The sequence below is a fragment of the Sphingobacterium sp. UBA5670 genome, from assembly GCF_002420705.1.
Classification (GTDB): Bacteria; Bacteroidota; Bacteroidia; order Sphingobacteriales; family Sphingobacteriaceae; genus Sphingobacterium.
In genome coordinates this window covers 80025-137695 of record NZ_DIIM01000003.1, presented here as the reverse complement: position 1 = coordinate 137695, position 57671 = coordinate 80025, and the positions used below count along the sequence as shown (strand labels likewise).

Below are 57671 nucleotides of genomic sequence, written 5' to 3'. Positions count from 1 at the left end.
AAATAATTATCTGTCTTAGGTGAAAATTATAAATCATTAAATCTATTTTACTGTCTACAGTTATGTTTTTTTTCTCGCTGGATGTGGGAAAGATGGCGCGATCGAACCCCAAGGTGAGAAAGGTGCTCAAGGAGGTAAAGGTATTGATGGAAGAAATGGGAGTATTATATGCAGTGGGAAAACCTTACCCGCAGTTTCAATAGGAGCTAATGGGGACTTTTATTTGAATTTGTCTAATGGCGATTTATATGGTCCAAAGTCCAGCGGGGTATGGGGGCAACCATTTAGCCTGAAGGGAGAGCAAGGTCCTGCAGGTACGCCTGGCGCTCCGGGTGCTGCTATTTTATCAGGAACGACTGGACCTACTACAGCTGTTGGAAAAAGTGGAGATTTTTATATTAATCTTCGTGATATGACGATATATGGTCCTAAAACAACTTTAGGCTGGGGAAGTCCAGTAAGTTTAAGATCTGATAATGAAAATAACGTTCAACTTATATTATCAAGCCAGATTGGAATAAGAATGTAGTAAATACAAATGCTTTATTTACAACTTCATCAGGCGAATATATATTTCCAGGGGATGTTAATTCTACATATTATGTGACGTATGCTGCTGGATCCGAAGGATCACGAGGACTCGATGCAAATGTCAGCCTCAACCAATGGAAAGAGCTTAGAGGAACTTCTAGAAATAAATCTACTACTTTTGATTACATAGCCGTTGGAGCAGCACTCACTTCTATGATTAATGTCAAAGTGGAAAGTGTATTAATATTTTCTAATACTGTGAGTTCTAAATACAAATTTCAGGTATCTGGTGACGGGAGTGCCTACTTTGATAAAAATTCATTATGGATTTTGTAAAATCTTTTAAATATGATGAGCTTAAAGTGAAAGATGCTACAATTGAAGAGACGAGTAGATATCTGAGAGTAAAATAATAGATTACTCTTTCTAATGTTGTGCTTTATAGTTAAGATCAAAAAATATAGGTTTATCTAAAGTTGCTGCCATTGAAATATTTAGAAGTGACGTCAATGAGATTAATATATAATGCTTGGTTATTTGAATTATTAAGATAATTAGATCAATGAAATCTGTTTTTGTATTTATTGTTATGTCGCTGCTTTTCGTTAGATGTGGAAAAGATGGCGCAATCGGCCCTGAAGGCGAAAAGGCCTTCAGGGAGGTAAAGGGGCAACTAGGGAAAAGGGGATAAACGGTGTAAATGGAAGTACTATTTATAATGGGAAAACAGTGCCCGCTATTTCAATTGGATAAAATGGTGATTTTTTATGTTCGATAATGAAAATAAACCTTCAACTTATTGGACATCGAATGGAATGTATCCTAATACTGTTGGAAATGAGTTTTTATCATCTGCTTGGATGGATGCCATCCAAAATTAATTAATTTTATTGTGTTCCCAAATTAAAATTTAACTCAAATATAAGTTTTTATTTCTCAATATGCCGATAAAATGATCATTATCTGGAAGGATAATTATCAAAAATTCATTATTTATTAATGTATAAAACTATAAAGCTGGTACCAATATTGCTGTTGGATGCAAATGCAAGATAAAAATCATATTTAAACAGAAATGAAGAACAGCATTGAGAATATAAAAAAACCTATTCTAGTTATTTTGGCCGCTGGTATGGCGAGCCGTTATGGATCGGCTAAGCAGGTGGAAAGCTTCGGCCCATTTGGTGAAAAGATAATCGACTATTCTATTTATGACGCCATCCGTGCAGGATTTGGAAAGATCGTATTTGTTATTCGCGAAGAATTTCTTGAAACCATGAAATCAAACGTTGGCGCCAAACTTCCTGATTCGATCGAAGTTGCCTATGCTTTTCAGGATTTTGACCTAAAAAAGTTTGGAATCGATAGAATTATAGAACGCCAAAAACCTTGGGGCACGGGTCATGCGGTTATGAGCGCCGAGCATGAGGTGGATAGACCATTTTGTGTCATCAATGCGGACGACTTCTATGGCTATGATGCCTTTCAGAAGATGGCAGATTTCCTAACGCAGCGCGCTGATGATCAACAGATGGCACTGGTAGGTTTTGAAGTCGGTAATACCCTGTCTGACTTTGGCTATGTCTCGCGTGGTGTTTGTGAAGTAAATGATAGGAATCATTTGAAGAGTGTCACTGAAAGAACTAACATTTACCGAAAAGACCAAGATATTGTATATGCACAGGAAGAAACAGAAACTGTATTACCTAGTGAAACAAGAGTATCAATGAATTTCTGGGGTTTTACGCCCAAGATATTTGAGATTGCACGTAGCTTGTTTCCTGATTTTGTAGAAAAGAACTGTGAGAACTCAAAAGCAGAATTTTTTATTCCCGATTTGCCTGATTATATGGTAAAACAAGGAATTGCGGATTTCTCTGTATTGCCCACTGATGCAAAATGGTTTGGGGTGACATATAAAGAGGACAAAGAGCTAGTACAACAAAGTATTGAACAGCTGATTTCCGAAGGGCATTACCCACAACGATTGTGGATCGAAAAGAAAGTGGTGGATGAAAGTATTTATTTGGACTTCTAAACTAATAATTTGCGCATATCTTCTTAATTCAGAGAGGATATGCTGCTATTTAATCTTTATCCTTTCCCCGAAATTTCGAATAGGTATGAACGATAGGAAAATCAATGGCTTTTTCGGGAGCATGTTTTAAATAAGTTTTGAAATTTTGCCATAAGTGGTAAAAGTTATAATTCAAGTATAGCTTTAGATTGCTTATGTAATTCTGTGCTCTCATGAATAGGGTGGATGCCGTGAATAAGAAAGAGCAGGCTGCCTGAACCTGCTCAATTTAGATATCCTATTAAAAGTTCTTTTCAATAACACTCGAAGAGTAGTCTTTGATAAACTCGACGGTCATACTATTTGATTTTAATGGATCTTCAATTTTGTCAAAAAGTTTTCCGGTTAATCTTGTGATATAGCCTTGTTTGAATTGGACATCAGAAATAGTTTTGGTACCCAACAGTTTATTATCCTTATCATAAAAAAGCAGGTCATAGCTTGATTGCTTTGTGAGGTTATCTGTTGAATACGCGTTTGGATAAAATGTAGCGGTAAGGACTTTTTCTGTTTTAGTCCGTACACTATTTAGATCCAGTTTGATATAACCGCTTCCTGATGCATTTGCAATTTGGTCAAACAACAGCACGGATTTGGCAATCTTTCCACCAAATAAGATGTAATCAACATGTTCAGGAATTTCATCGTTAATTTTTATTTCTAAACGTGCATTTAATCGTTTCATCTGTACCGCATGATTCACGGCTGATGTCCCAACAGTGAGCTGGCTCTGTTTATGAATGAATATGGGCGAAAATTGGATCATCTCTTTGGTAGAGTAGGTAGAGGGAAAATCTATATAAAAGTTTTGTAAAATAGTATTTAAATAGTAAAAATCAGTATGATACCCATCTCTGGCAACAGCAGAAACGTAATAATTACCTTTTGGAAGTTCCATGGTCACATTCAAGCTTCCTGGTATAAAATTTCCTTTTGTATCGTATAAATCCGAATACTTGGATCCTACTAAATTTGATAGGTTGTCAAACACGAAGAATTGTATTCCATTAATTTCATCTTTTAACAGTGGATCTTGCGTGCTTGCCCTAGTAGACGATTTTGGTCCAATCGGTTCAAGAGATTGCTCAAGGCCAGTTGCTGAAAACTTTACTTCATATAATTTGTTTTCTTTTTCCGGTACAGGTTCTTCTTTCTTGGAACAAGCAGCAAACAAAATAGGTACAATGACCAATAGGGTTAATAATCTTTTCATAAATTTAATATTTTGTTAGTCTGCAAAGATAATATTTTGTTTTAAATTTAACCATACAATTATTTATTATTAACCACTTCGTCCTATTTTTCCTTCTGTCTTCCATGCCTGGATTGGTTGCAATTTCTGATATAGAAAAGAAGAGAGAGCCAATTTGAGTAATGTTAACTAGTGAAAAATCAGGAGGCTTGATAAAATAGGTGGAAAACTTGGACATATCGTGCCCGATTGATAATTCTGTGATTCCCAGTATGGAATGCTATGATCTTATTCAAGCTATCTTTGGAACCAGCTCCGGAATGTTCCCGCGGGAAAACGCGTTGTTCCTACTACAGTGGATGGGACGAAGCCATTTCCTAAAGGGGAGCTTTTTTATTTTGGCGGATATGAGGGTCTCGTTAAAAACTTTCTTTTCATCAGGCGATGAAGAGGGAAGTTATTATTATAATTAACCTACTATTATATAAAGTATTGCTATTTTTCTGTATAAACGAATCTTGCGATATGCTAAGTTATTAAATAATAAATCCTCCCGATTAAATCAGGAGGATTGGCTAAATGCTATAAACTTTTAACCGGCAAATCTAATTTAAGAATAATTTTTTGGAATTAAAAAAAAATATCTTTTTGCTGTTTGTTTTTCTATTTTTATTGCTGTGTTAACTTAATCCAACGATTGGAGGCTCACCCTCGCCATAAAAGTAGTCGAAAAGTTGGCTTGGTTTAATTTGTTATGCTTTTGTTAAAGCCTGCATTTGAAAGGGACAAAAATCGGTTTCATCATTTCTGAATTTCGGATTCTGCTTATTAGACTGTCACTGACTTTAATATCGGATGTGATCTCACCTTCGGTAAGGCTAATACCTTAGATAAATTTTGCAAACCTCGCTTGATCTTTTGTCGGAGATTTGATCACTAGATACGTATAGTCGTGCAATAAATTTTCACAATGCTATAATTTACCAGATATAGATTCAATTAACGCTTTTTGCGTAGAAATCAACTCTTTTTGTGTTTGTATTGTTTCTTCTTGTGCAGCGATAATTCGTTCCAATTGATTTAGTTGTTCTTTTATGCATTCGATTTCATCCAAAGATATTTTGGTTTCTTCTTCATAGAACGCTCTAAAAGGCTCGAGATCAGTATAATATCTTAGGAAATTATGGTTTAAAGCGGAAGTATATAGTGCTAGTTTTTGTATTGGCAAAGTTTCTTGTTTTAAATCATATTCAATGTTCTGTGAATTTTTTACTTTTATTTCTTCCATCAAACGAGTATAGCTAACACCTTGATTCTTTGCTTCTCTTTTGATTATTTCGCCAATATTAATTTTCATAAAATTATTACAAGGGTTGCAAAAATATTTTGTTTTTACCCAAAATATTTTTGGTTATAAGATTGTTTCTACGTATATTTGTACCATAGTCAGTTCGCTGATTACAGTCTCGTCAACTAAAACCAGCAATTTTAAAGACGCGAGACCTTTAGGAGCATATTGTCCCAATTTTGTATATTTGTACAATTTTTGGGAGAAGCTCCTACTGGAAACCGTGTCTGGTCCTTGCTGGTACCATGTTGGCGGTGGAAAGTAGGAGCTTCTCCTTTTTAATTCTCTACTTCCTCCTTGAGACTCTTATGAAACCAACTATTAAATTATGAGACAAAAAGAGTCATTGACCACACCAAAACGACGGCAGATCAAGGATCAGCTGAACCAGCTTGCAGTAAATCTGCTCTTCAAAAACAAATATTGTCCGCCAGAATAGCCTCTTAACAGCTTAAAATCAACAATGGCAGATAGCCCCATGGGCGTCGAATGGATATAAAAAAACTTTAATGGCCTATTCGTAAACTGTCAATTGCTGATTTTGCCGACCTGTACTTGTTCTAAGTTCTATGCCCCAAAATTGCACAGCACCTTTCTCTTTTTTATTCGCACTTTAAAAGTAGGGATTTTGCAATTCAAAAGCAAAACTTTAGAAAATTGTATTTATAGATTATCTATATATAAGGTCGGTTTTTATTTTATGACGGACGCGGTATCGTCTATATCAAATCACATGTAACTGTCCTGCACCGCGCCCGAAGACCTATTAATAGTTCTAGTTATTTACCGGAGTGACTCAGGTCAGAACCCTGGGATGAAATTGCTGATTCCGATCGGACAGGATTGTCTCTGCTTGGGCCGCTCCATTAAAACTTAAAAAAATGACTCATTTTTTTAGGGCAGGAATGCTCTTGCCCGATCCGAAGAAAACTTGTATATATAGTGCCCTGCTATCTATCCTATGTTTAGTTTCTATGTTTAGTTTATCGGCCCAGACGCCCCGCAAGGACAGCGGGGCCAATGGGCCTACAGATTTTATTTTGCAAGGGACTGTCATTTCAGCTGTTGACGGCAGGCCATTACAGGGTGTATCGGTAAGTATCGGGGCAGAGGAGCTCCGGGTGTCATCCAAAGGGAATGGCTCTTTTAACCTACGGGTAAAGAGGCCTAAAGGAAAGGTCAAATTTACCTATGTGGGCTATAAGCCTCTTGAGACCGAATACTCCGCTGCTGTATCATTGATGATTAAGATGTTGCCGCTGGAAAATCAATTGAAAGAGGTCGAAGTGGTCTCTACAGGTTACCAGCAGATCCCCAAAGAGCGCGCAACAGGCAGTTTTGAACTGATAAATAGAGAAAAGTTCAATATCAATAAATCAACAAACATTCTGTCTCGTCTGGAAGGGCTTTCCCCGTCATTTATTTTTGATAAAAGGTCTACAGCAAGCACGCTGATGCAGCAGATGCGCCTGCGAGGACGCACGACTTTCTATGGCAAGGCGAGCCCATTGATCGTATTGGACAATTTTCCTTACGAAGGGGATATCATGAATATCAACCCCAACGATATCGAAAGTGTCACGATCCTCAAAGATGCTGCGGCTGCTTCCATATGGGGATCAATGGCCGGAAATGGTGTCATTGTCCTGACAACTAAGAAAGGTGCACCGAATGGAACAACAAAGGTCGATGCAAATATTAACCTGCAAATGACAGAAAAACCGGACCTGTTCTATAGGCCTGATGCGAGTAGCCGCTCGTTTATTGAAATGGAAGAGTTTCTTTTTGATAAAGGGTTTTACGAATGGCAGCTGAATGCTCCCGAGCGTACCTTGTCTCCAATTGTGCAGCTCCGGGACCAGCTGAAAAGGAACATTATTGATCAGGATACTTATGACAGTAAAAAAGTTGTTTTTTCGGCACAGGATGTCCGAAAAGATTACCTGAAATACATCTACCGAAAGGGATTCAATCAGCAGTACAATGTTAATTTTTCAGGTGGAAATCGTCTCATGGATTTTGTAGCTTCTGGAGGATATAACAAAAGTCTCAATTCGTTGAAGTCCTCTTCCAATGACCGCTATAACGTTCGTGCCGCCATTAATGCACGGCCGACAGATCGCCTGCAGCTAAATTTGAGTACCGTAATGAGTCGTAGCAGTGCAAGGAACCTGGGTAGCGAGTCTTCAATAGCGTATGGTGCCTTGTATTCCGGCGATGGGAGATCCAATTATCCTTATATCAGCTTAGTGGACGACGGCGGAAATTTTGGGGACTTGGAAACAGTGACGTTTAAAAGTTCTTTTATTGATACACTTTTTAATGGTCAACTGCTGCCGGCAAGGTATAACCTTGGGAACGAATTACAGTCTAGTGAAAATGTGAATACCACAACCGATATTATGCTCAATCTAGGTGGGCAGTTTAAAATCAATGAATATCTGCAGCTTATGCTGAACTACCAATATCAGGAGTCAACAAATAAAGTTACAAACTGGCAGGGTCTGCAATCTTATTTTACACAGAACTATATTAACTTATTCTCCCAATATTCACCTACCGCGGGACTAAAACACATTATCCCAATCGGTGATATTTATACCATGCAGGATGGAAGGGTCCATGCCAATAATCTGCGTTTGAATGCGCAGTTCGATAAATCGTTGGGCAAAGGAGATCTTTTTCAGATCAGCGGCATCCTCGGTGCTGAACTAAAAGATTTGCAGAACAGGATCGATGGCAGTCGATTGTATGGATACGATAAGAAAACACTCAACTATCAGCCTGTCGACTTCCTTAGTACGTTTCCCCTGCTGGGGGGACTCGCCGGATCGGGTGTTATCCCAAATGGGATCATGCTCGAGGAATATAGGCAAAGGTTTTTATCTGTGGTTTCCAATGCTTCGCTGACCTACAAAAATAGATATGTGCTGAGTGCCAGTGCACGACAGGATGCTTCTAACCTCTTTGGTGTATCGACAAATGACAAATGGCAGCCGCTATGGTCGTCCGGACTGAGCTGGGATATCTCCCAGGAGCCATTTTATAAAATTTCCTTTCTGCCATACCTCAAGCTAAGGATGACATACGGCTATAATGGTAAGGCTGTAAATGATTATTCAGCCTATCCGACGATGGAATATGGAGGCACAAACAGCATCACAGGCTTACCATTTGGATATATGGTCAATCCGCCCAATCCCACATACCGGGCGGAACGTGTAGGAATACTGAATTTTGGGATTGACTTTGCCTCCCGCAGTCAGCGTATTTCTGGGGCTATAGATCTATACCACAAAGAGGGTAAAGATATCGTGGCAAGGGCAAATGTGGATCCCACTGTCGGATTTGATAATCAGGTGCTCAATGTTGCCAGCTTTGTCAGTAGGGGGTTGGAAGCTTCCATCAGATCGGTAAATATAAAAACCAGCAACTTCCAATGGTCAACCGACTGGATCATTAATTTTAATAGGAACTTTACAAAAAAATACAACTATAGGTCTACGCCCGTATCAAGCTATATGGACAACGGTATTGTGCCCAATCCTATTGTCGGCAATGATCTGTATGCTATCTACGCTTATCGCTTTGCCGGCCTGGATGCCGAAACAGGCGCGCCGCAAGGATACCTCGATGGTGAGGTAAGCAAGGATTACTCCAAGCTAAACTCGGTGTCAATAGAGGATGTGCGGTTTATGGGCTCAGCTATACCGCTCTATAACGGTTTTTTGAGAAATACTGTCCATATAGCTGATTTTAAGCTGTCATTCACCTTACAGTATAAATTCAAATTTTTCTTTAGGCGCACAGGAATGAGTGCGCTGGCATTTGCAAACTATTGGATATCGCATGAGGATTATGATAGACGCTGGCAAAAGCCGGGTGATGAACGCACGACGGATGTGCCGGCTTTTATCTATCCACTCAACCTGGCGATGGAGAATTTTTATAAGGCCTCGGATGCCTTGGTTGAGCGTGGAGATGCCGTCAAGCTGAAAGATGTCAATCTTGAGTACAACCTTAAAGGCAAAATACCGGGAGTGAGGCAAGCATCCTTGTTTTTAAATGCGGACAATATCGGTTTGATGTTATGGAAGAAAACAAAATATCGGATAGATTCCGATTATGGTACGGCAATTCCTTTACCGGCTATCTATACCTTGGGCTTAAATATTTCACTTTAACGAAGCTATCATGGAACCAGCACAATTGAAAAATAAATTTATACAGATGAAAAAGATAAATCTATTGAAGGCAGCAGTATGGATCTTGTTCTTTACAGCATTCTTCGGCTGTAAGGACTACCTCGATATGAAACCCGATCTGCGCAAGGCAGTTCCCACGACTTTAGAAGACTGCAATGCGCTTTTGAATAATTACAGTGTACTCAATCAGGGCTATCCATATATAGGCGAACTGGCATCGGACAATTTTATGATGACCACTGCCAATTGGCAGTCTGTTTCCATCCTTGAGGATAAGGAACTGTTTATTTGGAACACAGACATTACTCCTCCAGCCACGCAGTGGTCCGCACAGTATAAAAAAGTATATGTGGCCAACCAGGTGCTGGATGTGCTGAAAATCCTGGATGAAACTCAGCAATCCAAAACATTAAAAGGGGAAGCTCTTTTCTTTCGTGCATATGCGCATTTTGCGCTGGCTGAATTATTTGTACCGATACCCTTAGCCAATGGTACAAATATAAACAAAGAAGCTATTCCGTACCGGAAAACTCCGAATATTGAGGATCGGGTAGAACGGTCGACTATAGGCGAATTCTATAAGCAGCTATTGCAGGATGCGAATGATGCGGCAATATTGTTGCCAGCTACTGGAAATGTGCTTTCTACTCCCACCAAGATTGCCGCCAATGCTTTATTGGCGCGCATCTATCTTTACTTGCAGGATTATCCAAGAGCTGTACAATATGCCAACGCTTGTCTGCTTGAAAACTCTGACCTGCTGGATTTTGAAACGCTCAACGCTGCAAGCAATAGTCCCATAGCAAGATTCAATAAGGAGGTGATTTTCCAGGCTATCGCTGTAGGCAGTGCGACGTATACGCGAACACGATGGAAACTGGACAGTACGCTGATGGAAAAATATGAAGATTCCGATCTGCGGAAAGCGGTTTTCTTTATTAAAAATGCCGACGGAACCTATTCCTACAAAGGAAATTATGACGGTCAGCTGAATCAGGCGCCTTTCAGTGGTCTGGCCGTAGATGAAATTCTGATCTCGCGTGCCGAAGGTTACGTAAGGACAGGGAAGGTCGATTCCGCTTTAATGGATCTCAATAGGCTACGCAGGTCTCGCTGGGTCAAGTCTCAGTTTACCTTCATCACGGAGAAAGATCCTCAAAAATTGTTGGATATCATTTTAATGGAGCGTCGGAAAGAGTTGATTATGAGACAGCGTCGCTGGTCGGATCTGAAGCGGCTCAATCTGGATACGTCGACCGCAAAGACTCTCTATCGAAATATAGAGAATAAGGAATATGTATTGCCGCCAAATGACCTGAGGTATACGATGCTCATTCCGCTAGCTGTTTTAGAAAACTCAACCCTACAACAAACAAAAAGATAGTTATGAAAGGTATATATAAATTAATAGTGATAGTAATAGGCATCCATTGTTCTGTGGAGATAGCGGTGGCCCAACCGATAGCCGTTCAGGCGATTGATCTGCCCAAGATTGGTCAGGCTGTTGAGGATCTGCCTATAGGGACACTGCTGAATGGTAAACAGGGTAAAAAATTGTCCTCTTATAAAAGAGACCTTATTGTACTGGATTTTATGACAAGTACCTGTACGAATTGCCTGGCGTCCATCCCTAAGCTTAAAAAGCTCCAGGAGTCATATTCTGGGCAATTGAAAATTATTCCCGTTGCTTATGAAAGCGCGCAGATTATGACAGAAGCATTAAAACGTTCTGGAAACTTTGAAAATTTATCATTGGACTTCGTTGTAAACGATACGGTTTTCAACCGGTTATTCCCGCACCGTACAGTCCCTCATCTGGTCTGGTTGTATAAGGGAAAAGTAGCGGCGGTCACCTATGGCGAATATCTTAATCAAAAAGTTATTGAAGAACTGCTAGGTAATAAAACGATTGACCTGCCCATAAAAAACGATTACCTGGAATTTGATTATACGATACCGCTCTTGCCCAGATATACGGGTAGTACCAGATCATATTCAGGTATAATGGGATATCTCGAGGATGCTGATACAAAATTTGGTGTGCAGGTGGACTCTTTGGATGGGACTATCCGTGATTATGCAGTAAATGTTACAGCGCTGCCGTTTTATTTCTATTGCTATGGAAAAATACATAAAATTCCCTTTATGAAACCTTCGCGGATAAAACTGATAGTCGGCGATAAGGATCGTTTTATTCACAATCCGGAGGTCGAACTTTTTGAAGAGGACTGGAAAATCAAAAATAGTATTTCTTATGAGCGGACGAGCCGATTAACGGACAAACCTGCCAGTCGCATGGCGGCCATTATAGAAGATCTGGACAATTGGTACACTGTGCGGACAAGTTTTGTCAAGCAAAAGATACCGGTATGGGTCATCAAAGAAGGCGGGGCTGCCAGCGAACAACCTGAGCACATGCGTTCTTTTGTGTCTGATTTTACTTTTATGGCAGACTTAAACGTGGATTTTCCACCAATTATTAATGAGGTGGATAACGATAGGAAGATGTATGCCGGAAAATGGGATTCATTCGAGTCTCTAAATACGCTGCTGAAGCGGAGTGGTCTTCAACTGATTGCTGAGGATAGAGAGACCACTGTTTTTTTGATGGAGGAAAGGTTATAGTAAAAAAAGGGGCCACGTGTGGCCCCTAACTGCTTAATGCTTCATTCCATTAAGATTTCAACTGAACGTTTGTAGAAGAAGTCCGGGTGTTGAGTGCTGTAAGCATCTCATTTCTCAGATCTTCCGTGATTTCAGGATGACCACTACCGTCATTATTGGCCTGAACTGCACAGATCTGATTATTTCCGGAACAGCTTGGCGATCCCACCGGTTGGTAACTTGAAGGTTCTCCGGGATTGATAGGATCGTTTAATTGAAACCATGCCATAATTGTCTGATTTAAATTGTCTAATTTAGATTTATGAACTGATCACAATGCCGCTGTCAATATCGGTCAAAAAGTTGGACAGCGCATTGGCCCCGAGTCCGCCCATAGCGCACTCTCTGATCTGACGGTGGGACTCCTTATTCTGTCAGACCATTAATCTCCTTACCGCCAGGGCGGGAATACAGCAAGCTTACGCCTGTACCGCTTGACGGTAAAGCCTTTGCAGGCAAAGCCGAGCGGCAGAATCCAGCGATCCTCCGCAAGGTAATAGGCATCCGCTAGCAGCATAGCTGCATGGCCCCACAGCTGGTTGCTCATTTGGAAGCAGCTGGAGCATTCTTTCAAGCGATGTCCGTCACCTTGTCCTTTGCCGTTTATCTTTGCCTGCTTCATAGTTTACATTTTGTTCCATTCCAATGGTGTTATAATGCTTTTAAAACCAGATGTTGATCAATCTTTCAATCACCGACGGGAGAGGAGACATCGTAATTGTCAGCACGATCAACTTTGAGTAAAGTTAGCAGGCTCAGCGGCTGTTTAAATTTCATATTTATGAGAAAATGATCTCATATTTCTATAATTTTCAATTAACTTCCTTCTTTTGGGCTTATAAGCCTGAATAGGTATTGGGGTTGATCCCCAAAAAGGAGCAGATATCTTTGATGCGGCAATAGCGTGCCGCAAGTGGATAATGACGCCAGAATGCTTCTTTTTTTTCTTTTGAGCTCATGTTGATCAGCCCGCCCCGAAATGTGCGCTCCGATAGCAGATGGGAGAGAAAGGCATTCAGTTGCTCGGAAAATCGAGGGTGATGCTGAATAATACTGACAATATCGGGCTGACGGATCAGAATGGCTATGCTGTCCAGTTCGGCTTGAAAATAAATGTCATATTCGGTGGGTGTATGATAGATCGCTTCATTTGAACTGATGAAATCCAGGACTTCCGAGCGAATAGCATTACCGGCTGTGTAATCGCGGCGTTTTATGATCATTCCCTCGAGTATGATATGCAGATCAAAAGGCTGTGCCTTCAGTATTTTTCCTTTCTTGATGGATTGGATCTGTATAATGCTTCGGAGTGCATGGCGGAGCGCCGGCCCCAAAGGGCCGGTGTTTTCCAAAATGGCGTAAAACTGGTTTTCATAATTTAGGTTTTCCATCTTCCTAACTGTAGTTAAACTTGATGATTAATTGCCGGCCATATATCACCGGACTGCCACCCATTGGCATAAAGACCTGTGTGACACTTCCGGTCTTGCTATTGCCACCACCTTCTTGGGCTTCTTCGCGTTCCAGCACAATAGGCGTGCGTAATGTGATCGCTTCGGCTATCTGCGATGCAAAATAGTCCTGTGCAGTGCTGCCTAAATCGACTGCATACTGCAATTGGGGTGCTGTCAGCTTAAAACGCTCGGAAAGCCAGTCCAATAAGTTGGTCTGGATAAAGATTCTTTCATCTTCGATCACGATAGTATCTTGCGCATAAAGATAATTTTGCCAGCCATGGACACCCGGTCCATCGAAACTAAATTGTAGATTTTTCATACTTGTATAAATTTAAAGCACCCAATATACGCCCTGAACCATGTTTTAACGGCTTTTTTTTAGCAGTAAAAAATCCAAGAGCGATTTTTTACCATCTAATCCCCTCGATGTTTCATCCAATCGGGTTTGGATAAAGAACTATTAATAGTTATATTGTGTTCTTTAAAGTGATGGTAAATTAATGTGTGTGTGCTGTCTAACTAAATTGTTTTGTTATCCATGGATGCCTCTATTAAGTCCTATATAAAAGTTTTTCCGGTGCTGTGGTGGTGCAGTTTATTGCTGATCGCATCTGGAGCAGTGGCACTGTTTCCTTTTGACAATATGTCCTTCGGTTATCTTATTAAACCTAATGTGATGGCTGTGATCGCTAATACATTGGGCATAGGCTTTATCATCCTATGCCTTGAGTTTTGGGTGGGGTATCAGATTTTCGTGTCTCGTTTTTGGAAACTTTCGCCGGGCAGGGCCACGTTGATTCATACCCTTTTAGGAGTTGTCCTGCCCGCTATTATTACATTTGGATTAATATTATTCATTTATCCGGCATCCATCGTCGACGATGACCGCTTCCAATGGGATATCCTGTTCATGGTCCTGCTATTGATCATATTGAACTACTGGTTGGCCAACCGTTTACTTCAGAACGAACTTAAAATGATGGTGGATATCAGGCAACAATTAGCCAGCGATAACGAAAAATTAGTACAGCAGGTTGAATTTTTAAAGGCAGAAATAGCACATTATGAAATTGATGCACAACAATATAAACAACTGGTCGTCACGGCCGATAAAACAGTTAATGGCCTGCTGGAAACAAAAAATAGGCTCGCTATGCAGCTGGACGAATTAAAGAAAGAAAACAAGCGCCAGATACTTCTTGGACAGCAATTGGAAGCCGAAAGAAACCTCGAGGCAAAGGCCCGCATAAAGGCCGAGGGACGTAACCAGGAGCTACAGCTGGAAATAGTAGAACTAAAAGCATTGAATCATCAGGGCAGTGAGATGGGGACCAATCTCAATTGCCGGTCAGATGCGGTATTTCACTTTAAGGTTAACGGTATGGAAATAGCTATTTTTGAACGGGATATTGCCTATTGCTATGGTCATCACCGTAAAGGAGAAGATTCCTTTCAGGAAATCGTACTAATGGATGGGACCAAATATCATCCGGGCTTGAAATCATTGAGCGACCTGCTCAAGGCATTCCCCTCACTCAAGCCTATTTCGCGCAATTTTCTGATTGCAGGACAGGCAATAATAAAATACGAGATGCTCGCAGCCAATACACCCTTACTGACGATTTTACACCATGGCGAACAAATTGAATACGGCGAATCGTATCGTAAAAAACAGCCAGGATGGAAAAACTGGCTGGCTGAGCAGAGTGCCATTAACCAGCGGAGAATTATGGCGGTGCCCACCGGATCTATACCGCTTGTCTAGTATGTCCTTTGACAGGTAACTAAAATCAGCCCTCTCCTGCTGATTCTATTTTCTGTTAGATCAGGCTGCTCTGCACCTGCTGTGCATCCAGATAAAAATATTCGGCAAATAGTTTTATGGGGATAGCGGTCTTTGCTGGCAGATTGTAAGCTGCCCGGATATCTTCAAAAAGGCGGTAACACTGCCGCTCGGATTTGCCCAGCAGGGGAGCCGCCTCCCTTGGGTAGATCAACATGCGATTGTTTCTTTTCATTTTTCTGATTTTTGGAGCCCCAATAGTCATATCAGACGCGGATTGTAAGAGGATAGGGCATAGATAAAGTATCGATCAGGCGTTGCCTAAGCGTAGATACAGTGCTAATAGTGCGTTAAATGCGTGCTTATAACCTACTCGCTACACACTTAGCTCATTGCAAAATGGTATATGGCGCCATAGCGCTTATCAAATCTCTGGTATCGGTTTATCTACGCTTGGTCTATGCTTTACGGCTACTTTGAATAGGGCTGCGGCTATTGGTCTGATTCCTCTCCATGGTTTCAGGAGGCCATGTAAAAAGATTCAAGGTAACCTTTTTTTGTCATTTATGCCTTTTTCTAGCCATTTTTTCCATCCATTGACATTTCTTCCTGACCTTTTTAGCACATCATGCATCTTCGTATTGTCAACATCAGATAATGTCATGGCAAAACAAGTAAGTTTAATCAAATTAGAAGGGAACGTCGGGGACCTTTCCTTCTTTAAATCAAAAACAATTGGTTTTCAGGCTCGAATGAAAACCGGCGTCTCAGGCGACCGGATCGCCACCGACCCTGCATTCGCCCGTACCCGTGAAAATGGTAGCGAATTTGGGCGTGCACAGCAGTATGGTAAGCTACTGAGGGATCTGCTGCGCGATGTGCTGTTCCAGAATTCGGATAGCAAATTCAGTCAACGCCTGGCCAGTAGGTTTCTAAAAGTGATTCAGAGCGATACGAAAAGTGCTCGTGGCGAACGTGTCCTGACGCCCCAAAATTTAGTCATGCTGCAGCATCTCGAATGTAATGACCGAACAAAACTAGGGGATATTTCCCTGGTACCGATTTCACTGGATTACGACCGGGTCAGCGGTGATGGGATATTGGAAAGCATGGGACTTATTCCGCACCTCAACATCGCTAAGCTACAGGGGGCCACACATGTGCGCTATACGATCGTGCTGCAAGAATTTAATGGCGACGACAGTGATCAGCGCCCTGTTATAAATAGGTCTTCCTACATTTCGTTGCGCGAAAATACGCCGATGGATCTGCAGCTGGTTGCCAATTTGCAGGCCGATTCGGACAGATCAGTATTGCTATTGGCAGGAATGGAATACTTTCAGTTGGTCAACGGGGCATATTATCCGCTTTCAAATGGGCAATACAATGCCCTAACTATTAAGCGGGTCTACGTGCCTTAAAATTGGCGCAAACTGGCAGAATACGAGCCAATAATACTGCGCGGCGCTAAATCGGCACCTGCGTGCAAAGACCGTAGACAGCGGGGATTACGACCCAAAGTCTACGGTGCTTTGCTGCTCAATCGCTGCAATGTATTGAAGGAATAGTTATTTCAAACAAAAATTATCTAAAAATAAAAAAAATGTCTATCAAACATACCTTGCGGCTGCACCGGACTTATGGAGCCCAGGGCACCAATGGAACTTTATACTATAATAACCAAAAGATCTGTCATACCATCGAGCTGCCAGATCGAAACAATTTGCGCCGGTTGAGCTGTATTCCTGCAGGTACTTACAGGCTCAAGAAACATCAGTTCAGTAAAAATGGAGAACAAATCGCCATCACCAACGTGCTGGGGCGTGAAGCTATCATGTTTCATGCAGCAAATGATGCGCTGCAGGATTTGCAGGGCTGTATTGCGCCAGTGACAACAATAACAGGTGAAGGGAAGGGTACGGAAAGCCGAAAAGCATTGATAAAGCTCAAGGCGCTTGTATATAGTCTTTGGGATATGGGGGATGAAGTGTTTATCCAGATCAGCTGATCAATGGAATGTCAATTTGACTAATTCTAGTGATTAATGCTTTAAAGGGTGAATTGTTGAATGAATAAATAATTTTAAACGAATGAAAAAAACGATAAACAAAGTAAGTGCTATGCTACAAGTGCTGCTGCTGGCACCCATAAAATTGCCGGGCAAGGTGGTCAATGTATTAAAATATATTGCCGTCGGCGTTGGCTTGTTGCAACGTGTATTGGATGAAGATAAATCAGATGCGCCGCCGCCGGCTCCTAATGTGCCGAAAAATTCAGCTGATCTGACTGAAGGAATGGGAGAGAGGAAACCGGACAATGAAAGCTAACGACATGCGTGTTGCCGCGCTCGGCGGAACACTTTGTTCTGTATGGGCAAGCATCTCATTTGGCGAGATTATCCAAACGATTCTGATGGCAATGCTAGGTACAATAGTCAGTTTCGCTACGGGACATCTGTTGGGCTGCCTGCGGCGGAAATGGCGTAAAAAATAATTTTTAGGCGCTGTTTATCAAGCTGTGTGCATGGCCGGGTTTCACTTGAAATCTGGCCATGTACATAATATTGATCAATGGCCCGTATACTAAACAGTCGCCGGACCCGACATCGGATCTGAACTTTTCTTTTGGAATATAGATATAGATAGGATGTTCGGTCAGCAGCTGCTCTTTTGCTCAAAAAATATTTTATTTGCTAATATATTTAGTTTTATTTATATTTGCTTATTGATAACCAGTTACTTAATGATTATGGCTAAGTTTAAATATATTGGGAAATATGTTGATCCCAATACCGATTTTGGTTGGAAGCTTTACTTTGGGCGGGAAGAAAATAAAATTCTGCTGATCGAATTCCTGAATAGTTTATTTGAAGGTGAGAAAGTGATTGCTGATTTATTCTACAAAAAGGTAGAGTATGATGGTGATCAGGAAGATATGCGGCGTGTGGTTTTCGATCTGCATTGTATCGGCAGTGATGGGGAGTTATTTATCATCGAAATGCAGCAATTATTTCAGGAATTTTTTAGGGATCGTGCTGTTTACTATACTTCACGTCTGATCAATAAACAGCTGCCCAAGGGAAAGAAAGGCAATGATTACTGTCTGCCAGAGGTTTATTTTATTGGTGTTTTAGAATTTAAGCTTGATGGCGATGCTAATGCCCTTCCCATGCGTCATACGGACCGCCCGTATTTCTATGATGTTGCCCTATGTGACAAGTCTACGCATGAAATTTTTTATGATAAGTTGGGGTATAAGCTGGTTTCACTGCCGCTGTTCAATAAGACGCCGGCAGAATTGCACACGATCATGGATCAATGGCTATATGTGCTTAAACATCTGAGCACCATGGATAAGTTGCCCTCGTTTTTGGATAAAAGGATATTTGGTCTTATCTTTGAAGTAGGAGAAATAGGTAAATTAACGGAGGAGGATCGCATGTCATATGAATCAAGTCTAAAACATAAAAGAGATGCTGAAAGCGTTTTTAATTCGGCTTTAAGGTCCGGGGAGGCTAAAGGTTTAGCCGAAGGCATGGCTAAGGGCATGGCTGAAGGTTTAGCTGAAGGTGAACGTAAAAAAGCTTTTGAATCTGCTCGGAAGATGTTGAGCAAAGGGTTTGAAAGGGAGGATATTCGTGATATCACCGGACTTTCTATTGAAGAAATTGAAAAATTGTAATCACTGACTTTTTCAGCTGATATCCTTTATTATGGGCTGGGAATTCCAGAATCACCTGAATGGCCAAAACACACGGAAATGTCCTGAACTGTTGATACGATCGGGTAAAAAAGCCAGCCTGTTTCATGTTGCAGGCTGGCTTTCTGTTTCCTTACTAAGATGACCCCCGCAATTTTAGTAACCCGGATTCTGTGCCAGACTGCTGTTGCCGGCAATAGCTTGGTTAGGTACGGGGAAACGGTTCAGATGCGCGGAAGTACTCGGGTTATGATCCCACCACTTTTCCGTAGTAAAAGCTTTCCATCGGATCAGGTCCGTACGTCGACGGCCTTCCCCCAAAAACTCGATGCTCCATTCATCCAGAATACGGTACTTGTCCATATTGGCGCTAGTCACGGGATTGGGATCGGCAGCATTTGCAAAGTTCCGCTTTCGAACGGTATTGAACAGTTCCGCAGCCTTTTCCTTGTTGCCTAATCTGAAATCACATTCGGCAAGCATATAGTAAACTTCTGCCAGGCGGATAATAGGCATATCGGCTCCCCAGCGTAAGGTGTTGTTGGCCAGGTTTGGGATCGGTACCTTCACCAGCCGTACGCCTGTGTTTTCTTCTCCCTCAGACATTTTAGATGGCAGCTGGTCTATGGAACTATATTTTTTTCCTGATCCAACTTCTGAAAAGCGTCCCACTTGGTCGACAAAGTTCAGGGGCTTGTCTTTATATTCCTCACCGCCAAGAATAGCCTCGCCGCTAGGTGTTTTATGCGGACCTACGATAAACATACCCTCGTATTGGTCTGTACTATGATAGACGTAAGGTGCCTTGCGCAGATCACCCTGGTCGAAGGTTTCAAAAGGTGAACCTAACTTAAAGTCTGTAGTATAGAGCGAGCCGTTTGGTTTCCTGGATGGCGTCAGGTGGGCCCCATTATTGCCGCCCATGTCCTGTGCAAAGAACTGCTTGGTGTTGTAATGGTAGAAGTCGGCATAAAACCAATTGTACTCCAGCATCTTGAATTCGGAAGGCATAGACCAGATAATCTCGGGCGACTCATTGTTTTTAAATCCATGTACGCCGTTCCACTTGGTGTCTAGGGCATAGTCGCCATAAACCTTATTGACAATATCCTGCGCTAGCTTTTGGCTTTCAGCATACATCGCTTTGCCAATATAGGCTTCTGCATTGAAGTAGAGCTGCGCCAGCATGGCTGCCGCTGCCGCTTTTCGGATAGCCCCTTCTTCCTTGTCGCCCGCCTTCTTTGCCGGAAGATTTTCAATAGCGGCTTTGAGCAGCTTTTCGATATGTGCAAACAATTCCTGATCAGTATTGCGCGGTAGGGATTCCTGGTCTAAGGATTCGAAAATGGGCATCCCGCCGAAATAGTCCAATCCACGCAAATAGAAATAAGCGATCAGTGCATCCAGCTGGGCGAGGTCTGCAGCTTTGCGTTCTTCGCTCAGTGCAAATTTGCCGTAGTCCAATTTGCTCAGGTCGCTCTTGGTATCAAGTGCCAGGGCAACTCCCATCAGGGTTCCGCGCCAGCTTCCCCATACCCAGCTGTCATCTGCCGTCCAACGGTGGTAATGATAACGTTCATTCTCGCCGCCATTGTACCAATGCCGACCCTTGGTGGTAATGGCAAAATTGTCTGCTGTATATTCCTGTAGGCGCCAACGATCTTCGCCCATATACCATTTGGCATGGGTAAATGGTCTAAACAGGGCCGCCTTAATATCTTTCTCACTCTTGAAAAAAGTGTCCGGTGTGACCGAACTATAAAATTCTTGATCCAATTTGGTGCATCCGGAAAGCAATAATGCTACGGATAATGTTGCTATGGAGATGTATTTTTTCATGTTTGTCATGCTAGCTTTAAAAATTTACTTGTAATCCCATCATAAAAGTCCTGGTCTTCGGATACACATTGCGCTCTTCAAATCCCGGTTCAAGGCCATTGATATTGACTTCTGGATCTAGGCCACTATAGTTTGTAAACACAAAAAGGTCGCGTGCAGTGGCATAGATACGCATTGATTTCAATGGTTTGATCCAGCTTTGGTTAAAGCGATAACCGATATTCAGTGCGTCAACTTTGAGAAAAGTACCTTTCTCTAACCAGTAGTCGCTCAGCTCTTTTTCACCTTTGATATTTTTATGTTTGTCGTATGCCTCTTCCAGTACATTCTGTCCTTTTACATTGGGTAGGCTGTAATACATATTGATCATATTGAACACATCATGGCCGATCCAGCTGCGCATATAGATGCTTGCATCCCAGTTTTTATAACTGAACTGGTTGTTCCAGGAAAGCTGTAAGGTCGGGATGGCATTGCCGACAAAGGATTTGTCGCCTACGGTTTTGTTGCGTTCCCGCACATCAAAGGCATTTCCGTCCTTATCATAGAGTTTCCAGTAACCGTCGTCCGTAAATCCGGCAAATTTCCAGAGGAAGAACTGGCCGATATCCTGCCCTGGGTACAACCTGACAGCCGAACCTGGCGAACCGGGTGCCGGGAAGTCCTTCCGGTCAGTAAAGGTCTGGCTTCCCCATAAGGTATTGAGCCTGCTTTTATTATGCGAAGCGACAATGCTCGTGGTATAACTGAAATTGTCATTGTCCACGGCTTTAAAATTCAGTTCAAACTCATATCCCGTATTTTGCATGCTGCCCACATTCATGGTGGTTTTATCGTGGATTGCTGGCGGCTGGGATACGCTGATATCGTAAATTAGATCATCGATCTTGCGTTTGTAGATATCAAAACGGCCGCTTAAACGATTGTTCAGTACCGTGAAATCTAAACCAAGGTTGTATTCTTTTTTGACCTCCCATTTGATATCCGGATTTTGGTTGTGCATCACACCGTAGGTTCTGAACCATTTCCCATCCTGCAAAAACCAGGTGTCGGCGCTATACATCCGTGTGGCAACTTTTGCATCGAAGCCTTCATTACCCGTTTCGCCGTAGCCTGCACGCAGTTTTAAATCATTGATAAATGTAACATCCTTTAGGAAAGGTTCTTGGGAAATACGCCATCCTGCGGATAGTCCCGGAAAGAATCCCCATCTATTTTTAGGCGCAAATTTGCTGGATCCTTCGTAACGTGCTGTTGCGGTCAGGATATAGCGGTCCAAATAGGAATAGTTGACACGGCCAAAGAAGGCGGCCAGTTTGACCCAGGGGTTTTTCCAGGAGCCAATGCCCGCCCGTCCGTCGGGTAAGTAGGTTCCTGTACCCATATCGTTTTCCCCGATGCCGTCTACAGGGAAATTGGAGTTTTCGGCCGAAAACCCCTGCCCATTAAAATCCTGGTAGCTATAGCCCGCTACAGCATTCAAGGAATGATCAGCCCAGCGGTTCGTATAGTTGGCAGTCCATTCAAAGACGCGGTCATTGAACCGGCTGTAATATTGCTTAGCAAACCCGTCCACATTATTCTCCCGCGAAATGCGATGTTGTGCCGATCGGTAATAATTGCCATGTTCGCTGTTGTTCTTAATTCCGATGGTTGCGCTGGTGGTTAAGTGTTCTGTTAGGTTTAATTTTAAAGTCGCGTTTGCCAAAAGATATTTGAATTGCTTTTCATCGCTGCGGAGGCGCGCTTCAGCCACGGGGTTCCAGGTATCATATCCGCCCTCCAGCACGTTGTAGCCACTGACATCATTGGCATCGTAAGGCGTTTCCGTAGGATTCATCACCAAAGCCATGTTAAAAATGTCATTGTTGTTGAGATGTCGCCATTAGAACCAAATGCTTTCACTTGGTTGTAACTTACATTGGTGTTTAACTCCGCAAAACCGTCGAAAAATTTGAATGCACTATTAATCCGTCCACCGATTTCATCCCGTTTAGACGTGATCGCCATTCCTTTGGCATCGCGTTTCGTAAAGGTGGTATAGACATTGGCATTTTCGGAGCCGCCGCTGATGTTGGCGACTTGCCGATGGCTGAATGGATTATTGTTGGTGACCTCATCATACCAATCTGTGCGGTGCCCCAAGTCTTCACCCAGACCATATTCGACAAATTTCTCCGCCGACAGGACCTTGGGACGTTTACGGATCGTTTCGACGAAATATTCGGAGGTAAAATTTACCTGCGCTTGGCCGATCTGAGGCCTTTTGGTCGTAATCAGGATTACACCACCGGAGGCACGCGTGCCATAGATCGCAGCAGCTGAGGCATCCCGCAGCACGTTTATGGATTCAATATCTTCCTTTGCAACGGAGTTGATATCGCCGCCGGGCACACCGTCAATAACTACAAGGGGACCCTGTGAGGCGTTGACCGAATTGACGCCGCGTAATTGCAGGGAGATACCCGCATTGGGGTCGGTTCCATTGGTGGAGATAACGCTGAGGCCCGGTACTTTACCCTGGATGGCCAGCAGGGGAGAGACAGCCCCCGCGACCATGTCTTTCTGCTTGATGCTCGATACGGCACTGGTCAATTCTTTCTTGTCAAGCGAGCCGTAGCCGACAACGACAGCCTCTTCGAGCTGTTGGGTGTCAGATAGCAGTTGTACGTTTACGCTGTTACCACCTGCATAAGGAACTTCCCTGGCGGTGAAGCCAATCATTCGGATCACTAGAATGGCGTTTTTCTCTACATTGGCTAGTGTAAACACGCCATTGGCGTCGGTGGAAGTTCGGATATTACTACCTTTTACGGAGATCGTTGCGCCAACAAGGGGATTGCCCTGCTCGTCCTTTACACTGCCTTTGACTGTAGCCTGGGCTTCCTGCACATAAGGTGCATGGGGTAATGCATAAGCGGCTCCAGCAAAAAGACTGCTGCTGAATAGCAATAATTTAGTAGCCACTTTAAAACTGTTGATTTTAAAATTCATGTGCTAATGTTTATTAAATAATATTGGTTGTTTACGATAGAAAGGCTTGACAGGCTTTTTTTTGTGTATTCAAGGCCAGCTGTCGGTTCCAGATCAAATGGATATGTTCAAATTCAAGATACTGCATATAATTGGTGTGATATGAACACTAAATGTACGGCATTAGCCTTATAGGCGCTATTACTTGAGACAATATGAGGATAATTTGAGACGATTTGTAAGGTTAGTTTATGTCGAAGAAAAGCCTAGCACTCTTTTTTAGATTAGTTTATAGGCTGTCTAATCATAAAAGATAGCCTTGGCAGGCTGATCACAAAAAAAGGCAAGAACGAATTTCGCTCTTGCCTTAAGATCTCCATTAAATTTGAACCCTTATCCGATAAATTAGGAAGCCCCAAATTTTACCAGTTAACTGTTCTATTATCGTCATCTGTCTTATTCCAGGATTCTTGCGGATCTGCAGTTCGAACTGAATCCGGTCCAGAGCCTGCTGCAATTCCTTGTTCTAATTCAACTTCCATTGCCTCCAGGCGCGGGCTTATATAATTTTTCTTTTCTAAATTGTTCATGACATTATTATTTTTTGTTCGTATAATCAGCATTTAGTTACATGCTACCTTTTTTCTGCCACTACCAGCTCCTACCATTGCAGTTTGGCCCTGTACTACCTGCGTAATTTTTACGGTATTGGAGGATGAGCTCCAGGGAACTTTGTTAAATGAACCTGCTGTTAGTACCAAAGGATATAGTTCTCCACCTGAACTTTTGCTACCATACAAGTTTACTGTACCGTCACGGCTGATAACTACCCGAATAATTGGATTAGTCGCTGTACCGGTCATGCTGTAAATTTGTGGAATATTGCTTCCGCCAGCAGTATTGGTTCCTGCGTACTCACTTCCATCTGCAAATCGGATATTTTTAGGTGCTATTGCGATGTTTCCCTCGAATTGGATCTCCTGCGTTGCAAGCTTAGTGCCATTTACTTCCATGTTAAAGGAGTTGTCGAGTTGTACAATATCAAATACGAAACCATAATCGGCACCCGGCGCTGTCAATGTCTGTTCAACAGTTCCGCCACTAGGAATAATAGTGCCATTGACATTCGCTCCATTTCCCGAAGCTGGATAATTCCAGTTTAGGTTTGCGCCACCGGTCACTTCCTCCGTACAAGTTTTGAAGTTTAGGTTCAGGTTGTAACGTTGACCAGGAACGATCTTCAAACCTGCAACAGATACATTACTTTTGGTTTCGCCATCAATAGTTATTGACCCAAAATTAAACAGGCCATTTGTTGCCCCCGGATTGATCAATAGTGTAGGTGCACTGGACACCGTACGCAAGCCTGTCCCAAGCGCGGGGAATACAACATTGGCAGTGGAGGTCGAACCGTTGTAGGTAATCGAACCATCAGCCAATTTCAGATTTGCGCTTGGATGTGTCGGCCCAATAGTCGTCGTACCAAGGTTGGTAATAGCACCTGTCATTTCAGTTGCCATGCTAAGATTGGTGGTCACTTCGCTATATTGATGCTTTAGCACGACGTCAAGATTATTATCACCAGATTGTAACGTTAGATCCTGTTTAAAATACATCAGATCTGCGCTGATATTATCAAGAGTGGCTGTTGTAAGATCTGTCTGAGCTGTCACAGCTGGCACACTAGAAGTGCTATTGACGGAATAAGCTACAAAAGTGTATGCCTGTTCGGCATCTAATTCAATTTCATTGTTATTATCGACCTTGTTTGTATATGTTTTTTCGGTCACATAATCACCAGCGTTGTTATAGACAACAATTTTGTACTTCACATTCTCTCCAAGTGGTGTACGTTCCTCGGTCACAGCAGCACGATTAGCTGTTGACGCCCGCAAAAGGCTACCATTTGTAGCGGACGGCGCTTGAGATAAGGTGGCTTCAAAAGAACTTGATTCTGTCAGAGGCACTGTGACTATTTTGTTGGATGTCGTCGCGCTGCTTCCGTTGTTGGCTTTTAAACTAGTGACAATGGGGTTTTCGACACCCAGAAGATGGATGTTTACCCTGGCTTTCCCCGCCAAAGAGACACTATCCTTACTCTCTTTACACGAGTAAATGCTCATACTGGCGAATGCTGCGAATGACAACATTCCAATTCTACCAATTGTTCTTGATTTTAATGACATTTTTATTTACAGTTGATTTATATGACTTACTTCATTCTTCCCGTAAAATCTTCCAGTAAATAACTGTAGAGGGAAAAATTTTCACAAAAAAACTATAAAGGCTATCGATTACCAATTAACATGGTGGTTTATACCAAATTTTTGCTATGTATTTAAATAAGAATAGCAAATTTTTGCTATATAGAATCCCCGTATATATGGATTTCGTCTAAATAAATTACCTTTGGAAGAATCATTACTTAAAAAGCTAAATGTTTTGAAGAAATATTTTGATAGTGCCATTGTATTGGATGACCATGGGCTTTTTACAGATGCATTTTCTCTACTGCTGGAGAGGTACAATCTTTTCAACTTTGTCAAAGCCTGTAACGATCCCAATGAATTCTTTGCCTTTTTAAATTCGTTTGGACGCAAAGGCGTTGTTATATTTTTGGATTATTATCTTGGCGAGGACAATGGATTATCCTTAATCTCAGAAATTAACAGGATCAATAAAAATGCAAAGATTGTTTTTCTAACAAGTGCCTTATCTCCATTTCTAATTCAGACGCTGAAAAGATACAATCCAGCGGGCATTTTGAGTAAATCCTGTTCTGTGGATACATTAAAACAATGTGTTGAAGACGTGACTTCGGAAAAATCATTCTTGGATCCGCTTTTCCAACATATGCTCAATACACAACAGTCTCTTCAGGTAAAATTCACGGCAAGGGAGATCGAACTTTTGAAATATTTTGCTAAGGGTGAAACAATCGCGGCAACGGCAGAGAAAATGTTTTTAAGCCCCCATACTGTTATTGCACATCGGAGAAAGATGATGGCTAAAGCAGAGTGCCAGTCGATAACGCATCTATTGACTTTTGCGAAAGAAAATGGTCTTTTATAGTCTCACTTATACCTATCAATTATTTGCGGAACAATTCGAAACTAAAGATGGATCCCTCATCTTCAACGCTCTGTATGCGAAGCTCGCTGTGGTAAAGTGCCAAATAATACATACAGAGCTGTAATCCCAAGCCAAAGCCTTTTTCATCGTTCGTTCCATTCAGTGAAATAGGCTGTGCATCCGAATAGATCTGATCGCGTACATTTTTAGCTAAGCCGTCCCCCGTATCAATGATGGAAAAGATGACGCCGTTGTCTATGGTATTTGCTTTAGCCTCCATGCTAATCTTCCCTCCTGGACGACTAAATTTAATCGCATTGTCCACCAAGTTACGCACAATAATTTTGACCACTTCCGGATCGGCGGCTATTGAAAGTTGGGGATCACAATTAATAACTGCTGTAAGCTGTTTTTCTACTAGCCTCCTTTCCTGAAGTCTTACAATCTCTTCAAAGAGCTCTCTGATATTAAAATTAGCTATTGAAAGATCAAAACTATGTAAATGTTGACTTGCCCATCGCAGCAGATTTTCAATATGAATAGTCAGCGTATCGATCTCATCATAACATGAGGACAATAATTCCCATGTCTGTCCCTCTGAAATAATTCCATCTTTGAATGGCTTAAGTATATAATGTAAACTATTTATCGGTGATCGGATATCATGGGCGATAATCGAAATCAGCGACTTTTTAAACTTGTCAGACTCTTCCAGCAAGATAATCTGTTCTTCGATAAATGCATTGGTATTCTTGAGTATTTTATTGTTTTTTCGAGTCTGTCTAATATTTCTTAGCAGAAGGAGGCCGATAACTGACATGGATACGATAAGAACTAGCGCGATAGCCAAGATATAGTTTCGCCGCCATACTTTGGCCGTATAGACAACTTCCATATCACTTTGTTGTTTTTTAAATCTAAATTCTTCTTCCTGCCGTACCAATTGCTCTTTGTTATCTTTGCTATACAATGAATCGGACGCAGTTTTATATATCTTATAGAATGCTAGTGATTGGCTGAAATTCTTTTTCCTTTCAAAAATCTCACTCAATTTTTTTGCTGAACTTTGCAAATAATATAATTGTCCATTCAATTGTGCTAGGTGGTAGCACTCCGCTGCGTATCGGGCGGCGGATGTTGTATCTCCTGTTTCTAGATACGCTTCTGAAAAATTGTCCAATAAGCGTAAGTATTCAGTTTTTTCTCCCGTTGACTCAAGAGTTTTCTTAGCTTCAAGGAAGTAATACTGCGCATTTTTCCAATCCTTCGTTTCGAGGAATAGCGCTCCTAATGATTGTTGCGCATTTCCTATGGCTTTATAATTTTTTTGTGTTTCAGCCAGTTTTAGGGATTGTAGATAACATTCTTTTGCTTTCTTAAAATTTTTCTTTTTGAGGAATATATGGCCAATATTGCCCAGTATAAATGTGGACCTCGAGGTATCGCCGAGTTTCTCATATTGCTGTTGGCTTCGCGTATAATAGGAGATTGCACTATCCACCATTTGCTGATAATGGTACACCATGCCAATATTGTGAGTTGCGTGAGCTTTGACCAGGGGCAAATTATATTTTTCAGCTGCATCTATAGCTTTATTAAGCTCGGTAAGTGCATTTTTATGTTTTCCTAGGGCAATATAAGGCATGGCTAAATTGCTGTGGATCTTGGCCTCCCTTTCCATGTCTCCAGCGTCCAAAGCTATTTTTGCAGATTTATTGTAATACTCAATAGACGCGTTGTAGTTGCCTTTTTCATAATATCCCATACCAAGATTCCGCAAAGCATCGATTTTACCTGCAGTGTATGCCAAACTATCAGAACTTTTCAAAATTCGTTTGCTTAGTAAGATCATTGAATCTGGAAGGCTTGACCAAAGGGCATTTGCTTGCACATTCATTTTATTGATCACAGTGGTGTCTATGTCAAAACTAGTTTTAATCTTTTTTGTGCCTGAATTAGAGCAAGAAACAGTATAGGTCAAGTTAAACAATATTACTATTGCAGAGACCCAATTGAAGCATTGACTTTTCATTGGATAAATAGGGCGTTTTCTGTAAAGGTAAGATTCTTAATTTGATATTGCCCCGCCACGCAGCAAAAAATCACCGCTGTTTAGCATTGAGATGCCGTTATAAACTGTTAGTTTTAAAATTTACGTGCCCAGGAATATTTAAGGCATGATTTATCAAAACTAAACAAGTTCAGAACACTTCAGGTTGTTCTGAACTTGTTTAAATTTTAATAACGCGTTTGTAAGCACTTTAATGGCAGGCCACGGGCTCTGGGTAATCAGCTTTAGCCATTCCCTTCAGCAATTGGCCACAATGGCGCATCGACGCTGCGTAAGGATTTTCAATCGCCTTGTCGTAACTTAACCAATAGCCTTTTTCCATCGGACAGTACTGTAGGTAAACGGCCTCATCTGTACATTTCATCGTTTCCATAATGGTAAATAGGGATTGTGTGACAGCAGAAAAGGATAGCTTCATCGCATTCATATCCTGTGCAGATTTTAAGCTGGCAGCATCAGTCTTCATGGTCTGACTCACCTTCTTTAGGCGCATCATGTCATCGAGCTGTAGACCCTTTAACCGGAAGTTCTGAATTTCCTTTTCGAACTGAACCACATGTTCCGTACTGCCGACAAAGTTTTCGTCCATGATGTCTTTTTTTACTTCCATATAGGCTTTAAACAATCGGTCGCGTTGTTGTTGGGCAACATCCTGCCCATGGCTTGATTGACAGGAAATCATCAGGAAACAGATCAAGCATATTATATAAATTCCTTTTAAGTTATTTTTCATTAGTCTTTGTTTATTTGATTTTGAATACGTTTAATTTCGAGGAGCATAAGATCTAAATGCTGTTTATTAAGGGAGTCTACCTGTTTTGTGGATAGTTGATCGATTGCTGGAACTAAAGCACTCAGGTAATTTCTGACAAAGAGCTGTACGTCGCTACGCTGTGCCTGTGAAATGATATCTGATCCTTGTGCAATTTTGGGATTGATGATCTGATTTACCTTTTCCAGAAAAAAGCGTTGTTGTCCACGTTTGAAAACATTGACGCGAGGGTCACCACCCGGCAGGGTCCATACAGCTCGTCCAATATCATTCAAATATTCGTCAAGTCTGTAGGGATTTTCATTCGTCAGGGATTTCATATAGACATTATAGAGCATTCCCGGGCTCATCAACATATTCAGCATCTGTTCCTGTTGATCGGTGATTTCCTTATTTGCATCTTTTCCGATCAGCTCCTGAATGTTCGTTGGATACAACCACAGGGGCGGCGTTAATACTTGATCATTTACATACTGCATCGCAGCTTTGACCTTTTCCCTCGGAACAGCCGCATAGACAGTACCTCGTTGACCCCGTACCTTTTTTGTAATCTCCTGACTGCCGATATTTTTCAAGACATGGTAAAGATAACGGTCGAACTGTGCGCGCACCGCTTTATGCATATCCTTTAGATTACTGTAATCATCTCCAGTTTCGGCAGTCCATGCTATTAAATTGAAAACGACCCTTTTCAGATTTTTGATACCATAGCTACTGGCCAACATCGAGTCATCACCGAGATCTTCCTTCTGACTGCGTGGATCCTCTTCGTTTCCTTCACCGCCAAACCACAACTTGGGGTTCGCCGTCAGGCTGTCCGTCACTTGTTTCGATAGATAAACTCGTTCGTCTTCGTCATTTGAAAATTGTGGAGGATACTGATAGCCCCATTGAATGGCCCATTTATCGTAGCTGCCGATGCGTGGATATATTCCCGCTAGCCCCACTTGGTCTTCGGGCTGCGCTACATAATTGAAACGTGCATAATCCATAATGGATACCGTATGGCCATTTTTTTCGACCCATTTCTTGTCGCGTAATCTCTCTACCGGAGTTTGGCTACTGGCCCCCATATTGTGACGAAGACCCAGGCTATGTCCCACTTCGTGCGACGAAACAAACCGTATTAATTGCCCCATCACTTCGTCATCCAATTGCATTTTTTGTGCAGCCTTATTTAGCGGTCCCACTTGCACCATAAACCATTGTTGAACGAGTTTCATAACATTATGATACCAGCCGACATGTGCTTCAATAATCTCGCCGCTTCTGGGGTCTGAAATACGGGGGCCATAGGCATTTGCTTTTTCAGACGCAAAATAACGGATCACGGAGAACCGGGCATCCTCCAGGCTCATCGTAGAATCCTGCTCGGGCCATTCTTTGCCCACAATGGCGTTTTTAAATCCAGCTTGTTCAAATGCCTTATTCCAGTCATTGATTCCAGCAATCAAATAGGGACGCCATTTTTTTGGCGTTGCGGGATCGATATAATAGACAATCTGTTTTTGAGGCTCTACCAGCTCACCTTTCAAATAGCGTTTTACATCTTTCGGTTTGGGTTCAAGGCGATAGCGCTGTATAAAATTCAGCGATTTGGACCGTTGGTCTTTATCCGTGAATAGGATGTACTTGTTTGCAAAATAGCCAACGCGTTCATCGAAAATCCTTTTTTTCATCGGTACCTTGGGTAGCAGGACCATGGAGGTATTGGTGGTAAAAGTCATTGCACCTGTCAAGCTTGCTGCGGGAGTACCCGATGTTGATGAATATGTTTTTGTCGTTTTTACTTCCAGATTGATCGGAAACACCTTCATATCCGTAATGAAAGACCGGTCGTCCGCCAACGATGAAAGCTTATTTTCGCTTTTTATCTTGCTGTCAAAGGAAAGTGCGGCATTGTCTTTCCGAAAAAGATCTGTCACCTCTACCAAATAACTGTTGCCTCCTGCTTGTAGTCCTTTGATATCCAAAATAGCGATAATCGGATCCTCCTGTGATTGCATTAACGCTGTACGAATGGCATCGTTTTCCGGAGCATCTTGTTTATAAATTGCTGTCCGCAGCTGTATCCGGTCACCAAGACCTTTTTCAAAGTAGAGTGTCTGCTCATTTAGCTTTTCTCCTCCGTACATCGAAAATCCCTGTGGGGCTGAAACCAAGCGGGTTACGGTGAGGAAATACCTATTCAATAAACTGTCAGGTATCTCCAGGTACCATTTTTTTTCAGACTCTATGACATTGAAAACGCCTGATCGAGCAATTTTTTTCTTATTTAAAATCTTGCTGTAAGCCTCATTTAGATCATTTTTTGATTTTACGGTATCTGTCTTGCTTATGCTTTGCTGGGCTTGAACCATAGCGCCAGATAAAAGCAGGGCAAGGGTACTATAGATAATTTTGTTTTTCATGTGTAATGTTATAGCATATATTAAAAGGGGACTGTTTCATCTGTATTTAACCGCAAGTTTGGATTTAACTTCATGGCATCCAATGGAAACGGAATGATGTACATTCTCGAGTTTGGTGCTAAGGTATAGGTTTTTTGTTCCACGGTTTTATTGACGATCGGGAATACACGCACAAGCGTTTTGGCATAGTCGGGTTCGAGATTTAAGCGTTTCAAATCGAAAAAACGATGGTATCCAATGGGTAATTCCCGACGCCGTTCGTTTATTACTAGGTTCATCACTTCTTTTCGGGTGGTTGGAACCGCCAATATTGCTTTGTCGCCTTCGATCCGGGTTTTACGCAAGGCATTTAACATGTTAATCGCCTTCGCAAATTGATCCTGACGGGCATAACATTCGGCCAGCATCAGATAAATCTCCGGTGTTTTCAGTCCTACTGTGGGGAAGAAAAATGCCGTGTATTTCACGTTGTAGTAACTTGCTCCAGCGCCAATATCCAGAAAACTGGCATTTGAGGTCGTATAGAATAGACTAAAACGCTTGTCTTCCTTATCAAACATGCTGGTCAATTCTGGGCTTAAGATATAGCTGTAACCAAAGTTCATCTCTGTATAGCCGTTGACATACATGTAGCTTAATACTTCTGGATTATTTTCAGCGATTATAGGCGTTTTGCTGGGGCCGCCTAACTTTTCATATTGGACCAGGTCAATTAACTGTCCATTCAGCTGCATGGCTTTTTCGGCAGCGGCTTGCGCTTCTGTAATTTCTCTTTTGAAGAGATGTACCTTTGCCTTCAGGGCATATGCAAAGGCCAAGGATGGATGATAAGGATTGGTCGGCTTTTCCTGCAAATAGGGTAAGGCATCTTCGATATCCTTTTGGATAAAATCGTATACCTGCTGTACCGTTGATTTTGCTGGCTTCGCTTCCAGATCATATTTATCCATGATACAAACACCGCCGTCCTGTGCTGCTGTACTGGCATCATAAGCTTTTGCATAGACATTGATCAGATGGAAATAATCAAATGCCCGAAACATCTTGGCTTCCGCCTTGGCGAGGGTCTTTAATTTACTATCTCCTGTACTTTCATCAGCCAAGGAAATAATCATATTCCACTGTGCAATGTATTTATAGCACTGATTGTAAAAGTTCGATGCGGTGATACGGCTTACCCGATCCTCCTGTTCCTGAAACAAAAAGTTGATGGTGTTAATATTCGGTGTCAAACCGATTACATTGGATTCTTTGAGGTACTGATCATCGACCAGATACTGAAAGTTATTGATGGGATACCCTCTATTTGGATAGGCCACCAAATCGTAATAATCTTGTGCCGTACGGACCAATTGAGAGCCCTTTGGTGTGATATCAAGGTATTTATCGCAGGCGGAAAAGAGCATTATAGTCGCAAACGCCGTTGCTAAAGTTTTCAAAGTCATTGTAGATTCCGGTTAAAATGTTAATGAAAGTCCCATAAGGAATGTTTTTGCCAAGGGTAGGTTACGTGTTCCACTATTGAGCGAATAGGCTTCTGGATCGATGTCGTCTCCAGCGGCGCTCCAAGTCCATAGATTGTTCATCTGTAAGGTTAATTTGACATTCTGCATCCCTGCTTTCTGCGCTAATTGCTTTGGTAATTGATAACCTACGGCGACATTTCGTAGCTTAATATAGTCCGCTGCAGCAATCTGCTGATCACTATAGCGCCATAAGGTCGATAAGGTCCCCGCATAGGTACGCAGGTTGTCAGGATAATCGACCAGCAATCTTGGATAATCGTTATCGGCACCTGTTGTCCATCGATTGACCAAACCCGCGTTAGTCAGCTCATCACTACCCAGGTCTATAGCATCTTTACGCAATTTGTGGCCACCAGAAAAAACAAACATGGCCGAAAGATCGAATGCTTTATAGCGTAGGCGCTGATTGATAGATCCCGTATATTTTGGAAACAGTGTCCCCATATTGACCAGTGCATCCGGAGAGGTGATATCTTTAATGGTTGTCGGCGTTCCGCTCGCATCGAAAACGACATTTGATGCACCATTTTGATCTAAGAAATAGGGGTAACCATTCTCCATGCCAGCATAGCGATAAGCCATAATGGAGTTGTAGCTGCTTCCTTCAAAAAAGTAGTCGCTTGGTGATCCGACATAAGATTGTGCGGTAGCAGTTAAGCCATTCACTTTCTCCACCTTATTCTTGTTGAAGGAAAATACCAGCTGCGTACTCGCTGTAAAATCTTTCTTTTTCAGCCACACGCCGTTGATATTAAACTCAATCCCTTTATTGCGTAATGCGCCATTGTTGATCACGCGTGAACTGGCGCCCACGGTAGGGTCGAGAATAGCATTGATCAATAGATCCGAACTATACCGATTATAGGCATCGATCGTAGCCGAAAGGCGGTTGTCCAACATCGAGATATCTAACCCTAGGTTTGTCGTTGTTGTTTTTTCCCAGCGCAGCATCGGGTTTGGTAAAGATTTTTGCTCCAGATACTGCAGGTAGGGGAAAAGCTTATCTGACTTCCAGGTGGCCGTACCATAACTGGAACTTTCTTGGTCCACATTCCCGGTAATACCGTAAGTTGCCCGGAGTTTGAGGGAATTTAACCATTCTTTATTTTTCATAAAGTCTTCGTTGCTGACATTCCAGCCTGCGCCTACAGACCATAAAGGGCGGTATTTAAATTTAGGATCTACGCCAAAGAGATCGGCTTGATCGACCCGTATGCTTCCAGTTAGGTTAAATCTATTATTATAGGTGTAGCCCGCATTGGCATAAAGGGAGGTATAGCGGTGTAGTGTTTCTTTTTGTGCCCCACCATTCAAATCACCCAATCGGGTATTGCCACCATATATATAACTTGTTATACCTGATTTACTCAATGTCGCCCAGTCAATGGTGGTCGAGGTCAATGTTACGGGGTTATATCCTACGAGCAATTGTTGAATAGGGCGTGGTACATGCGACTGGCGCATCTCGAACCCGGCTAAGGCTGTCAGCTGATGCTCACCATATTGCCCAAAAGTATTGTCATAATTAAACTGATTTCGGAAAGTATAGCTATACCGTTTGGCCTCGTATTGATAGTAACGGCCTCCAGCCGGCAGATTCTTCGTATAAATTCCTGTCGCATCATTGTAGCTGACCATGGCGTTTGAAGCAACACGCATCATGTAGCTGTCTTCGTCGTAGAAACTTTCACGGGCTGCTTGCCCCAATTCATAGGAAAACTGGGTTTGAAAAGAGAGTCCCTTATAGATATTGGCCCGTAGAGAGGTAAATGCGCGAAGGCTTAAACTCTTGTTGCTCTCTATTCCTTCGCCTAATGCCTCAAGCACATTAAAGGCTGTACTTTTTAAATTTCCGTTTGCAGCAATCTGTTCTGCAGTCTCGCCGTTAATGGCTGATCCCGGGCCTACCGAACTTGCCAAATCAACATACGGCGTATAGACTAAGTTGCCATTGTCATCTTTGATCCGAGCGTAACGCGGCTGTAAGAACAAATTATTGTAAATACCGTCCGTTTGTTTATTGACGGTATAGGCACCGTTCATTCCTACCGTTGCAGACAACCATTTGGTCAAATTAAACCCCGACTTCAAATACAGATTGAATTTCTCGTTTTTATTGTTGATCACCTGTCCCTTCCCTTTATCATAATTAAAGGAAACAAAGGTGTTGCTCTTCGTTGAATTCTGTGAAATGCTTGCATTATACCGTTGGCGTGTTTCATTTTGCCAGACATTGTCGGTAAACTCCTTGATGTAATCGTTGCTGCGCCATGTATTGATGGTTGCATCCCGTTCTTGCTGGTCAATTTCGCCGATAGATTCTTTCCGGAATAAATCGTAAAGGGGTGAATAATATTTTAAACTGCCACTGCCCAGATTTCCATAGTGATTAAATAGCGATGCTGTGTTGGCATAACGTGACAACTCCTTCTTATAAACATCGGTCTCATAATCGATCAGATCGGATGTACTTGCATAGTGCATTTTGGCGACATCCGGTTTCTGCGTGATGAATTGATCGACATTAAAATTAACGGAAACACCTTGTCCCTTGCCTTTTTTTGTCGTCACTACGATAACTCCATTGGCAGCGCGGGCACCGTAAATAGAGGCTGCAGTGGCGTCCTTTAAAACGGTAACGGATTCTACATCATAGGGATTAATATCATTTAATGTGAATTCAGTAGGCAAATCATCCACGACGATAAGCGGATTGGTGGTCACCTCACTGGAATAGGTGCCAATGCCCCGAAGTATGGGACTGTCTGCACTGGAGCGCGTTGGATTTTTGATATAGGTCAATCCAGCGACCTGCCCTTCTAGCGCAGAAGTTAAATCGACGTTAATCTGTTTGTTCAATTGATCATTGTTGATCATGGAATAGGCTCCAGGACTACGTTCTTTGCTGATTCGTTGGTAACCTGTTATCATAATTTCGTTGAGCATAGATTCCTTTGCACTCAACATCACCCGAACAGGCCTTATGACTTGTTCGGGGCTGAAACGCATGACTTTTTCATTAAAGGAGACATGCCTAAATGACAATTGGATCTCCGGGCTTGTCACGTACAGTTCGAAGTCGCCCTCTCCAGAACTCATCGTTTGACTATTGTCCTGTATATTATGAATCGAGACACCGGGAATTGTATTGCCCAGGCTGTCGATTACTTTTCCCCGGACCAGCTGACTATTGTTTGATAGGGTTTTACGATAGAGAATAATCCGTTTATTTTCTAAACGGTAAGTGAAGGGCTGATCCTTAAATAAAATGGACAAGGCATCTTCAACGCTTGATAGTTTGAGGTTAACACTGATGGGGCGGGCGGCTTTTAATAGATTGCCGTCGAACACAAATTCATAGCCATAGTGATCCGATATGCTCGTAATCACCTCTTTGACATCGGCATTTTTAAAATTTAACTGTACCTGCTGGGCATGTAGTTCGTAGGGGTCAATCATGCTCATCAAGGCAATTCCAGCGACCAAACTCAAGTATTTCCGCAAAAATACCGGTCGCTTTTGGGTTAGATAGGACATGGTAGATGAAGGTTAATGTACTATTTAGTTGTTATTTTTTATACGTAGTTTTTAATATGATTTTTTTATTGTTCAATTGAAAGTCCAGGCCGCTTGCTTCATTTAAGAGGTGCAGCATTTCCTGTAATGGGATATTTTTTCGGACCTTCATATAGATTGATTGATCCGTAGGCAGCGCGATGGTATCGACATCGACGCCATACCATCTGGACAAATCAGACAAAATCACACGGAGCGACTGGTCCCGATAGTCAAAGTAGCCAACCGTCCAGGCGACAGCTTGCTTTGGCGTTAAATGTTCAATATGTATTCCTTTTTGATCGGTTACAGCTGTTTCCCCTGGGCGAAGTATCATCCTTTCAGCTGTGCCCGATTTGCTTAAAGCGATCCGTCCGGATAGCAGGGATGTTGTAACAAGTCCGTCGCTTGCGTAATTTCGCACGTTAAAGACCGTTCCCAGCACTTCAACTTTTGTGGTACCAGCAGTTACGGTAAAAGGCCTCCGCGCATCATGAGCAACCTCAAAGTATCCTTCTCCTTCTAAGGAAACCTCTCTTCTGGCTACATCAAATGGAATCTGAAACCGTAGGGTAGATGCAGCATTCATGGTAATCTTGGTCCCATCTTCCAAAACAAGCCTAAAGTCCGAATTGGGTGTATAGATCGTTTGCAAGCTTGGATTTTTCCCTATCGCCATTACTTTTACAGTTTGACTGTCGATACGGGAAAATGCAATGTCTCCTATTTGCCATACAGAATCTGTCTTTGGCAAAATGGCAATTTCCTTTCCAGACTTATCTTTAACATATAAAGTGGGTGCTGAAGGAGCAGTGACATCGCTAGGTTTTGGACCTTGTCCCAAATAAAACCAAGTCGCCAATCCAGCGACAAGTAGGATGGAGGCGGCGGCCCACCATTGTTGTTGCCGTCTTAAACGAATAGATTTTTTCTTCGATTCGTTTATTTTATCTTCCAACCGTCCTTTAATTATTTCGATATGCGAAGCAAAGGGCTGTTCGATTTGATCTTCCTCAAAATCATTCGATGCCAGCGAAGCAAGAGCTTCCAGCTCCTCGTCGCTTGCTTGATCGAAATAGTGTAGCAACCTATCGAGATCAACGCGATGGATACTTCCATTTAAATAGCTCTTGTAAATATTTTCTATTTTTTTTGCCATATCTATAAGTTAATACGCAACTTATTAGCAAAAACACTATCGTAATCTTGATTTTTTTAAAAAAAATAGAATGTAACAAGAATTAACAAAATCTCATCATAATGGTCCTGTACAAATTGGCGAATATGTTGATTGGATTTGACCATCGCATTGCTTACAGTGGATACAGAAATATTCAATTTTTGGGCAACTTCTTCGTAGCTTTTCTGCTCTAATTTACATAAGACAAATATTTCTTTTCTACGCTCGCTTAAGGTATTGAGTGCTCTTTCTAATAATTCGGCTTGTTTTTCATGCATATCGCTTTCTGTTTCCATGATGTAGAGCTGCTCGAAATGTTGATATAAATTTTCTTGCATTGCGGTTTCTTTTGCTAATTTTCTATACCAAGAAATAACATCATTTTTAGCTATGGTAAAAATCCAGGACTTAAAGCTCCGATTGGGATCTATGGTGGACCTTTTTTGCCAGACTTTTAGGAATACATCTTGCACGATCTCTTCGCTGACCTGTCTATCTTTAACCATTCGAAAGATAGTGGAAAATAAGGCGTGGCTATACTGGTCATATAAAGCAAAAAAAGCGTGTTCGTCTCCATGGGAAAGCGCAATCAATAGCTTATTATTTGCAGTGATGTCCATCGTAAACTTTTCAAAAGGGCAGATAGTATGCTGTTTAAGCACCTAACAAGTGGACAAATTTACAAATTTTCAACTTAATATTGACGCCAATAATTTCAAGTGAACATATTCTATTCATTTTAATGTTTTAGGTACCAATGGCTTTGCATCAAGTCGGATTGATCGTTGGGATTGACTGGCGAAGCAGAATAGAATATATAAAAAAGGGGTACCAGCAGAGCTGCGGTACCCCAAATTATAAAGGGATAAAAGGGACAAATTTAGTTTTGATGTTTGATGCTAATGTTTAAATAGCGGTTATTGTCAAAGCCGCTCAGTGCATTGACGATCACGACGCCATACTTTTCTTCCGCTGTCTTAAAGTAGAACATGCTGCCAACTTTGAGGTCATTTAAAGTAAGATTGGTCGTTTTGCGCGAAATAGCGTTGGACTGGATCACTGCTCCGGATGTTAAGGTGTTTAGAAATGTTGTGGCCTGATTGGTCTGTATGCTTGAAAAATAAGTGGCACGACCTTTTCCGGCTAGATCCGTAAAGTCAAAAGCGTTAAAAGGAATCGGATTGGCTTGCAGCGAATAGATATTATAGGAATAGGTAATTGCACCATTGGCCTCTACCTTATAGGTTCGGTACATCCCCAAATCGATTTTTTCAGGATGCGCTTTGGCTTCAGCATAGGTATAGGTTTTACCTTCCATCAGGTCAATAAAGCAAGCGCTGCTTTGCGCAGCACTATCCGGCATATACAGCACGCGATTGTTCAGATGCACGTAATCCGATACGACATTATAGGTGACAGAAGTATATCCATCGCCCATAAATACGCCTTCGCTGTCGACGGCCATAATCCGAAAAGTGGAAAGACCTACCTTATCGGCCTTTATTTTATAGACATAGCGGAAGCTTCTTTTTTCCCCTTCTGCCAATGGGATTTTGAGTGCTGCCGCCCCGGCGCCATTGTAGAAGATCCATACTTGATGCATATCTTTGGATGCCGAACTGATTGTAAAATCTACATAGATGGAGTCGCCGACTGCAACATCCTTATAAGTTCCAATATTAAATTCATTCTCCTGGTGTAGCGTCACTTTTACATCCTCAAAAAGGTTGAAAATATTGTCGCCTTCCCGTTTACAGGAAAATAATAGACCGAAGAGGAGAAGAAGCAAAAAATATTTTTTCATAATTAGTCGTTTAATGGATCAAATGTACCCCCTTCATAGCCGATTGTTTGTTCCAGCAATGGCGAAGAGTTCATAAAGGTGTTGGGTAGTGGATAGAAATAGTAATAATCGCGGAAAGCAAAAGCACCATTAGCACTTTCTGCGCGTAGGTTGTAGGGATACTTGAAATAATTCAATACCGTATCTCTATTGTTCATGTCTAAGCTTTCGCGGTGCATAATGCCGGCAGCATTCTTTGATTCCAATATTTTCTTTAAGGCATCGGATTTTGTTTCGAATAGATACGTCTGGATCGTTCCCTCCAGGGTATGCATGCGACGCGTCCGGCGGAGATCGTGATAGCGCTTCCCTTCGAAGGCAAATTCGATCTGTCTTTCGTTGAGGATCAGGTCGCGCATTTGCTCCTTGTTGGATGCCAGTGCTAATCCGTAGTCATAGGCTCCCTGTTCAATACCGGCGCGCTTGCGGATGCTGCGGACAAGCTCCTTGGCGAAAGACAAGTTGCCGGTTTCATTTGCCGATTCGGCATAGTCCATTATGACTTCGGCAAAACGGATTTCAATCCAGTCCATACCGTTACCGCCCAAATCATTGGCCACCGCTACAGCAGATTTCGAGAGGGCGGGATTGACAAATTTTTTGCAATAGAATGACTTAATGGATGTTTCATTGGTGGCATTGGTATAATTCCATTGTTTACGTCCTTCGATTCCACTTAAAGGCCATACAGCTCCATTGTATACAATGGTATTTGCGAAACGGGGATCTCTATTTTTCCAGAATAAAGCGGCATCATAGTTGGTATTGTTACCATCTGCCAGGGTCCCATCTTTCATGCGGTAGGCATCCAGCAATTTGGTGGTGGCCACATAATAATCCTGCGGGGAACCCCCTTCTGACGCGGGTCTGGAATATTGCTCGACGCGGGTATAGCGCTTTTCAGAAATAGAAGAATAGGATCGCAGCACGACAGCTTCGGTGTTGGCTGTACCTTCTTTTAGAAAGATTTCGCTATAGTTGGGGATTAATGCCCGGCCTGCGGCTTGACAGATATCATAGGCTTCTTTGCTAGCTTGGAATGCTGTCTGCCAGCGTTGGGCTTCATAAGGATGTGCCGCATTGTCCGTTGGATTAAACTGTGGGCTGGCCCAATATAGCAGGGCTTTGGCTTTTAAGGAGGCCGCGGCGGCTTTGTTGATTTTGCCCCGTCCTGTCGCATCGTCCCAGCTTACACCATCTAAATTAACCATTGCAGAATCAAGGTCGCTAACGATCTGTGTAAAGCAGGCTTTGGCAGATGCCCGCCCGCTTAATTCCAGCTTATCAGGATTTTGAGGTTCAAGCACAAGGGGTACGCCACCGTAAAGTCTGGTGAGCTCAAAATATACCATCGCACGTAGGGCATAAAATTGGCCTAAAAATTTCTTTTTTGATTCAGTAGATAGGGTTCCCGTCGGAATATAAGCGATGGCATTGTTGCAGCGGGCAATGTCAAAGTAACGGTTGTCACCGACATTGGTTCCCTGATATTTGGTGGCGATGTATTTGACGTCGTTGAGGCCGATTTCGCCACTTAAGCCCAATACTTTTTTACTGGGGCTGTTGGTGCCCGAGAAGTAATTTTCGTCACTGGCATAGTGCATTTGCATATCGTTGGTCGTGATCTCATGCGGATGGCCAGGCATAATCATGCTATAGGTGCCGGCCAGATAGTATTCTATGGCACCTTCGTTGTCCCATATACGGGCATCCAGGCCGCCATGGTCTACCAGTTCAAAAAAATCGTCTTTACAGCTCTGGGTTATTAGGGCTGTGCTTGATGCCATTAATAAGGCTATGATATAGGAAAAATGTCTTTTCATGTGCTGTGCGATTAGATTCCAAAGTTTAAACCAAAGGAAATGGTACGGATTGTTGGATAATTATACAAAGAGGACGAATAAGGATCACGGTGTTTAAACGGAGCGACAATCGTCCATAAATTATTGCCAGCTAGCATTAGCTTGAGCGATCGTACATTAATTCGATCCGTAAAGGTTTTGGGCACGCTCCAGTTGAAGACCATATTGTTGATGCGTATGGTGGTACCATCTTTGGCCCAAAAGGTAGAGTTCCATTTTCTCATCATTGCAGCATCATCATAACGAGGAAATTTCCCGTTCGGATTTTCCAATGACCAATGGTCTTCCCAGAAATCGGGCACGTTGACGGTCTCTGTGGGCGCTGTCATGGCCTGTGACTCGTAGAATGCTTTGCCGCCGAATACCGCCCTGAAATTGGTGTTTAAGGAGAACGATTTATAGGCCAATCCGACCGTGATTCCCGTTGAAAAAACCGGCGCGGTATTATCAAACATGGTTGTTAGATCCTTTTCTGTGATTTTGCCGTCCCCGTTGGTGTCTTCATAGACGGTCCAGCCGACCTGTGGCACCTTGCCATCGATGGTATAGTTGGGATTCTTGGCGAGGAAATTATCGACATCTTGTTGCGTACGCAACATATCGACATAGATCAGGCCATAATTTCCGCTATTGTATTTACGGGAATCCGTTCCCATTTCTACCTTCCAGTCGGGATAGGAGAAATCATAGAGTTGGAATTTGTTAAAGTACATTTGGGTCGTATAGCTTGCCGAATAGCCAAAGTTCATGTTGGTAGAAAGTTTTAGCCCATTGGAAAAGGTATTTTGGTAACCCAGGGAAAATTCGGTACCCCAGCCTTTTCGCTTCTGGTAGTTGACCACCGGAGCCTTAAACCCCGCATACATCGGGAAGTTTTCGTCGTTGCCTTTGTCAAATACATCGTACGAATCGCGGAAATAGTATTCAAATCCAAAACTGAGCTTATTGTCAAACCAGCGTGATTCTACACCAAAGTTAAAGGTACGGTGTTTCTCCCAGGAGATGTCTGGGTTGGCAATAATGGTGGGGTTGAGGGATGCAACAGGAGTTTCGCCGTACAGGTAGCCCGTATTGACCAGGTCGACACTAAAGCGATCTTGCCAAAGGCGTGCTGAAACGCGGTCTTCCCCGACGAGTCCATAGTTGGCCCGGAGTTTTAGGTAGCTGATATAATTGAGGTCTTTGAAGAAATTTTCATCACTGACGACCCAGCCTGTCGCCACTGTTGGGAATACCCCCCAGATATTGCCTTTCGCAAAATTGGAAGAGGCATCGACGCGGGTAATAACTTCCAGGAGATACTTTTTCTTATAGTCGTAGTTTAAGCGGCTGAAGAAGGAGCGTTTAACCGATTCCATGATGCTGCGCCCACCGTTGGTAAACGAGGACTGATCAAACGCCCAGTATTCATCGAGGTTCAGCAATTGTTGGTTGGTCCAATAGACCGCTAAGTTTTCAGCATTGCTGGCTGACTGCTCGGCTCCGGCCATCACATCAAGGTTGTGCTTACCAAAGGTATTGCTGTACTGTAATACGATATTTCCTTGATAGCTATTCCCTTTACCTAACGTAGGGGAGATTTTGGTATTACTTGCTGCCATGCTAGTGACACTGGCAACCTCATTGGTATAGAGCTTATTATTATTGCCCCAGCGCACAAAGTCATAGACATTGTAGGCTGGTTTGTATTCCTGTGCGCTGGAGGAGGTGCCCGAATGCGAGATTTGTAGGCGGGCATTAAATCCTTTTAACGCTTTAGGTGCATAGTTGAGGGAAGCATTGATGCTATAGTTTGAGTTATTTTGTTTTTGATAATAACCCGAATTTATGATCGCCAGGGGATTGGTGCCACTATTGGCGCTGATATTCGAGAAGTTGACCGGCATACCATCGATTTGAATAGGTATCCACTGCGGTGTTGTGATCAGGGTCTGGTAGAAATTTTGATCACGATCGTCCGATAGACTATTTTGGCTGTTGGTCTTTGTATTGTTGACATTAAAAGCCACGTCAGCTTTCAGACCTTCGATGATTTCGGTGTTGAAACCAGATCGAAAAGAATACTTCTGTTGGTTCATACCAGCATAATTGCCATCTTCTTTTTGGTAGCTTCCTCCGGCAAAGAAGGTGATCTTTTCACTTCCGCCAGAGATGGACAGGTTATGACGTTCCATTTTGGAAGATTTCCAGAGTTCATCATACCAGCTTTTATAGGGGTTGGTTTTTAAGTAAGCGAGGTCTTCATCAGAAAAGAAAAGATTGGGTTGTGCATTATTGAGCGCAAAGGTTTCGTTCAATAATTTGGCATGTTGATAAGCCGAAAGCATTTTGGGCTTTACGGTGGCGTCCGAAATACCGAGGTAACCGTTGTAACTCAGCTGTGTCTTTCCGACCTGTCCTCTCTTGGTGGTCACCAAGATAACCCCTTTTGCACCCGAAGCACCGTAGATAGCTGCGGAGGCATCTTTAAGGATCGAAATATTTTCTACCATGGAGGCATCCAGGTTCTCAAAGACATCGGCCGACGAAATAATCCCGTCAATGACATAAAGAGGTTCATTCGTCACACCCTGCAATTTGGCCTGGTCGGAGGCAAAAGCATTTCGGACATTGAGGGTAACTGCTGCGCCAGGCCTACCCGAAGATTCACTTACACCCAATCCGGCTACGCGGTCACGTAAGGCTGCCGCAATGTTGGCTGCAGGGATATCTTGGATCTCCTTGGGGTCAACAGAGGCTACAGCTCCCAGGACTTCACGTCGCTTTTTTGTTCCGTATCCGACAACAACAACCTCGTCGATGCTCGTGTTGGATTCGAGGCGGATTGTTATACTTGTTTTGCCCGTCATGTCGATTTCCTGTACTTTGTAGCCTACATAGCTCACAATGATAACGGGATTGTCGGCCGGGAGATTGATATGGAATACCCCATCTTCTCCCGTCTTAACACCAGCTTTGCTGCCTTTGATCAGGATGGTGGCGCCGTGGACAGGCTTGCCATCTTGATCAAGTACGCGGCCTGTGACACCGGCAAATTTGGTGGAAAGTAAAAGTGGAGCATTCGTTGCGGGCAAAGCAAAAACAGGCGCAGGCGATAGCACAAGCAGCGGGTAAAGAAGCCTGATACTCCGCTTTCGCAAAGATTTTGTAAAAAATTGATAATTCATAAGTTAACTTGTTTATAATAGGTTTTAAAAAGCCGTATGACGGCAGATTAATTGGTTATTGTACAAACCCTAACATAAGCCCATCATCCTCTTTTTTAGAGCGGATGATATAATTGCAAGAATTGTTATGTAACAGGTTTGTTAGGTAATAATAGGGATAAGCTTTTAATCAACTGTCCTGAACTGTTGGCCGAGGAGGTTAAAAAGTTGAGGAGAGATCGATAAATGCCTTAACTGATAGGGTAGGTATGATGTTAGAATGCTATTCGGTGCTAGATTCAATTTTGGTATAATTGCTCATACAGTTGGATGACCTTTTTCTGAAGGTCGATAATTTCCTCCTCACGTTGGCGTAATTTTTTGGTAATTGCGTTTACCTCTTTTGCATAGTCTTTAATTTCATCTGACTCATCTGCTAACAGCTGCACGGTAGGCAAATTAAATAGCTCTGCGATTTGGTTTAATCGAGAGAAATTTATATCTGTTATCCCTATTTCAATTTTAGAAAATGCAGGGATTGATATTTCCAGGCGCTTTGCAACATCTTTTTGGCTCCAGCCTTTTTGGAGTCTCAGTAACTTAATTTTTCCTCCTAATGTTTTCATTTAAAAATTTCTTGGCTGTTAATATACAAAAAATCGTGGAATTGGCTGAAAAACGATTCCCCAAGACCGTTTTAATTATTGCCTGCTGATAGGGCGTTTGCTGATATAAATGATCGCTGTATCTGTTGAAGTCGGATAAGTGCGTTCATTTCCTTTGACTGTCCATTCGAAGCGTGTTCCTTCAGTACCAATATAAAGCCGGCATATTATATGGAACTGCTCAAAAAGATTTCCTAATGGGTTTGTACTATTGCGTGCAAATAATAAGTCTATTGTATTTATTCAAAAATTGGTTTATTACTATGATATAGTAAATTTCAATTACAAATCATTTTATTCGTTGTTGTCTAAATAAATGATTAATTTCATGGAAACCAATAGCTTATTTATGAAGTTCTCATTACTTTCCTTTTTTTATTTCTTCCTTTTATCAATTTCTACAGCACAATCATCAGCTGAAAAACCGATTAAAATTGATCCAAATGACTGGGTAAAGCAAAAGCTGGCGAATGCTAAAGTGAAAAAAAATCTAGTGTCGTATAAAAACAATTTTTTCCAATTTGATACGGTACGTCTAATTGGATTTATCGAAGATTATAGCCCTGCATTAGAATTTACAAGTGGTATTATTTATAGCAGTAATGAGCTGACCCGTGAAGATTATCCGACTACCGTACAGGTTTATCCTGATGGCCGTTTTGAGGCGAGCTATTTGGCCACGCACCCGAAAATTAGCTATATTATTTTTAAAAATAACCGTTTTAAATTTTATATCGAACCGGGGCAGACGCTCGCGTTGCGATTAAGAGTTGCAGCAGATCAAAATTTGGTGTTAATAGGTTTTGAAGGCCCTCTTGCTGCCGAGAATCAGCAGTTCAGCGGCTTTGATTGGAAGAAAAATGTACCTGTGCTTTATCAGAGCACGGAAAGCCATTTGAAAGCGCAACCAATTTCAGCAATAAAGAGGCAAATCTTGACAGCCTGGGATTCGGTGCAAAATGAAGTAAACAGACGGTTAAAGAAATTAGATTTTTCAGCAAAAGTAAAAAATCTGGTCCATACGCAAGTTGCGCTCATGTATGCAGTGCAATTGATGGATCTTCAGATGTATCGAGAGCAATACCTAAGAAATAATCCTACAAATGCCTTTCTAAAAGAACCGCTGCCCGATGATTATTTTAATTTTATAGCTCGCTTAGACCTAAATGATCCGGCTATTTTGGTACAGGATGAATTTTCAACCTTTATCAACCGATTCGAGTATTCGACTTTATTTAGCCGTGATGCCTATTATGATGCCTTAAATAGTCAACGTAAAGGGAGTTTATATTTGGTATTGGATTCGGCAAATCGAAAGTCTAACCCAGCAATAGCTAATACGCTGGTTTCTGAAGTTGCGAAATTGCGCACCTTGCAGTCTGCATTAAATGGTGCGTCTGATACGGCAGGGATAACAAAAACCACAGAACAATTATTGGCCGTGTTAAAAAATAGAGATTTAAGGTATGAAGCGCTCCAACTGGCCGAGCGTGTGAAGAAATCCAAAAACGGCTATTTGCTACCCCATACTGCTGCTGCGACCATTTTTAAAAAGATAACAGATAAGTACCTAGGTAAAGTCGTTGTTGTGGACTTTTGGGCGCAGTGGTGCGGCCCCTGCCGCTCCGGTATTGAATCGTCGCAAGGGAAACGCTTAAAACTCAAAGATAATCCGAATTTGGTGTTTGTTTTTGTAACAGATATCGAGGGAACTCCAGATATGGCGTTTTATGAAGATTATATTGTTAAAAATAGCATGTTTGAATCCTATCGGGTTTCTGCCGATGAATATAGGGCTTTACGTGAATTATTTAAATTTAACGGAATTCCGAGGTATGTACTGATGGATCCTGATGGTAGAATTAGAAGTGATAATTTTCAAATGCATAATCTGACAACTGAACTTCCAAAAAATTATCCACAGCTGTTTACGTATCAAGAGATGCAAGGGATCAACTAATTTGGTCTACAATAATAACATTACTTTTCAAACTAAAATACTAATTAAATTAGTATTTTAGTTTGGGTATTTCCTATCTTTGTGTTGTTAACCAGTTGATAAATAATTATGAGTCCAAAAAGAAGGCGCGTAGATGATCCCTTGTGGAAGTCTATTTTGGAGCAAACATTTTCGCATTTTTTACGATTTATTTTTCATGAGGCAGATGCTGTTTTTGACTTGAGCAGACCCTTTGATTATCTTGACAAAGAATTTGAGCAATTATTTCCTCCGGAAAGTAACAGTAAGGGAATTCGTTATGTCGATAAGCTTGTCAAAGTCTTTTTAAAGGATGGGAGCGAACAGTTTGTGCTGTGCCATGTGGAGATTCAGAGCAGCAAAGGAAATGGTGATTTAGCCGAGCGCATGTTCCGCTATTTCTACCGTATATGGGATCGTTATAAAGTTCCTATTACGGCTATAGCTATTCTGGCCGATGAAAATGGAAGCTATCGGCCGGAGGTATATAGGCAAGAATTTATGGGTACGTCATTGCGCTATGATTTTAACAGTTACAAGATCATGGATCAGGAAGAGTCGGTATTGCGATCAAATGAGAATCCATTTTCTGTGATTGTTCTTACCGCTCTTTTGGCTATTAAGAACAAGAAAATAAGCGACGAAGGTCTGAAAGCGATCAAGCACGATCTTTATGATGAAATGATAAACCGGGAGATGGATAAGGATACGCGACAAGGGTTATATGATTTCCTAACTTACTATGTAAGTTTTGATAACGAGGAAGTTTTGGGTATATTTGAAAAAGAAATAGAAACAAAAATAGGAAGGAGCGATACTATGGGCACTCAAGAATATTTATTAGATAAAGCTGAAAAGAAAGGAATTCAAAAAGGAATTCAGAAAGGTAAGATTGAAGGTAAGCGTGAAGAGGCCATTGCCATTGCAATGGAGTTTAAGAAAATGGGTTTACCTATTGCTGATATTGCTAAAGGCACAGGACTTTCTATCGAAGAAATCGAAAAACTGTAATCAAGTATTTTTTTTACTTTTAAAGTTTATAAATAATTTTGTTTTAAGCCATTTCCGGAAGGGAGTGGCTTTTTATTTAGGGTACTGAGTCTTAACAAAAAATCCTCTTTTACCGAAGATGATGATTTTTCGGGAGTGAATACGCAAGATTGAATTATGATGTATGCAATGGAAAGACACTGGAATGTATTCAGAGATATGTGAGAAGAGCCAAAAAGGGCTACTGGTGATGCCGGATCTTTATAGAATTGAGCGAAAGCCAAAAAAGAAAAGTTATCACCTGCTATGATCAAGAAGCATTAGGTGGAAGCTATTTCAGTGGTTAAAACATACGCTAATGAATATAGCATCAATAAGCCACAAAATATAACGGAGCTTTACCCGCATAAATTTAAAAAATCAACTGCTATGTAGTCGCATGGCGGGCTGCAGTTTATAGTGTAAATGAAGGAATATAGACTTGAAAATACTTTCCATTTTCGTAACCATTATCTTTGCTCATTAATATATGGAAATTTCCTTCGACATCGCTGTATGTTCCCATAACCCTTCGGTATTTAAAATTATGAGGTAAAGATCGATAAAAGATTTTAACACTTTCCTTATAAACACCTTTCACTAGGTCATATTTATCGAAAACGATGTATCTTTCTTTAGAGTTGTTAAGATTCGTTCTAACAAAAAGATCTTCTCCACTTCTTATAAGTTCTTGATAACCAAAAGCTGGTTTAGTACAATCGATGGTTTCATCTTCTTTTTTAAATGTAAAAGTATCAACAGTTTTAATTTCTCTAATATATGTTCCTAAATGATCGAATTCAAAAATTCCAGATTTTAAATCAAAATTAAAAAATAAACGGTTTTGCATTGTATAAAAAGTACCTGAATACGTACTTAGATCTCCACGTGGTGAATGCTTAAGAGTAATAATGTGCTTTTCATCAACAATACGATTGTTATTTATATCAACTTTAAAAAAACCTAACTTATTTATGTCCTTGTATTTTTTTACGCCACATACTAAAACATAATCATTGTCATTCGGTATTTCAGCAATTGCGAAAACCGTAAAATCTTTTATGGTTATGATCTTATAAGTTCCATCATTGATATTGAACTGGCAGAATCTTGCACCCTTGTCTTTAGGAGATACATAAAAAATGTTTTGAGAAGATTGACCGATAATCACCCCTATCGGATATTGATCTGGAATCTTTTGTGTGACCAATTCAAAATTTGGTGTATTTAAAATAGATAAAACGTTTTTATTATCCTTAATGAAAAAACGTTTTAAATCTCCATTATGTTTCATAAAGATTCCATCCGCGAATTGAGATGGCGACATAAGAAGGATGTTCGGTTTTAAATGAAAGTTAGTTTGGAGATCGGATATCTCACCTCTTTGCAATAATTGAATACTATCTGCTGAGAAAATCCGATTTTTTAGAATACTATTTGTTTGTCCTATAATAGTATTTGAGATAAATTCTAATAACAGAAATAAAAAAGATATTTTTAAAGTAAAGCGCATGTTAAATTAGTTTAAAGCTAAAATAGGATTTTGTTCTTAACTATTAACACTATTATCCGAAAAAACTAACTTCTAGTCAGATGCCTCCTAAATTAAGTGAAAATACAAGCAAGCAAGACCTAGTTGTCTACAGACCGGGAAAACCAACAGCTAACTGTTTTTCGCACTTCGTTGGAGTTCTGTTACTTGAATTATCAGATTTTCGATCATAGCGAGGAGGAGCTGGCGGATAGGCACCTGCATTGACAGCGCTTGTATGAATACTCGTCAGCTTTTTGTTGAGCCGGTTGTTAAATTCCGTATGTTCAGCAAGAAATAGAAGTTAGGCATCTGCTTAAGCAGGTGCCTATACCTTTAAAATCAGGTGCCCTTAACGTTTTTTTGCGTATTTCGGTTTTTTGAGCATATTGCTGAGCTCCGCTTCTGAATATGCCTTGCAATATGCAGGAATCAGTTCAAATCCGCAAGCCAGGCGTAGTCCGTTAATATTAAAAAAACGCCTTTCGTAAACTTCCCTGGAAAAGCCTGTAAGTTCGCGTAGTTTTGAGCGAGGCATGCCGTTAGCAAAGCCATGTTCGATACTTTTACGTTTATAGAGATCGGCTAGCTCCTTTTTACTCAGTTTGCACTGATGGGGTGACTGGTGTGCAGGCTTCAGACCTAGGGATTGCAAAAATTTATTTAGCGGGATGCCTGTTTTCCAGGTCATTGCCCCTACACTGACCTTCATTTTGGATTCAAGTTCCTTGGTTGTCGGTGGCCGCTTTAGTTCTTTCGCTAGACTCAGGTAATGGTCTTGTATGCTGAATTTGGTTACCGGAATTTTGGTACCGGCCAAATAACATAAATTATTCCATCCGAATTTTTCTTTGAGGTACCAGACTGATGGATAATTGTCCGGTTTGATACGCATGTAGTCTTTGTAATATTTAATCTGATGTTTTTTGATCAGCTTGACGACTTTTTCTTTAGCCTCGGACTCCGTCATGGTGGTTATTCGAAAATAGGCGTTCAGACCTGCATATTCCAACACGTCTGCCCATGTAGTGACTTTAAAATGGGTAAAGTATGACCGATCGTTATATAGTCCGTTTTTATGGAGACAATCTGAGACCGTCGGAGAGCGATGGTGTTTGATATAAAATTTGACCAGTGAATTTTTAAGTTTGCCAATAGATGGAATCCGACGGTCATTGGGAGCAAAACCTCCTGCCGCAATAAATTTGTTCCATGAACCGAAATATTTAACGATGCTTCCTGTTCGTGATGAAAACTCCCTCCGCATAGGTATGCGGCTATGCTCGTTGTAGAATTTCTTTAATAATGCCAAAAGTTCGAGTCTGACCTGTTCGGGTGTCTTGTTTACATTGGGTTGAAGACCTGTCGCAAGTATAAAATTGTTCCAGGTACCAAAATGGCGCCGGGCAATTGTATTGATATTTTCCATTTCACGGCGAACAGGGGTGCGACCATATTGCCTATAAAAATCTTGAACTTTTGAAAAAGCGTCTTGTATTGTTTTCTCCTCAATAGGTGTCAAATCGTATTTTTTTTATTTGTTTTTAACTATAGCTTATTAAATATAATGATTTATTTTAAAATCGATGAAAGTATTTGCTTAGTTGATTGCTGCGAGGGCGACGTTGGTCAATAGGAGTTGAATGACCCAAAAAACAAAAGCCCCTGCAGGGGCTTTTGTTTTTTGGGTAGATATAGGATTTTATTAATTTGCTGTTAATGCAACTGCGTTAAGCTGTCTGGATGTTCCATCAGGTCCTACTGCGACAATATTGTCAAAGATCACGCGTGTGCCTGGTACAATACCATTGAGGGCTGATGACATGCTTGAGCTTAATTGGCCGCCCGAAGTTGATAATACAATTGCATCTGCCCGAGGCTTGGCAATGATCATCGTAAACTTGGTGACCCTGAAAGTAGCGTCAAAGTCAAAGTTATCCAGTTTAGCAAATAATGCATTCTGGGCTTTAAGTGCTACGGTAGCCATTGATCCACCTGTTTTGCCCGCAAATTTGGCAATCGGATCTGGAATACGTTTCACACGGAATTCTGTCGAACTCAAGGTCTGTGTCTTTCCTGGGGCTACCTCCGCCGAAACTGAGATACGTGCTGTGCCCGGCGAACTTACCTTCACGTTATACTTACCTCCACCGGCGCTGGAAATACTACCACCGCTCATGCTGACACGGACTTTATCTGTCGGTGTCCCCGGAGCGGATACTGAAATAGGATTGTTTACACCTATATATAAAACGTTCATCTTGTCTGGTGATACCACGGCCGAAGGACGCGCAACTTGGTAGGTCTGTACAGGGGTACGATATTCCTTATACGATCCATCGGTCTGTTTGACTTTGATCACACCGGACCAGGTATAAATTCCTTCCCGGCTGGTATTAACGGAGTAAACACCTTTTCCATCTACGACTTGTAACGATGAACCATTAACTGAAATTGCTGGCTCAGATTTAGAATCTGAAGCGGTTAGGAATACCTCTGCTTTGTAGGGCTGGCCTTGGACTAAGTACGAAGTCGGTGCAACGGCAACCGCGGCAAATTTGTCCAGGTTGACGACCGCTTGGTCCATTTTACCTAAGATAAGTTTGACTACATCGGACTCCGCATTTTGCGCGTCGGTTTGTATTTTGGTCAAAATGGTCATGGCTGCGGTCAAAGGTGTGCCACTGCCAAAATTGATCTCTTCCCAGGATTTCTTGCCATTGACAGCTTTCTCCGGATCTTTTGCTTCTAGAGAAAAAGATACCATCTTTTGTTCTTCAGGTGTGAGAAGGGCCAGCAATTTTGTGCGTGTCGAATTGATCTTGTCTTTTAAGAGGGTTCCCTTTTTCTCGTTGATCATGAGATTTGGGGAAATATCCTCGTTTTCACGTTGGGCCAGATCACCCTTTTCTTCGTCGTATCCGCCACCTTGTTTGACAAATTCTTCTTTTAATGAAGCAATATATTGGTTGAGCTCGCCAATAATAGCCTGTGCTTTTTTAGCCTTGTCATAGATTGGCTTGGCACGTGCGGGTTCTTCTTTTAGTTTGGTGTTTTCGAACGCGGCGAAGAGCTGTTGAACGGCTGTGCTCACATTCGATTTGGATGTTTCGAGACTGTTGTTGATATTTTTGAATGCATCCAAGATGGAATCCGGTACATTGAGCGCCAATAAGGCGAGCAAGACCAGATAGAGGATGCCAATCATCCTTTGCCTTGGAGTTTCTCTTCCTAATGCCATTGTTTTTGATTTAAGTAATACAAGAATTAATTACACACGCGGTTGATTCATCGCGCTCAACATATTGCCATAAATGGCATTCAAGGCATTAAGGTTTTTCGCAAGCTTGCCCACTTCATCTTTAAATGCTTTGGAGTCATCCAGCGATTCATTGAAGTTTTGCATGGTAAAGCTGAGGTTCTCATAAAACTTGTTCATCGACTGTAAATGTGATGCCGAATCGCGCAATTCGCGTTCATACATGGCATTTAACTGGCTTAGGTTGGTTGTCAGACTTTTTACCTGTTCGTGGTAGTTGGACGTATCACCCGAGGTATTCGACATGGCGACCAGATTTTCAGACGCTTTTTCAAAAGCTAGGCTCAGGTTGTCAAATTTGGAAGTTGCTGTTCTTAGTTTATTGGTAAACTCTTCTGTTGCTAAGGAAACATCAGAGAGCTTGTTGATGGCAGATACCTTCTCGCTAAAATCGCGTAGGCCACGGCCAAGATTTTCAATGCTAGCAGGCTCAATATTGGCATCGGCAAACATTTTATCCAAAGCAGTTGTGGCTGATGGTCCTGTAGGCTGTGCTATCGCTGCTTTTCCTCGCTGTGGCAGCTCACCGTTGAAATTGTCGTCCAATTCAGGATAGACACGTGTCCAGTCTGGTTCTGCAGGAGGGGGATTAAAGCCCATTAGAAAGAAAAGGAAGGCTTCTACGCCTAAACCGATTCCGATCATATAATTGGCCGTTGTACCACCAATATGGAGGATTTTAAACAGTACCCCAATGATAACGATACTCGCTCCCCAGGATATGGCCACATTCAGCCATCTAGAATTGTCTTTTTTTTGCTAATTGTTGTTTATCTATGTTTTTGGTTTAATTTTTTTGGAAAGTTCGATGTTCCTCATCTTTAAACTTCTTTATAAACGGAGAATACCTTTAAGCCGCATATCTTTCGGTCTTGAAATATGAAAATATAAAAAAAGGTTTTCAATCGGGGAGATGAAAACCTTTAAATAACCAATTATAAACCTAATAAGGTGTCGTAAATATAGGGTTTTTCACTGTTTTCGCAAAATTAATCTGTTTTTATTTATATTTTTTTGATAAAAATCTATTTTATTTGATTTTTTACTTGTTTTTACTTCTATTTATTTTGTTTTTAATGTGTAATTGCTGTTTTTTTTCATTTTATTTTTCCTTTTATATCTGGTAATATTGTTTTTTTTGTTTTTATCGCTTTGTATTGTTGTGTAATAATGTGTTTTTCAATTTTAATTTTGAAAAATTCTTGATTTTTGGTATTGTTCGTATCTTTTTTTATAGCGGGATCAATGCTCATGGGTGCTAAGCAAAGTGCATGGCCTTATTCTTCGCTGTTTATTAGACCAATCTTTCTGAAAATAAAACAAACGTTAGGTCTTCTTAGCAGTTATACTTTAAATAGGAAACAAATCTTAAACAAAAGAAAGAATAGCATGATGAACGAAACATTAATTCAACTTTCACAGAAATGGCCGGCATGGCTCTGGAATATTGCATTAATTCTATTTTCATTTTTAATTGGTTTCCTGATCAAACTGATTTTTATTCCGCTTTTACGTCGACAGGCCATTCAGCAGGAGTCTTACAGCTTGTTCCGTTCCTTTGTTAGACGGTTTAACCGTGTGCTGAGTATATTTATCCCATTGATTGTATTTAACAGCTTATTGCCGTTTGCCCAATTTAACGAACGGACGCTTCGCGTGGTCAGTAAAACCAATGAACTTTTGCTGGTCAGTTTTTTTGCCATTGTGCTGATACAGGGGATCAAGGTTTTTGAAGACTACCTCTACCATCGTTTTGATATCAACAAGGAAAATAACCTGCGGGAACGGAAGATCCGGACACAAATTGTCTTTATCCGAAAAGTGGTGGTCACCCTGATCATCGTAATTTCCTTGGCAATCATCCTACTCAGTTTTGATAGCATGCAAAAGATCGGTGCGGGGCTGCTCACGGGCGTGGGGGTAGGTGGCATAATTATCGGTTTTGCAGCACAGAAATCTTTGGGAAACCTGCTCGCCGGTTTTCAGATCGCTTTTACGCAGCCCATCCGTATGGATGATGTATTGGTTGTCGAAGGGGAATGGGGACGTGTAGAGGAAATCAATCTGACCTATGTTGTCGTGAATATCTGGGACAAACGCCGTTTGGTATTGCCAATTACATATTTTATTGAAAAGCCTTTCCAGAATTGGACGCGCACTACATCAGAGATATTGGGTACTGTATTTATCTATACCGACTTTACCGTACCAGTGCAGCAATTGCGCGATAAACTCACGACATTGCTCACTGGTCATCCGCTTTGGGATGGAAAAGTAAATGTATTGCAGGTGACAGATTTTAAAGAGCGAACCATGGAGATCCGATGCCTGATGAGCTGCCGCAATTCAGGGCAGGCTTTTGACCTGCGTTGCTATGTGCGCGAACAGATGATTGCGTATATCCACACGAATTTCCCCAACGCATTAGCCAGAACACGGGTGGATTATCAGGAAGGTTCAGAAAAGAAATTGAATGGCTAAGAAGCACCCGATAAATGATGGTCTGTTGAAAATAGGTGTAATTTGTTTAAGTTTGTTTAAAATGTTAGCGCTAGCGATATGCTGATTTTCTATATGGTGTTCTCAGGACTATTAATTGTACTGAGTGTATTACCCTTTATCCAGAGCCAGCACTGGATCTTTCGGGTAGCTGAATTTGTCAAATTGCAACTGCTGGTATTTCAGGTGCCGGCATTGGCATTGGGTTTTTATCTTGTGGGGGATAATTCATGGATATGGGGACTTCAGGGCGTACAGTCGGCTCTGATTGTCTACCATGCCTATATATTGATACGCTATACCAAATTTTGGCGGCAGGAAAAATATGAAAAGGGCAAGGATGCATCCGATAGCATCAAGGTAATCTCTTGTAATGTGCTGCAATTCAATACGGCGTATCATCGCTTTATTGAACTGATTCAAAAAGAACAGCCGCATATTTTTTTGACCATGGAAAGTGATGCGACTTGGGAAAAAGCCTTACGTGTGCTGGAAAAGGATTATCCTAATTTTGAGAAGGTGACCCTGGACAATACCTACGGCATGCATTTTTATACTAACCTGAAGATCAAAAAATGTGAGGTGCATTATTTTGTAGCCGATGATATTCCCAGTATTGAAGCGGAGTTGGAAACCGCCGATGGACATCGTTTTATCTTTTTTGCCGTTCATCCGCCGCCGCCAAGCCCGACGGAAGAAGAGAATTCCAAAGAAAGGGATGGTGATCTGCTCAGTGTGGCCAAACGGGTTCGGGATTATAAAATGCCTGTGGTTGTCACGGGCGATTTTAATAATGTGGCTTGGGCAAAATCGTCCCTCTTGTTTAAGAAAACGAGTCAATTGATCGATGCTCGTATTGGTCGGGGTATTCTTTCCACCTTTCATGCCAATTATTGGTTTTTCAGAGTGCCCCTGGATCTATTGTTTCATAGTCCAACCGTATTTATCGATAAGCTGTTTATCTATCCATCGGTGGGGTCCGATCATTTTCCAATGGGCTGTACATTTTTTATCGATCGATACTCCGAAGAGCAGGCGGAGGATATCGAACATTTGGAAGCTGGAGATATGGCCGATGTTAATGAGATGATTGCTGAAGGAAAAGAGGAAGAAAGTGACAATCGTGATTAATAAAGTTGTCATATCTTTATGGAATAGCCAATTTATACTCCTTCACCGTTGCTACCGAAAAATAGCCCAAGGCGTTATTGGAAATATTAGACTTGGGATTCCCGGGAGCAGCCGTCGATAAGTTTGTACTTTGGTAGCCATTCCAATAATTGTAGGTTCCCACATCTACACAATAGCGGCGTACAGTGATCTTGTCACCAGAGGATAGGCTCCGTTCCAGATCCGAAATATAATGTGTTACCTCAAGTCCGTCGTTAAACTGATCGCTTTCTGCACTGGCAAACCGAAATTCCTTCCCATTAATGGATAAGGT

Annotated in this window: 44 protein-coding genes (1 of these 44 only partly in view); 16 read left to right on the top strand and 28 right to left on the bottom strand. The window is 41.7% G+C overall.

Annotation, left to right across the window (positions count from 1 at the left end; genetic code table 11):
- Positions 1-223 precede the first annotated feature (223 nt).
- Both B3C94_RS03410 and B3C94_RS03405 read left to right on the top strand, forming a co-directional pair.
- A complete protein-coding gene (locus B3C94_RS03410; RefSeq protein WP_293899058.1) occupies positions 224-529 on the top strand; it encodes a hypothetical protein in 306 nt (101 codons plus the stop codon).
- Between the two features lie 1077 nt (positions 530-1606).
- A complete protein-coding gene (locus B3C94_RS03405) occupies positions 1607-2569 on the top strand; it encodes a nucleotidyltransferase family protein (RefSeq protein ID WP_293899055.1) in 963 nt (320 codons plus the stop codon).
- Positions 2570-2849: 280 nt separating this feature from the next.
- On the opposite strand, the gene B3C94_RS03400 is transcribed toward B3C94_RS03405, so the two are convergent.
- Together B3C94_RS03400 and B3C94_RS03395 are read right to left on the bottom strand one after the other, a co-directional pair.
- Positions 2850-3821, bottom strand: coding sequence for a hypothetical protein (locus tag B3C94_RS03400; protein ID WP_293899052.1), 972 nt, complete (start codon positions 3819-3821; stop codon positions 2850-2852).
- A gap of 952 nt (positions 3822-4773) precedes the next feature.
- Positions 4774-5157: a hypothetical protein gene (locus B3C94_RS03395; protein ID WP_293899049.1), complete on the bottom strand. Its 384-nt coding sequence runs from the start codon at positions 5155-5157 to the stop codon at positions 4774-4776.
- Positions 5158-6029: 872 nt separating this feature from the next.
- Between B3C94_RS03395 and B3C94_RS03390 the strand changes: the two genes are divergently transcribed.
- Genes B3C94_RS03390 through B3C94_RS03380 form a run of 3 tightly spaced genes read left to right on the top strand, consistent with a single transcriptional unit; the run spans position 6030 to position 11978 of the window.
- Positions 6030-9332 carry a SusC/RagA family TonB-linked outer membrane protein gene (locus B3C94_RS03390; protein WP_293899046.1) on the top strand — a complete coding sequence of 1101 codons (3303 nt, stop codon included), beginning with the start codon at positions 6030-6032 and terminating at the stop codon, positions 9330-9332.
- Between the two features lie 46 nt (positions 9333-9378).
- Complete coding sequence (locus B3C94_RS03385) at positions 9379-10737, top strand: RagB/SusD family nutrient uptake outer membrane protein (protein WP_293899043.1); 1359 nt, start codon at positions 9379-9381, stop codon at positions 10735-10737.
- Between the two features lie 2 nt (positions 10738-10739).
- Positions 10740-11978: a TlpA family protein disulfide reductase gene (locus tag B3C94_RS03380; RefSeq protein WP_293899040.1), complete on the top strand. Its 1239-nt coding sequence runs from the start codon at positions 10740-10742 to the stop codon at positions 11976-11978.
- A gap of 49 nt (positions 11979-12027) precedes the next feature.
- On the opposite strand, the gene B3C94_RS03375 is transcribed toward B3C94_RS03380, so the two are convergent.
- From B3C94_RS03375 to B3C94_RS03360, 4 genes are all read right to left on the bottom strand, one after another.
- On the bottom strand, positions 12028-12246 hold the full coding sequence (locus tag B3C94_RS03375) for a hypothetical protein (protein WP_112375332.1): 219 nt from the start codon (positions 12244-12246) through the stop codon (positions 12028-12030).
- A 162-nt stretch (positions 12247-12408) separates the two neighbouring features.
- Positions 12409-12639 (bottom strand): hypothetical protein, encoded by a 231-nt coding sequence (locus tag B3C94_RS03370; protein ID WP_293899032.1) that lies wholly within the window; start codon positions 12637-12639, stop codon positions 12409-12411.
- Between the two features lie 214 nt (positions 12640-12853).
- On the bottom strand, positions 12854-13408 hold the full coding sequence (locus B3C94_RS03365) for a hypothetical protein (RefSeq protein ID WP_293899030.1): 555 nt from the start codon (positions 13406-13408) through the stop codon (positions 12854-12856).
- Positions 13409-13412: 4 nt separating this feature from the next.
- A complete protein-coding gene (locus B3C94_RS03360) occupies positions 13413-13793 on the bottom strand; it encodes a hypothetical protein (protein ID WP_293899027.1) in 381 nt (126 codons plus the stop codon).
- 219 nt (positions 13794-14012) lie between these two features.
- Here B3C94_RS03360 and B3C94_RS03355 point away from each other — a divergent pair, with 219 nt between their 5' ends.
- Positions 14013-15239, top strand: a complete 1227-nt coding sequence (locus B3C94_RS03355) for a hypothetical protein (RefSeq protein ID WP_293899024.1) — start codon at positions 14013-14015, stop codon at positions 15237-15239.
- A 55-nt stretch (positions 15240-15294) separates the two neighbouring features.
- Here the strand turns inward: B3C94_RS03355 and B3C94_RS03350 are convergent, their stop codons facing one another.
- Positions 15295-15492: a hypothetical protein gene (locus tag B3C94_RS03350; RefSeq protein WP_146753098.1), complete on the bottom strand. Its 198-nt coding sequence runs from the start codon at positions 15490-15492 to the stop codon at positions 15295-15297.
- A gap of 331 nt (positions 15493-15823) precedes the next feature.
- On the opposite strand from B3C94_RS03350, the gene B3C94_RS03345 reads away from it, so the two are divergent.
- The 5 genes from B3C94_RS03345 (at position 15824) to B3C94_RS03325 (ending at position 18938) form a co-directional block, all read left to right on the top strand.
- Positions 15824-16678, top strand: a complete 855-nt coding sequence (locus tag B3C94_RS03345; protein ID WP_293899013.1) for a hypothetical protein — start codon at positions 15824-15826, stop codon at positions 16676-16678.
- A gap of 182 nt (positions 16679-16860) precedes the next feature.
- Positions 16861-17265 carry a DUF5675 family protein gene (locus B3C94_RS03340; protein ID WP_293899010.1) on the top strand — a complete coding sequence of 135 codons (405 nt, stop codon included), beginning with the start codon at positions 16861-16863 and terminating at the stop codon, positions 17263-17265.
- 82 nt (positions 17266-17347) lie between these two features.
- Positions 17348-17584 carry a hypothetical protein gene (locus B3C94_RS03335; protein WP_293899007.1) on the top strand — a complete coding sequence of 79 codons (237 nt, stop codon included), beginning with the start codon at positions 17348-17350 and terminating at the stop codon, positions 17582-17584.
- Positions 17574-17750: a hypothetical protein gene (locus B3C94_RS03330; RefSeq protein WP_293899004.1), complete on the top strand. Its 177-nt coding sequence runs from the start codon at positions 17574-17576 to the stop codon at positions 17748-17750. The genes B3C94_RS03335 and B3C94_RS03330 overlap by 11 nt, the downstream gene beginning before the upstream one ends.
- Positions 17751-18005: 255 nt before the next feature.
- Positions 18006-18938, top strand: coding sequence for an Rpn family recombination-promoting nuclease/putative transposase (locus B3C94_RS03325; RefSeq protein ID WP_293899001.1), 933 nt, complete (start codon positions 18006-18008; stop codon positions 18936-18938).
- 174 nt (positions 18939-19112) lie between these two features.
- Here B3C94_RS03325 and B3C94_RS03320 read toward each other — a convergent pair whose 3' ends face one another.
- From B3C94_RS03320 to B3C94_RS03300, 5 genes are all read right to left on the bottom strand, one after another.
- Positions 19113-20795 (bottom strand): RagB/SusD family nutrient uptake outer membrane protein, encoded by a 1683-nt coding sequence (locus tag B3C94_RS03320; RefSeq protein ID WP_293898998.1) that lies wholly within the window; start codon positions 20793-20795, stop codon positions 19113-19115.
- A gap of 16 nt (positions 20796-20811) precedes the next feature.
- Positions 20812-22635 (bottom strand): TonB-dependent receptor domain-containing protein, encoded by a 1824-nt coding sequence (locus B3C94_RS03315; protein WP_293898996.1) that lies wholly within the window; start codon positions 22633-22635, stop codon positions 20812-20814.
- Positions 22635-23789, bottom strand: coding sequence for a TonB-dependent receptor plug domain-containing protein (locus tag B3C94_RS03310; RefSeq protein WP_293898994.1), 1155 nt, complete (start codon positions 23787-23789; stop codon positions 22635-22637). The genes B3C94_RS03315 and B3C94_RS03310 overlap by 1 nt, the downstream gene beginning before the upstream one ends.
- A gap of 401 nt (positions 23790-24190) precedes the next feature.
- On the bottom strand, positions 24191-24358 hold the full coding sequence (locus B3C94_RS03305) for a hypothetical protein (protein WP_293898991.1): 168 nt from the start codon (positions 24356-24358) through the stop codon (positions 24191-24193).
- Positions 24359-24391: 33 nt separating this feature from the next.
- Positions 24392-25954, bottom strand: a complete 1563-nt coding sequence (locus B3C94_RS03300; protein ID WP_293898988.1) for a hypothetical protein — start codon at positions 25952-25954, stop codon at positions 24392-24394.
- A 256-nt stretch (positions 25955-26210) separates the two neighbouring features.
- Between B3C94_RS03300 and B3C94_RS03295 the strand changes: the two genes are divergently transcribed.
- Positions 26211-26840: a response regulator transcription factor gene (locus tag B3C94_RS03295; RefSeq protein WP_293898985.1), complete on the top strand. Its 630-nt coding sequence runs from the start codon at positions 26211-26213 to the stop codon at positions 26838-26840.
- Between the two features lie 19 nt (positions 26841-26859).
- Here B3C94_RS03295 and B3C94_RS03290 read toward each other — a convergent pair whose 3' ends face one another.
- The 11 genes from B3C94_RS03290 to B3C94_RS03240 form a co-directional block, all read right to left on the bottom strand.
- A complete protein-coding gene (locus B3C94_RS03290) occupies positions 26860-28668 on the bottom strand; it encodes a tetratricopeptide repeat-containing sensor histidine kinase (RefSeq protein ID WP_293898982.1) in 1809 nt (602 codons plus the stop codon).
- A 433-nt stretch (positions 28669-29101) separates the two neighbouring features.
- Positions 29102-29644: a hypothetical protein gene (locus B3C94_RS03285; protein ID WP_293898978.1), complete on the bottom strand. Its 543-nt coding sequence runs from the start codon at positions 29642-29644 to the stop codon at positions 29102-29104.
- Positions 29644-32094, bottom strand: coding sequence for a zinc-dependent metalloprotease (locus tag B3C94_RS03280; RefSeq protein ID WP_293898975.1), 2451 nt, complete (start codon positions 32092-32094; stop codon positions 29644-29646). Before B3C94_RS03280 ends, B3C94_RS03285 begins: the two co-directional genes overlap by 1 nt.
- 20 nt (positions 32095-32114) lie before the next feature.
- Entirely contained in the window at positions 32115-33539 is a 1425-nt protein-coding gene (locus tag B3C94_RS03275; RefSeq protein WP_293898925.1) for a RagB/SusD family nutrient uptake outer membrane protein, read from the bottom strand.
- 12 nt (positions 33540-33551) lie between these two features.
- Positions 33552-37157: a SusC/RagA family TonB-linked outer membrane protein gene (locus B3C94_RS03270; protein WP_293898922.1), complete on the bottom strand. Its 3606-nt coding sequence runs from the start codon at positions 37155-37157 to the stop codon at positions 33552-33554.
- A gap of 31 nt (positions 37158-37188) precedes the next feature.
- On the bottom strand, positions 37189-38334 hold the full coding sequence (locus B3C94_RS03265) for a FecR family protein (protein ID WP_293898919.1): 1146 nt from the start codon (positions 38332-38334) through the stop codon (positions 37189-37191).
- Between the two features lie 56 nt (positions 38335-38390).
- A complete protein-coding gene (locus tag B3C94_RS03260; protein ID WP_293898916.1) occupies positions 38391-38975 on the bottom strand; it encodes an RNA polymerase sigma factor in 585 nt (194 codons plus the stop codon).
- 260 nt (positions 38976-39235) lie between these two features.
- Positions 39236-40159 (bottom strand): hypothetical protein, encoded by a 924-nt coding sequence (locus B3C94_RS03255; RefSeq protein ID WP_293898913.1) that lies wholly within the window; start codon positions 40157-40159, stop codon positions 39236-39238.
- Positions 40160-40161: 2 nt separating this feature from the next.
- On the bottom strand, positions 40162-42021 hold the full coding sequence (locus tag B3C94_RS03250; protein ID WP_293898910.1) for a RagB/SusD family nutrient uptake outer membrane protein: 1860 nt from the start codon (positions 42019-42021) through the stop codon (positions 40162-40164).
- Between the two features lie 11 nt (positions 42022-42032).
- Positions 42033-45227 carry a SusC/RagA family TonB-linked outer membrane protein gene (locus B3C94_RS03245; protein WP_293898907.1) on the bottom strand — a complete coding sequence of 1065 codons (3195 nt, stop codon included), beginning with the start codon at positions 45225-45227 and terminating at the stop codon, positions 42033-42035.
- 278 nt (positions 45228-45505) lie between these two features.
- The gene (locus tag B3C94_RS03240) at positions 45506-45832 is read right to left on the bottom strand and encodes a helix-turn-helix domain-containing protein (protein ID WP_293898905.1); all 327 of its coding nucleotides are present in this window, start codon (positions 45830-45832) and stop codon (positions 45506-45508) included.
- A gap of 367 nt (positions 45833-46199) precedes the next feature.
- On the opposite strand from B3C94_RS03240, the gene B3C94_RS03235 reads away from it, so the two are divergent.
- Both B3C94_RS03235 and B3C94_RS03230 read left to right on the top strand, forming a co-directional pair.
- Positions 46200-47831, top strand: a complete 1632-nt coding sequence (locus B3C94_RS03235) for a TlpA family protein disulfide reductase (RefSeq protein WP_293898902.1) — start codon at positions 46200-46202, stop codon at positions 47829-47831.
- Positions 47832-47939: 108 nt separating this feature from the next.
- Entirely contained in the window at positions 47940-48860 is a 921-nt protein-coding gene (locus B3C94_RS03230) for a hypothetical protein (RefSeq protein ID WP_293898900.1), read from the top strand.
- A 433-nt stretch (positions 48861-49293) separates the two neighbouring features.
- On the opposite strand, the gene B3C94_RS03225 is transcribed toward B3C94_RS03230, so the two are convergent.
- The 4 genes from B3C94_RS03225 to gldL all read right to left on the bottom strand — a co-directional run bounded on the left by B3C94_RS03225 (position 49294) and on the right by gldL (position 54457).
- A complete protein-coding gene (locus B3C94_RS03225; RefSeq protein ID WP_293898897.1) occupies positions 49294-50391 on the bottom strand; it encodes a hypothetical protein in 1098 nt (365 codons plus the stop codon).
- 370 nt (positions 50392-50761) lie between these two features.
- Positions 50762-51931, bottom strand: coding sequence for a homing endonuclease associated repeat-containing protein (locus tag B3C94_RS03220; RefSeq protein WP_293898894.1), 1170 nt, complete (start codon positions 51929-51931; stop codon positions 50762-50764).
- A gap of 183 nt (positions 51932-52114) precedes the next feature.
- Entirely contained in the window at positions 52115-53650 is a 1536-nt protein-coding gene (gene gldM, locus B3C94_RS03215) for a gliding motility protein GldM (RefSeq protein WP_293898891.1), read from the bottom strand.
- Between the two features lie 30 nt (positions 53651-53680).
- Positions 53681-54457 (bottom strand): gliding motility protein GldL, encoded by a 777-nt coding sequence (gldL, locus tag B3C94_RS03210; protein ID WP_293898888.1) that lies wholly within the window; start codon positions 54455-54457, stop codon positions 53681-53683.
- Positions 54458-55117: 660 nt separating this feature from the next.
- Between gldL and B3C94_RS03205 the strand changes: the two genes are divergently transcribed.
- Together B3C94_RS03205 and B3C94_RS03200 are read left to right on the top strand one after the other, a co-directional pair.
- Positions 55118-56209 (top strand): mechanosensitive ion channel family protein, encoded by a 1092-nt coding sequence (locus tag B3C94_RS03205; RefSeq protein ID WP_293898885.1) that lies wholly within the window; start codon positions 55118-55120, stop codon positions 56207-56209.
- Positions 56210-56287: 78 nt separating this feature from the next.
- Positions 56288-57358: an endonuclease/exonuclease/phosphatase family protein gene (locus tag B3C94_RS03200; protein ID WP_293898882.1), complete on the top strand. Its 1071-nt coding sequence runs from the start codon at positions 56288-56290 to the stop codon at positions 57356-57358.
- A 16-nt stretch (positions 57359-57374) separates the two neighbouring features.
- On the opposite strand, the gene B3C94_RS03195 is transcribed toward B3C94_RS03200, so the two are convergent.
- Positions 57375-57671, bottom strand: partial view of a DUF4249 domain-containing protein gene (locus tag B3C94_RS03195; RefSeq protein WP_293898879.1) — the final stretch only. The gene runs 483 nt beyond the window's last position; only the last 297 of its 780 coding nucleotides appear in the window; the start codon falls outside the window, past its right edge — the gene reads right to left on this strand; it ends in the stop codon at positions 57375-57377.

Bases quoted from the DNA above. Each gene is read 5' to 3' on its own strand.
- gldM (WP_293898891.1), bottom strand. From the start codon at position 53,650: ATGGCATTAGGAAGAGAAACTCCAAGGCAAAGGATGATTGGCATCCTC.
- B3C94_RS03380 (WP_293899040.1), top strand. From the start codon at position 10,740: ATGAAAGGTATATATAAATTAATAGTGATAGTAATAGGCATCCATTGT.
- B3C94_RS03250 (WP_293898910.1), bottom strand. From the start codon at position 42,021: ATGAAAAGACATTTTTCCTATATCATAGCCTTATTAATGGCATCAAGC.
- B3C94_RS03230 (WP_293898900.1), top strand. From the start codon at position 47,940: ATGAGTCCAAAAAGAAGGCGCGTAGATGATCCCTTGTGGAAGTCTATT.
- B3C94_RS03395 (WP_293899049.1), bottom strand. From the start codon at position 5,157: ATGAAAATTAATATTGGCGAAATAATCAAAAGAGAAGCAAAGAATCAA.
- B3C94_RS03345 (WP_293899013.1), top strand. From the start codon at position 15,824: ATGCCTTTTTCTAGCCATTTTTTCCATCCATTGACATTTCTTCCTGAC.
- B3C94_RS03265 (WP_293898919.1), bottom strand. From the start codon at position 38,334: ATGGCAAAAAAAATAGAAAATATTTACAAGAGCTATTTAAATGGAAGT.
- B3C94_RS03225 (WP_293898897.1), bottom strand. From the start codon at position 50,391: ATGCGCTTTACTTTAAAAATATCTTTTTTATTTCTGTTATTAGAATTT.
- B3C94_RS03205 (WP_293898885.1), top strand. From the start codon at position 55,118: ATGATGAACGAAACATTAATTCAACTTTCACAGAAATGGCCGGCATGG.
- B3C94_RS03400 (WP_293899052.1), bottom strand. From the start codon at position 3,821: ATGAAAAGATTATTAACCCTATTGGTCATTGTACCTATTTTGTTTGCT.
- B3C94_RS03275 (WP_293898925.1), bottom strand. From the start codon at position 33,539: ATGACTTTGAAAACTTTAGCAACGGCGTTTGCGACTATAATGCTCTTT.
- B3C94_RS03350 (WP_146753098.1), bottom strand. From the start codon at position 15,492: ATGAAAAGAAACAATCGCATGTTGATCTACCCAAGGGAGGCGGCTCCC.
- B3C94_RS03360 (WP_293899027.1), bottom strand. From the start codon at position 13,793: ATGAAAAATCTACAATTTAGTTTCGATGGACCGGGTGTCCATGGCTGG.
- B3C94_RS03365 (WP_293899030.1), bottom strand. From the start codon at position 13,408: ATGGAAAACCTAAATTATGAAAACCAGTTTTACGCCATTTTGGAAAAC.
- B3C94_RS03385 (WP_293899043.1), top strand. From the start codon at position 9,379: ATGAAAAAGATAAATCTATTGAAGGCAGCAGTATGGATCTTGTTCTTT.
- B3C94_RS03260 (WP_293898916.1), bottom strand. From the start codon at position 38,975: ATGGACATCACTGCAAATAATAAGCTATTGATTGCGCTTTCCCATGGA.
- B3C94_RS03240 (WP_293898905.1), bottom strand. From the start codon at position 45,832: ATGAAAACATTAGGAGGAAAAATTAAGTTACTGAGACTCCAAAAAGGC.
- B3C94_RS03270 (WP_293898922.1), bottom strand. From the start codon at position 37,157: ATGTCCTATCTAACCCAAAAGCGACCGGTATTTTTGCGGAAATACTTG.
- B3C94_RS03355 (WP_293899024.1), top strand. From the start codon at position 14,013: ATGGATGCCTCTATTAAGTCCTATATAAAAGTTTTTCCGGTGCTGTGG.
- B3C94_RS03340 (WP_293899010.1), top strand. From the start codon at position 16,861: ATGTCTATCAAACATACCTTGCGGCTGCACCGGACTTATGGAGCCCAG.
- B3C94_RS03370 (WP_293899032.1), bottom strand. From the start codon at position 12,639: ATGAAGCAGGCAAAGATAAACGGCAAAGGACAAGGTGACGGACATCGC.
- B3C94_RS03300 (WP_293898988.1), bottom strand. From the start codon at position 25,954: ATGTCATTAAAATCAAGAACAATTGGTAGAATTGGAATGTTGTCATTC.
- B3C94_RS03305 (WP_293898991.1), bottom strand. From the start codon at position 24,358: ATGAACAATTTAGAAAAGAAAAATTATATAAGCCCGCGCCTGGAGGCA.
- B3C94_RS03325 (WP_293899001.1), top strand. From the start codon at position 18,006: ATGGCTAAGTTTAAATATATTGGGAAATATGTTGATCCCAATACCGAT.
- B3C94_RS03280 (WP_293898975.1), bottom strand. From the start codon at position 32,094: ATGAAAAACAAAATTATCTATAGTACCCTTGCCCTGCTTTTATCTGGC.
- B3C94_RS03235 (WP_293898902.1), top strand. From the start codon at position 46,200: ATGGAAACCAATAGCTTATTTATGAAGTTCTCATTACTTTCCTTTTTT.
- B3C94_RS03285 (WP_293898978.1), bottom strand. From the start codon at position 29,644: ATGAAAAATAACTTAAAAGGAATTTATATAATATGCTTGATCTGTTTC.
- B3C94_RS03245 (WP_293898907.1), bottom strand. From the start codon at position 45,227: ATGAATTATCAATTTTTTACAAAATCTTTGCGAAAGCGGAGTATCAGG.
- B3C94_RS03200 (WP_293898882.1), top strand. From the start codon at position 56,288: ATGCTGATTTTCTATATGGTGTTCTCAGGACTATTAATTGTACTGAGT.
- B3C94_RS03335 (WP_293899007.1), top strand. From the start codon at position 17,348: ATGAAAAAAACGATAAACAAAGTAAGTGCTATGCTACAAGTGCTGCTG.
- B3C94_RS03255 (WP_293898913.1), bottom strand. From the start codon at position 40,159: ATGAAAAAATATTTTTTGCTTCTTCTCCTCTTCGGTCTATTATTTTCC.
- B3C94_RS03375 (WP_112375332.1), bottom strand. From the start codon at position 12,246: ATGGCATGGTTTCAATTAAACGATCCTATCAATCCCGGAGAACCTTCA.
- B3C94_RS03390 (WP_293899046.1), top strand. From the start codon at position 6,030: ATGACTCATTTTTTTAGGGCAGGAATGCTCTTGCCCGATCCGAAGAAA.
- B3C94_RS03330 (WP_293899004.1), top strand. From the start codon at position 17,574: ATGAAAGCTAACGACATGCGTGTTGCCGCGCTCGGCGGAACACTTTGT.
- B3C94_RS03310 (WP_293898994.1), bottom strand. From the start codon at position 23,789: ATGAATTTTAAAATCAACAGTTTTAAAGTGGCTACTAAATTATTGCTA.
- B3C94_RS03315 (WP_293898996.1), bottom strand. From the start codon at position 22,635: ATGAATCCTACGGAAACGCCTTACGATGCCAATGATGTCAGTGGCTAC.
- B3C94_RS03320 (WP_293898998.1), bottom strand. From the start codon at position 20,795: ATGAAAAAATACATCTCCATAGCAACATTATCCGTAGCATTATTGCTT.
- B3C94_RS03405 (WP_293899055.1), top strand. From the start codon at position 1,607: ATGAAGAACAGCATTGAGAATATAAAAAAACCTATTCTAGTTATTTTG.